At 44.7% G+C, this 57671-nt stretch carries 48 protein-coding genes and 1 riboswitch (1 of these 49 running past the window's edge); of the genes, 20 read left to right on the top strand and 28 right to left on the bottom strand.

The genetic code is table 11. The features are described 5' to 3' along the window. Window positions 1-1217, top strand: the 3' portion of a protein-coding gene (locus L2755_RS09985; protein ID WP_248980545.1) for an NnrS family protein. Its footprint begins 40 nt before the window's first position; only the last 1217 of its 1257 coding nucleotides appear in the window; its start codon lies beyond the left edge, outside the window; its stop codon occupies window positions 1215-1217. Between the two features lie 89 nt (window positions 1218-1306). Here the strand turns inward: L2755_RS09985 and L2755_RS09980 are convergent, their stop codons facing one another. From L2755_RS09980 to nagB, 3 genes are all read right to left on the bottom strand, one after another. Beyond that, on the bottom strand, window positions 1307-1978 hold the full coding sequence (locus L2755_RS09980) for a nitroreductase family protein (RefSeq protein ID WP_248980544.1): 672 nt from the start codon (window positions 1976-1978) through the stop codon (window positions 1307-1309). A gap of 127 nt (window positions 1979-2105) precedes the next feature. Continuing rightward, the gene (locus L2755_RS09975; protein WP_248980543.1) at window positions 2106-2642 is read right to left on the bottom strand and encodes an SRPBCC family protein; all 537 of its coding nucleotides are present in this window, start codon (window positions 2640-2642) and stop codon (window positions 2106-2108) included. A 223-nt stretch (window positions 2643-2865) separates the two neighbouring features. Continuing rightward, window positions 2866-3657: a glucosamine-6-phosphate deaminase gene (gene nagB / locus L2755_RS09970; RefSeq protein ID WP_248980542.1), complete on the bottom strand. Its 792-nt coding sequence runs from the start codon at window positions 3655-3657 to the stop codon at window positions 2866-2868. Between the two features lie 317 nt (window positions 3658-3974). Between nagB and L2755_RS09965 the strand changes: the two genes are divergently transcribed. Then, entirely contained in the window at window positions 3975-4601 is a 627-nt protein-coding gene (locus L2755_RS09965) for a pseudouridine synthase (RefSeq protein WP_248980541.1), read from the top strand. A 14-nt stretch (window positions 4602-4615) separates the two neighbouring features. On the opposite strand, the gene L2755_RS09960 is transcribed toward L2755_RS09965, so the two are convergent. Beyond that, window positions 4616-7156, bottom strand: coding sequence for a putative bifunctional diguanylate cyclase/phosphodiesterase (locus L2755_RS09960; protein ID WP_248980540.1), 2541 nt, complete (start codon window positions 7154-7156; stop codon window positions 4616-4618). Between the two features lie 327 nt (window positions 7157-7483). On the opposite strand from L2755_RS09960, the gene L2755_RS09955 reads away from it, so the two are divergent. Continuing rightward, the gene (locus tag L2755_RS09955) at window positions 7484-8533 is read left to right on the top strand and encodes a PQQ-dependent sugar dehydrogenase (RefSeq protein WP_428847790.1); all 1050 of its coding nucleotides are present in this window, start codon (window positions 7484-7486) and stop codon (window positions 8531-8533) included. Window positions 8534-8748: 215 nt separating this feature from the next. Here the strand turns inward: L2755_RS09955 and L2755_RS09950 are convergent, their stop codons facing one another. From L2755_RS09950 to prfB, 4 genes are all read right to left on the bottom strand, one after another. After that, complete coding sequence (locus tag L2755_RS09950) at window positions 8749-8916, bottom strand: hypothetical protein (RefSeq protein WP_248980538.1); 168 nt, start codon at window positions 8914-8916, stop codon at window positions 8749-8751. Window positions 8917-9310: 394 nt separating this feature from the next. Then, entirely contained in the window at window positions 9311-9670 is a 360-nt protein-coding gene (locus tag L2755_RS09945) for a nuclear transport factor 2 family protein (protein WP_248980537.1), read from the bottom strand. A 352-nt stretch (window positions 9671-10022) separates the two neighbouring features. After that, window positions 10023-11525, bottom strand: a complete 1503-nt coding sequence (gene lysS, locus L2755_RS09940) for a lysine--tRNA ligase (RefSeq protein WP_248980536.1) — start codon at window positions 11523-11525, stop codon at window positions 10023-10025. A 12-nt stretch (window positions 11526-11537) separates the two neighbouring features. Next, a protein-coding gene (gene prfB / locus L2755_RS09935) for a peptide chain release factor 2 (RefSeq protein ID WP_248980535.1) occupies window positions 11538-12636 on the bottom strand; the annotation gives its coding sequence in 2 pieces (ribosomal slippage) (window positions 11538-12560 and window positions 12562-12636; 1098 coding nt in all). A gap of 358 nt (window positions 12637-12994) precedes the next feature. On the opposite strand from prfB, the gene L2755_RS09930 reads away from it, so the two are divergent. Then, window positions 12995-13987, top strand: coding sequence for an ion channel (locus L2755_RS09930; protein ID WP_248980534.1), 993 nt, complete (start codon window positions 12995-12997; stop codon window positions 13985-13987). A 205-nt stretch (window positions 13988-14192) separates the two neighbouring features. On the opposite strand, the gene L2755_RS09925 is transcribed toward L2755_RS09930, so the two are convergent. From L2755_RS09925 to L2755_RS09910, 4 genes are all read right to left on the bottom strand, one after another. After that, window positions 14193-14501: a hypothetical protein gene (locus L2755_RS09925; RefSeq protein ID WP_248980533.1), complete on the bottom strand. Its 309-nt coding sequence runs from the start codon at window positions 14499-14501 to the stop codon at window positions 14193-14195. A 168-nt stretch (window positions 14502-14669) separates the two neighbouring features. After that, entirely contained in the window at window positions 14670-15176 is a 507-nt protein-coding gene (locus L2755_RS09920; RefSeq protein ID WP_248980532.1) for a DUF2199 domain-containing protein, read from the bottom strand. Between the two features lie 714 nt (window positions 15177-15890). Further along, a complete protein-coding gene (locus tag L2755_RS09915; RefSeq protein WP_248980531.1) occupies window positions 15891-17075 on the bottom strand; it encodes an erythromycin esterase family protein in 1185 nt (394 codons plus the stop codon). Window positions 17076-17302: 227 nt separating this feature from the next. Further along, the gene (locus L2755_RS09910) at window positions 17303-17545 is read right to left on the bottom strand and encodes a hypothetical protein (RefSeq protein ID WP_248980530.1); all 243 of its coding nucleotides are present in this window, start codon (window positions 17543-17545) and stop codon (window positions 17303-17305) included. A gap of 1050 nt (window positions 17546-18595) precedes the next feature. Here L2755_RS09910 and fdhF point away from each other — a divergent pair. Further along, window positions 18596-22870 carry a formate dehydrogenase subunit alpha gene (gene fdhF, locus L2755_RS09905; protein ID WP_248980529.1) on the top strand — a complete coding sequence of 1425 codons (4275 nt, stop codon included), beginning with the start codon at window positions 18596-18598 and terminating at the stop codon, window positions 22868-22870. 87 nt (window positions 22871-22957) lie between these two features. Here the strand turns inward: fdhF and chrA are convergent, their stop codons facing one another. Further along, complete coding sequence (gene chrA / locus L2755_RS09900) at window positions 22958-24139, bottom strand: chromate efflux transporter (RefSeq protein ID WP_248980528.1); 1182 nt, start codon at window positions 24137-24139, stop codon at window positions 22958-22960. Window positions 24140-24255: 116 nt separating this feature from the next. After that, the gene (locus L2755_RS09895; protein WP_248980527.1) at window positions 24256-25431 is read right to left on the bottom strand and encodes a glycerol-3-phosphate dehydrogenase/oxidase; all 1176 of its coding nucleotides are present in this window, start codon (window positions 25429-25431) and stop codon (window positions 24256-24258) included. A gap of 628 nt (window positions 25432-26059) precedes the next feature. On the opposite strand from L2755_RS09895, the gene L2755_RS09890 reads away from it, so the two are divergent. From L2755_RS09890 to L2755_RS09880, 3 genes are all read left to right on the top strand, one after another. Then, a complete protein-coding gene (locus L2755_RS09890; RefSeq protein ID WP_248980526.1) occupies window positions 26060-26506 on the top strand; it encodes a hypothetical protein in 447 nt (148 codons plus the stop codon). A gap of 255 nt (window positions 26507-26761) precedes the next feature. Then, a complete protein-coding gene (locus tag L2755_RS09885; RefSeq protein ID WP_248980525.1) occupies window positions 26762-28183 on the top strand; it encodes a cytochrome C biosynthesis protein in 1422 nt (473 codons plus the stop codon). A gap of 106 nt (window positions 28184-28289) precedes the next feature. After that, window positions 28290-28481 (top strand): cytoplasmic protein, encoded by a 192-nt coding sequence (locus L2755_RS09880; protein WP_248980524.1) that lies wholly within the window; start codon window positions 28290-28292, stop codon window positions 28479-28481. Between the two features lie 61 nt (window positions 28482-28542). Here L2755_RS09880 and L2755_RS09875 read toward each other — a convergent pair whose 3' ends face one another. From L2755_RS09875 to ahpC, 3 genes are all read right to left on the bottom strand, one after another. Further along, window positions 28543-29673: a GGDEF domain-containing protein gene (locus L2755_RS09875; protein ID WP_283102780.1), complete on the bottom strand. Its 1131-nt coding sequence runs from the start codon at window positions 29671-29673 to the stop codon at window positions 28543-28545. A 96-nt stretch (window positions 29674-29769) separates the two neighbouring features. Beyond that, entirely contained in the window at window positions 29770-31332 is a 1563-nt protein-coding gene (ahpF, locus tag L2755_RS09870) for an alkyl hydroperoxide reductase subunit F (RefSeq protein ID WP_248980522.1), read from the bottom strand. Between the two features lie 284 nt (window positions 31333-31616). Further along, window positions 31617-32186 carry an alkyl hydroperoxide reductase subunit C gene (ahpC, locus tag L2755_RS09865; RefSeq protein WP_248980521.1) on the bottom strand — a complete coding sequence of 190 codons (570 nt, stop codon included), beginning with the start codon at window positions 32184-32186 and terminating at the stop codon, window positions 31617-31619. A gap of 370 nt (window positions 32187-32556) precedes the next feature. Here ahpC and L2755_RS09860 point away from each other — a divergent pair, with 370 nt between their 5' ends. Further along, window positions 32557-33252, top strand: coding sequence for a DUF4937 domain-containing protein (locus L2755_RS09860; RefSeq protein ID WP_248980520.1), 696 nt, complete (start codon window positions 32557-32559; stop codon window positions 33250-33252). A 20-nt stretch (window positions 33253-33272) separates the two neighbouring features. Here L2755_RS09860 and L2755_RS09855 read toward each other — a convergent pair whose 3' ends face one another. From L2755_RS09855 to L2755_RS09845, 3 genes are all read right to left on the bottom strand, one after another. Beyond that, window positions 33273-33743 (bottom strand): hypothetical protein, encoded by a 471-nt coding sequence (locus L2755_RS09855; RefSeq protein WP_248980519.1) that lies wholly within the window; start codon window positions 33741-33743, stop codon window positions 33273-33275. Continuing rightward, window positions 33733-34356, bottom strand: a complete 624-nt coding sequence (locus L2755_RS09850) for a hypothetical protein (protein ID WP_248980518.1) — start codon at window positions 34354-34356, stop codon at window positions 33733-33735. Before L2755_RS09850 ends, L2755_RS09855 begins: the two co-directional genes overlap by 11 nt. Window positions 34357-34816: 460 nt before the next feature. After that, a complete protein-coding gene (locus L2755_RS09845; protein ID WP_248980517.1) occupies window positions 34817-35560 on the bottom strand; it encodes a spermidine synthase in 744 nt (247 codons plus the stop codon). A gap of 278 nt (window positions 35561-35838) precedes the next feature. On the opposite strand from L2755_RS09845, the gene L2755_RS09840 reads away from it, so the two are divergent. Next, complete coding sequence (locus tag L2755_RS09840) at window positions 35839-36363, top strand: DUF3332 domain-containing protein (RefSeq protein ID WP_248980516.1); 525 nt, start codon at window positions 35839-35841, stop codon at window positions 36361-36363. Window positions 36364-36440: 77 nt separating this feature from the next. On the opposite strand, the gene L2755_RS09835 is transcribed toward L2755_RS09840, so the two are convergent. After that, window positions 36441-37178, bottom strand: coding sequence for a dienelactone hydrolase family protein (locus L2755_RS09835; protein ID WP_248980515.1), 738 nt, complete (start codon window positions 37176-37178; stop codon window positions 36441-36443). Between the two features lie 184 nt (window positions 37179-37362). Then, window positions 37363-38352: a 2-hydroxyacid dehydrogenase gene (locus tag L2755_RS09830; RefSeq protein ID WP_248980514.1), complete on the bottom strand. Its 990-nt coding sequence runs from the start codon at window positions 38350-38352 to the stop codon at window positions 37363-37365. 439 nt (window positions 38353-38791) lie between these two features. On the opposite strand from L2755_RS09830, the gene L2755_RS09825 reads away from it, so the two are divergent. The 5 genes from L2755_RS09825 (at window position 38792) to L2755_RS09805 (ending at window position 41677) form a co-directional block, all read left to right on the top strand. Beyond that, window positions 38792-39202 (top strand): hypothetical protein, encoded by a 411-nt coding sequence (locus L2755_RS09825; RefSeq protein ID WP_248980513.1) that lies wholly within the window; start codon window positions 38792-38794, stop codon window positions 39200-39202. Further along, the gene (locus L2755_RS09820; RefSeq protein WP_248980512.1) at window positions 39177-39716 is read left to right on the top strand and encodes a class I SAM-dependent methyltransferase; all 540 of its coding nucleotides are present in this window, start codon (window positions 39177-39179) and stop codon (window positions 39714-39716) included. The genes L2755_RS09825 and L2755_RS09820 overlap by 26 nt, the downstream gene beginning before the upstream one ends. Before the next feature lie 28 nt (window positions 39717-39744). Beyond that, window positions 39745-40035 (top strand): hypothetical protein, encoded by a 291-nt coding sequence (locus tag L2755_RS09815; protein ID WP_248980571.1) that lies wholly within the window; start codon window positions 39745-39747, stop codon window positions 40033-40035. Window positions 40036-40308: 273 nt separating this feature from the next. Further along, the gene (locus L2755_RS09810; RefSeq protein WP_248980511.1) at window positions 40309-40935 is read left to right on the top strand and encodes a DUF1326 domain-containing protein; all 627 of its coding nucleotides are present in this window, start codon (window positions 40309-40311) and stop codon (window positions 40933-40935) included. Further along, entirely contained in the window at window positions 40928-41677 is a 750-nt protein-coding gene (locus L2755_RS09805; protein ID WP_248980510.1) for a DUF2182 domain-containing protein, read from the top strand. The genes L2755_RS09810 and L2755_RS09805 overlap by 8 nt, the downstream gene beginning before the upstream one ends. 80 nt (window positions 41678-41757) lie before the next feature. On the opposite strand, the gene L2755_RS09800 is transcribed toward L2755_RS09805, so the two are convergent. Beyond that, on the bottom strand, window positions 41758-41904 hold the full coding sequence (locus tag L2755_RS09800) for a hypothetical protein (RefSeq protein WP_248980509.1): 147 nt from the start codon (window positions 41902-41904) through the stop codon (window positions 41758-41760). Window positions 41905-41956: 52 nt separating this feature from the next. Between L2755_RS09800 and rluA the strand changes: the two genes are divergently transcribed. From rluA to L2755_RS09785, 3 genes are all read left to right on the top strand, one after another. Continuing rightward, a complete protein-coding gene (gene rluA, locus L2755_RS09795) occupies window positions 41957-42634 on the top strand; it encodes a bifunctional tRNA pseudouridine(32) synthase/23S rRNA pseudouridine(746) synthase RluA (RefSeq protein ID WP_248980508.1) in 678 nt (225 codons plus the stop codon). An 88-nt stretch (window positions 42635-42722) separates the two neighbouring features. Beyond that, window positions 42723-43184, top strand: coding sequence for a transcriptional regulator AsnC (asnC, locus tag L2755_RS09790; protein WP_248980507.1), 462 nt, complete (start codon window positions 42723-42725; stop codon window positions 43182-43184). A 640-nt stretch (window positions 43185-43824) separates the two neighbouring features. Continuing rightward, window positions 43825-47736: a rhombosortase-dependent M36 family metallopeptidase gene (locus L2755_RS09785; protein WP_248980506.1), complete on the top strand. Its 3912-nt coding sequence runs from the start codon at window positions 43825-43827 to the stop codon at window positions 47734-47736. Window positions 47737-47844: 108 nt separating this feature from the next. On the opposite strand, the gene L2755_RS09780 is transcribed toward L2755_RS09785, so the two are convergent. From L2755_RS09780 to L2755_RS09765, 4 genes are all read right to left on the bottom strand, one after another. Beyond that, window positions 47845-48318 (bottom strand): hypothetical protein, encoded by a 474-nt coding sequence (locus L2755_RS09780; RefSeq protein WP_248980505.1) that lies wholly within the window; start codon window positions 48316-48318, stop codon window positions 47845-47847. Window positions 48319-48403: 85 nt separating this feature from the next. Next, window positions 48404-49510 (bottom strand): succinylglutamate desuccinylase/aspartoacylase family protein, encoded by a 1107-nt coding sequence (locus L2755_RS09775; protein ID WP_248980504.1) that lies wholly within the window; start codon window positions 49508-49510, stop codon window positions 48404-48406. Between the two features lie 32 nt (window positions 49511-49542). Further along, window positions 49543-50907: a lysine-sensitive aspartokinase 3 gene (lysC, locus tag L2755_RS09770; protein WP_248980503.1), complete on the bottom strand. Its 1365-nt coding sequence runs from the start codon at window positions 50905-50907 to the stop codon at window positions 49543-49545. Between the two features lie 170 nt (window positions 50908-51077). Continuing rightward, a riboswitch (Lysine riboswitch) is annotated at window positions 51078-51259 on the bottom strand. A gap of 78 nt (window positions 51260-51337) precedes the next feature. Continuing rightward, the gene (locus L2755_RS09765) at window positions 51338-51799 is read right to left on the bottom strand and encodes a DUF3293 domain-containing protein (RefSeq protein ID WP_248980502.1); all 462 of its coding nucleotides are present in this window, start codon (window positions 51797-51799) and stop codon (window positions 51338-51340) included. Between the two features lie 534 nt (window positions 51800-52333). Here L2755_RS09765 and arcA point away from each other — a divergent pair. Further along, a complete protein-coding gene (arcA, locus tag L2755_RS09760) occupies window positions 52334-53050 on the top strand; it encodes a two-component system response regulator ArcA (RefSeq protein ID WP_248980501.1) in 717 nt (238 codons plus the stop codon). Window positions 53051-53394: 344 nt separating this feature from the next. On the opposite strand, the gene L2755_RS09755 is transcribed toward arcA, so the two are convergent. Beyond that, window positions 53395-55635, bottom strand: a complete 2241-nt coding sequence (locus L2755_RS09755) for a S9 family peptidase (protein WP_248980500.1) — start codon at window positions 55633-55635, stop codon at window positions 53395-53397. A 233-nt stretch (window positions 55636-55868) separates the two neighbouring features. On the opposite strand from L2755_RS09755, the gene L2755_RS09750 reads away from it, so the two are divergent. Then, window positions 55869-56858, top strand: a complete 990-nt coding sequence (locus L2755_RS09750; RefSeq protein ID WP_248980499.1) for a class 1 fructose-bisphosphatase — start codon at window positions 55869-55871, stop codon at window positions 56856-56858. Window positions 56859-57671: the final 813 nt, after the last annotated feature.

Raw genomic sequence — 57671 nt, 5'->3', positions numbered from 1 at the left:
CCGCTAGTGGTGAAGTTGAACAGGTTGTGCTGCAGCCTAAAAACTTACTCAGCCAACTGAGCGACATGCCTTTGTGGGACTTGGCTTTTAGACCCTGGTTTTTAGCGGCGGCGCTGTCGTCGGTAGTCAGTATCGCGGTGTGGATATTGTTTCTTCATGGGCAATTTCTCGGTCTTGCGACTGCTGGATTAAGCCCTGTGATCTGGCATATCCATGAAATGTTGTTTGGTTTTGCAGCCACTATTGCGGTTGGTTTTTTACTGACTGCTGCTCAGACTTGGACCAATCGCCGTAGCATAAATGGTTTTGCCTTGATGATGCTCACTGTGATTTGGCTGCTGGTACGGGGCTTACTCTGGTCTTCAAACCCCAACCTGCAGTTAGCTGCTGTGGCTTTGCAAGCGAGTTGGTGGCTTATCTCAATTGGTTATATTGCTTCGATGGTGATTAAGGCTAAAAGCAGCCGTAACTATCAATTTATTCCGCTACTGACCGCGATGATGTCTTTTAACATCGGTTTTTTACTGGCCGATATCTATGGCTATACCGAGCTTGCGTTACATCTATCACGTTGTGCGATTCTACTCTTTTGCTTACTTGTCGGCATTGTCGGCGGACGAGTTATCCCATTTTTTACCGGCCGTGGCGCTGAAAATGCCAACGTAAAAACCACCCCACAACTCGACAAATGCTTGCCTTGGGTCTCTTTATTAGGCCTCGCCGTTTTCTTTATTGGCTACTTTATTGAGCTGCCCTTTACTGCGGCTCCACTACTGATCTTAGCGGGAGTTATACACTTACTACGTATACTGAATTGGAATAGCGTTGCAACACTCAAAGTGCCGCTACTTTGGTCTTTGCACGGTTCATATTTTGCCTTAGCCATTGGACTCATCGCACTGGGCGCAAGTTACTATATTGACGTGTTGCGCTTTGCTGATGCATTGCATCTCATCACCATTGGTACCATTGGTGCGATGATCTTAGCCATGATCGCTCGCGTATCTCTGGGACATACAGGCCGAGCGCTTAAACCTCATTTTTCAATCAACATAGCGTTTATGCTGATCCTGATCGGCGCACTCGCACGAGTGGCTTTACCCTTGCTGCAGCAACCTATTCTCGCATGGGACATTAGCGCACTTTGCTGGATAGTCGCTTTCAGCCTATTCATTTTGCATTACACTCAAATACTTTTTAGCGCCAGACAGAACTAGGCTCCAGCTTTGGTTGTTCGCCATCTGCTGGAAAACTTAGCAGTTGGCGTTATAGCCATTCCATTAAATAGTTAACCATTTAACGGCTATTAGAGAAAGTCGCAGATCTCTGCAAGGGTTTTCTTTTGTAATGCGTGTTCTGGCACCGTTGCATCTTCGCTTGGGTAGCCTGCGATGATCAACATATATGGCCGCTCATTTGAGTTATCTCGGCCACATACTTTACTTAAAAAAGACATAGGTTTGGGCGTATGAGTCAGGGTGCCTAAGCCTGCATTGTGCAGCGCTTGGATCAAAAAACCAGTCGCGATCCCAACCGATTCATGGACGTAATAATTGGTTTTTTGCTCACCGTCCTCTTCAGTGCGTTTTTTACTGAATATGGCGATTAGCCAAGGGGCATGTTCAAGATAGGGTTTATCAGCATTGGTGCCTAACGGTTTAAGTGCATCGAGCCACTCCTCTCCCGCACGTCCTGCATAAAAAGCCTGCTCTAATGCTTCAGCTTCATGGCGTATTTGCGCCTTAATTTCAGGGCTGTTTATCGCTACAAAATGCCAAGGTTGATGATTGGCACCATTGGGCGCTGTGCCCGCCGCCAAGATGCACTTTTCGATAATCTCTTGCGGTACCGCCCTATTAGAAAACTTTCGGATCGAGTGACGCCGCTTCATCTCTGCATAATTTCGTTCTGCCCGAGCAAGCATTTCATGTTCAGGGTATTCAATAAAGTCAGTTAATGGATGATGAGCTTCTGTCATTAAATTTTCCTAGCGTGATAATGCATCAAATTTATTGCGCACATAGTTTAAAATCAACAACTTGGCCTAAGGTGGCAATCTCAGCTTTATCGCAATCCAGCAACATCGAACTTGCCACAGACAAGGGCTACTCCGCTTCTAGCAGCTGCTTTAATTGCACTAGCCCTTGATTCAAATCGTTGCCAATCATGGTTTCGAAGTCTAGAAACAAAAACATCAGGTTCATTGGGTAATCTAAGTGGCCATCAAAACCCCATTGTACTAATGTTTGATTCTGACCCAGCGCTTCTGTGGTCATAAAGGCAGGATCGGTTGACTCAAACGGAGCATAAAATCGCAGTTCAAAATCAATACGCTTGCCTTTATCGATAGCCATAATCTCCTGCTCACCGACGCCCACCTCTTCATTGTCGCTTTCCCAGCGCGATACAAAGCCAACGGTTCCGTCAATGCCGCGATAGCTCTTTTTCATGTCTGGATCCATTTGTGCCCAGACACTAAAGTTATCTTGGTTCTTTAGCTGCTTCACGTAGGTAAATACCTCTGACACCGGTTTATCGATGGTGATTTTAGTCACGACCGAATACTCTTTTTGCACCAACAACGCGATGACAAAGGGCAGTGTGATTAGCACAAGCACCGCTAATGAGAATTTTTTCAGCATAATTTTTACTCTTTTATAAGTGGTTAGTTTTTGATTTAAAAATGACCTTAATCAATTAAGAGTATACAAATAATTAACATATGAACAGTGGTGGCATTTTGGTTCAACATCAGCAAACGCCTCGTTAATACGAACCACCAACTGCAATCGATGTTCTCGGGCTGAAAAACAAAAAAGGACAAGCATGGCTTGTCCTTTTTTATGTGCTATTAATTGCAGCTAGTTACAAGCCTAATCTAGCCATCAGCTTTTGATTTTCCGCTTCGATATGTTTGTAAAAGTCACAATCTGACAAGCTTGATGCAGCTGCTTCATCTATCACCAGCACCACATCTTGATGCATCTGCAGTGCAGAAGCGGGACATGCGGCAGTTAATGGGCCTTCGACTGTTGCTCTAATTGCCTCTGCTTTGTTGGCGCCAGTTGCTAATAAAACGACTTTGTTAGCATCCATAATCGTACCAATCCCCATAGTAATCGACAGATGCGGCTGATACTCGTCATCGCCAAAGAAGCGAGCGTTATCTTCGATAGTCGCCTTGGTTAATGTCTTAACCCGCGTTCTAGACATCAAACCAGATGATGGCTCATTAAAGCCAATGTGACCATTACGGCCTATTCCCAATAGCTGAATGTCAATCCCCCCCGCAGCGGCGATCTGCTCTTCATAGCCTTGGCACGCCGTAATTGGATTCGCCGCGTCGCCAGGAGGCACATGAGTATTTTCTTGATCAATATCGATATGATCAAATAGTTGCAGTTTCATAAAGTAGCGATAACTTTGCGGATGAGTGCCTGCTAACCCCAAGTATTCATCAAGATTAAAGGTAGTGGTTTTGGCAAATGAGATCTGCCTCGATTTAGTGGCCTCAATCAACTGCTGGTAAAGCGATACTGGCGTTGAGCCTGTTGCTAACCCCAGCACTGAATCCGCTTTTTTGTGCAGTTGTTTAATAAAAATATTTGCGCCATAGGCCGCTACAGCCCCACTGTCTTTTAATATTACGATTTGCATAAAGGGATCCAATGAAAGTGAGAAATGAGCAGATGCTGTCGATCTGCACTGACCAATACAGAGCATGAAACACGTTCTTATGGGATGGTTATCGTAATGCCAGCTAAACATGTAACATGACTATAACCTTAAATGACAACGCTGTCATTAGCTATTGTGGCAGCAATAGCTAAATTACCCTAGCTTAACAATTAAACACGGCAGCTCTCATTTGCGAGGAGCACGTCAATAGGTATGAGGTGCGTTGCTATAAGAGTTTACGTATAATCAGGCTAAGTTCAGATTAATAGCAATCAAGCTAATTAAGAGCGACATCAATGCCCTCGAACACCCTAGACAAAGTAGAATTAACAGCAGCGCCAGACAAGCATCAGCACTTTAAAATCTTTAAGCCCTACGGTTTTTTAAGCCAATTTGTGCCCGAAACGCGTAAAAACAAGAAGCTGCTGGCTGAGCTATTTAATTTTCCCGAAAAAACCATGGCTATCGGCCGGCTTGATCACGACTCCGAAGGGTTATTACTACTCACGACCGATGGCATGATGAGTCACTTGATCCGCAGTAAAAAAATCGAAAAAGAGTATTATGTTCAGCTTGATGGCAACATCTCTGCCGCGGCCGTTTTAGCGCTACAAAACGGTGTTGAAATTGGAGTGAATGGAGAGAAGTATCAAACCTTGCCCTGCAAAGTATTCAAATTAACGCAGGAACCACTGTTACCTTTGCGAGGTCGTAAGATCCGCGATCCAAGGCACGGTCCAACAAGCTGGGTGTCTATCACCTTATGTGAAGGTAAGAACCGCCAGATTAGAAAGATGACTGCGGCGGTAGGTTTTGCAACACTAAGGTTGGTTAGAGTCAGAATTGGCGGTATCGACATCGCAACTATGCAAGCTGGCGACGTCATTCCACTGTCAGGTTTTAATGCAGTGCTAGGCCGTTAAAAAAACGGCCTAAACTAGTCGTTGATACAGCTGCTTTTTACAAAAAAGTGCTCAAGCTCTGCTGCCACTTTTGGCTTACTAAACAGATAGCCCTGAGCTTCATCACAGCCATTATCAGCCAGGAACTTCGCCTGTTCTAGTGTCTCAACCCCTTCCGCAATCACTTTTAAATTAAGTGAATGACCCAGTGCAATTACCGCTTTGGCAATAGCAGTATTATTGACATCATCAGGGATATCCCTGACAAAACTTTGGTCTATTTTCAGTTTATTGATCGGCAGCTTTTTGAGGTAATTGAGAGAGGAGTAGCCGGTACCAAAGTCATCAATAGATAACATTATTCCCATTTCCCCCAGCTTAACCAGATCGCGTCCAACGGACTCGGGATCGGACATCATGCAACTTTCGGTGACTTCAAGCTCCAATCTATTTGCCGGTAAACCCGTTGCTTTGAGCACTTCTGCGACTTCATTGACAAAATTACGTCGCTGTAACTGCGGCCCCGCGACGTTGACGGCAATACGCACAAAATCTTTGCCTTCAGCGAGCCATCTCACCCCTTGCTCACACGCTTGTTGTAATACCCAACGACCAATCTCTTGGATTAAACCTATTTTTTCAGCAACGGGAATAAATATCGCCGGAGATATTGGGCCTAATATTGGGTCGTCCCAACGCAACAGCGCTTCAAAGCCGCTTAACTGCTGACTGCAACAATCAACCTTAGGCTGATAAACCAAATACAGTGCCCCAAGCGACAGCGCGTCATGTAGCGCGCTTTGCAATTTAAGATGTGCAACTGACTCATATGTTAATGATTGAGTGTAAAAAGCGTAGTTATTACGTCCATCTTGCTTCGCTCTATGCATAGCAGCATCAGCATTGACCAATAACGTACTGGAATCACGACCGTCTTGAGGATAAATAGCCACCCCCATACTGGCTGTTAAGCGCACAGATGCATTATCACCAAGTAAAAAAGGCTTTTCAAAAACCTGTTGCAGTTTACTGATCCTCAGCGACAGCATGTCGCTGCTTTCAATATTAGGCAGTATCACTGCAAACTCATCTCCCCCCAGCCGCGCAACGGTTGCTAAGCTGCCTAAGACGAGACTAAAGCGCTGGCTAAGTTCAACCAACACCTCATCCCCCATAAGGTGACCGTAGCTGTCATTAATCTGCTTAAAAAGGTCCACATCTATATAAACCACACCAAGCTGGTATTCACTTCTATTGGCCAGTCTTATCTCTTGCTCCAAGCGAGAAGTCACCGCCATGCGATTGGGGAGTTTGGTTAGTGGATCATGAAAAGCTAAATGGGCTAGCTCCGCCTCGTTCTTTTTCTGCGTCGACAAGTCAGCAAAAACAGCAACGAAATAACGAATTTGATGTTCATCACCATAAACGGCACTCACCGTTAATAATTGCGGAAAAACGGCACCGTTTTTACGACGGTTCCATATTTCGCCATGCCATTTCCCTGTGTTTAACAACGATTGCCACAGCGCGAGAAAGAACGATTTGTCATGGCGTCCAGAATTAAATATTCTCGGGTTTTGACCGAGCAACTCGCTTTTCTCAAATCCAGTAATATGGGTATATGCCCCATGAGCATCGATAATGTTGCCATCAACATCCGTTATCAATACTCCTTCCACCGAGTTTTCAAACACACGGGCAGCTAGCTCTAACTGATCTTGCGCCGCCTTATGGGAGGAGATATTACGAGAAATACCAATGATGCCAGCTAACTCTCCCACATCACTCACCACGGGCACTTTAGTGGTTTCTAACCATGACTCTACACTGTCAATATCCAACCCTCTACACTCGCCGGCCGTCACTTGTACACCTTTGGTAATTGACTCTTTATCACCATCAACAAATTGTTTGGCTAATTGAGGGGTAAATAGCTCTTCGTCGGTGTGATTGAGGAGCTGCTCAGCTGATTTATCCCAAGCGATTTCAACACTGCGATTGACAACAACATAGCGCCCTTGGGGATCTTTCATCCATACATGCTCTTTCATCGAATCGATGAATTGTTGCAGAGTCACCGTTGTTGTATCTATTTTAGCGTCATTTTCTCGTTGAATGCTGTTGCGATAATGGCGATAGAGACTAATCAGATCGAGCTCGAAACTATCGGCGCATTGCTTTAATAACAGTCTTAAGTCGGCTTTATTGAGTGGGGGAGTTTGCTTTGTTAGTGTCGTAAGGCATAGGTAACCGAACAGAGCTTGGGAAGGCCAATGGATTGCCACGCAGCAGCTTAAACCTAATTCAAATAATCTATCGTTGGCTGCCGTTCTAACGGTCGAAGCCGCGCTAGAAAAGGAAGATGTTGACGGCGCGTGATTGAGCCCAGAATCAGCACAAACTTGACAGAGATTTTCTAAGTTTTCAAGACTAATACCCGCCGCCGAAAAAGGCACTAGGCACTCATCTTGATTAACCTTTAATAGACCGACTCCACAACCAGAAATACGCGCCAGCATATCAATAGACTTGCGCCATTGAGCTTGCTGAGTCGTAGAGATCTCTATCGCTATCATTCAACACTCCATCCAATTAATGCGAACGAACTACCTGACTACAAAAAGTCACTAACCTATAACTTGCCACAATATCCTGTAAGGGCAAATATTTACAGTCAAAAAAATATTTATTTAACCTTAAACTGGTTTTTAGCCCTAAGGCGTTTATAACGCCCAATACTCGACAGCATCTTACTACCGTCAAGCTGCTGATAATTTGTTCTAAAAGTGACGAACATGCTTTCCATCGCCTGCAACTTAGCCTTACTATAGGTTAAGCAAACAACAAGGATGACACTAGTGCTAAAAATAGGCACAATTTCAATCAGTTTATTGTTGCCTTCAATGGCATATGCAGCCCTACCCATCGACAACATTGCACTTCCCGAAGGCTTTGAAATCTCCATTTATGCAGAGAATGTCGACAACGCTAGGCAGATGGCGTTAGGCGACAAAGGCACACTGTTTGTCGGCAGCCGTAAGGCCGGGAAAGTACATGCTGTCATTGATAGTAATAATGACTACCAAGCCGATGCTATTATTGAGATCGCCAGTGACCTCTTCTTGCCATCAGGCATCGCCTTTCATCGAGGTGATTTGTATGTGGCTGAGGTCGATAAAATTTGGCGCTACCCTGATATTGAAGCTGCGCTACCCACAATTCCTGAACCTGAACTGGTTTACGACAAGCTACCTAACAAATCACACCATGGTTGGAAGTTTATTCGCTTTGGTCCAGATGGCTTGCTCTATATTCCAGTAGGCGCCCCTTGTAATGTTTGTGAGAGTAAAGCGCCATTTGCTAGCATCATTAAACTCAATATAGACACTAAGCAAGCCACCACAGTTGCCACTGGCGTACGTAACAGTGTCGGTTTTGATTTTCATCCAGTGACTGGCGATTTATGGTTTACCGATAATGGCCGTGACATGATGGGCGATGACTTGCCTGATGATGAGCTTAATCACCTATCAACAGCTGGGCAGCATTTTGGTTTCCCCTATATTCATAATGCCGACATTGTCGATCCTGAGTTTGGCCACAAAGCCGATAGTATTAAAAACCGACCAGCCGCGCTTAATTTAGGCGCTCATGTCGCCGCGCTCGGGATGGAGTTCTATCAAGGACAACAATTTCCCAAACGCTACCAGAATAATATCTTTATCGCTGAACATGGCTCTTGGAACCGCAGCAACAAAGTCGGCTATCGAGTGGTTAGCGTCAAACTCGATGGCAACAATGTTGTCAGTTCAGAGGTCTTTGCATCGGGTTGGTTACAAGGGGAGAAAAGTTGGGGTCGTCCGGCAGCAGTGCTGACTCTTAATGACGGTTCTTTACTGGTATCAGATGATGCAGCCAATGCCATTTATCGCATTCGTTATACAGGAAAATAGCCCAGTGTTATCTGCTGCGTATACCAACAAAAGCGTGCAAAAATAGACCTTACATGATGGCACTCAAATTCGCAGCGCTGCAAGAGAAGCAATCAAGTTACCGCTAACCGATCAGGCTTCGCTCGATTATATCCCACAGTACATTTGGTATAACCAAGACCTAAACATAAAAACCAGCCTTGCGGCTGGTTTTCATATTTAAATAACCCGTCAAATTATTTAATAAAGCACACCTTAGCACCACCGCGGTACTCGCAATAGCAATCAACTGGATTGGCGGCGCAGTAGCGCTGCTCATCTTGCATAGGATTGGCATTTACCGCTGCAACAAGTCCTACACCTAGAGATAGTGTTGTCAGTAGTGCTAGTATTTTAGCTTTCATAATCATCCTTAATTAAGACCAACCGCAAACATCTAGTCTAGTCAATTTATTCGCGTCGATTGACGCGCTACCGAATCAGAATAAACGACAACATCTAGGCAAAACAATAACCTAAATGGCTAATTTATACTGTGTATGGTTTTACCAAGAGATCATGATGGTTGCTCTTTAGTCGGTTTACTGTCGACAATAGACTCAAGTCATGCCCGAAGTGCTGGATTCATTAGTTACAACAGCGGCCACTTTCTTGAATGGGTGGACACTTAACGGTGCCAAAAGAGCTGTAAACACAGCAGTCAGATAAGATCACTTTAGCCAAGCTGCAGAGCTGGTAGCAAGTAACTAATTAACAGCAACTTAGAGCAACATTAACCCATAGAGGAACTCTGTTGAGTTAAAAAGCACTTTTCCATTGCTCAGTATCTACGAACCAACGCTCCTCATAAATTTTGTTGTCTTCAAATCTAAACAGGACTGACAATTGCGAGGCAGTGATCTTATCGGATTTCCACTCGACGATCGAGACAACCTCAGCTTCCCCTTCAATCTGTCGCAGCGCTGTGATTTCAAAACCTGGCGGAAGGATCCCTGCAAGACCCTCTAATGCAGTTCGAAACTGCTGTCTACCACTCAAAATATCAGTTTGACCCGGCATGATAAACGTCATTTCATCTACGTAATCAGCAACTAACAGATCGAAATTTCCATTCCCAACAGCGTCCCAACCACGTTGTACTATGTCAGCTAAGTTCATTGCTTTTCTCCTAAATCAATGGGTAATAATTCACTATAGAAGCTAACTACTCATTGTAGGAAACACTGAAACATCGCGCCCTAATAATGAGCAAATATTTGTTGACTGAAATGTTGAACCCAGTGGAAATAGCCAGCCATATTTTGTCCGTCACAATGCCCTTTTAGGCTTACTTTCTGGGAGGTAATGCAGCCTTTCTAGCTAGAGACGATATTTCATCGGTCAAGTCATCATCAAATGAAAATGAATAAAACAGCCATAAAAAAAGCAGCTAAGCTGACGCTTAACTGCTTTCTAATCTCGGCTGACTCACTTAGCAAATGGCTTAGCGACTCACCCTGTTACTTAACGATTAACTTTCAGGGCGCATCGCTGGGAATAAGATCACGTCACGAATCGTGTGCGTGTTGGTAAATAGCATGACCAAACGGTCGATACCGATACCTTGACCCGCTGTTGGCGGTAGGCCGTGCTCTAGTGCGCGAATATAATCAGCGTCGTAGAACATCGCTTCATCATCACCGGCGTCTTTAGCATCAACTTGCGCTTTAAAGCGCTTGTCTTGATCTTCTGCATCGTTAAGCTCAGAGAAACCGTTAGCCACTTCACGGCCACCGATAAAGAACTCAAAACGGTCGGTGATGAAATGGTTGTCATCGTTACGACGTGCAAGTGGTGAAATGTCAGCTGGGTAACCAGTAATGAACGTCGGTTGCATCAACTGAGTTTCTGCCGTTTCACCAAAGATCTCTTCAAGTAGTTGACCACAAGTCCAGAACTTCTCGATTGTCATGCCTAGGCTCTTCGCCAAGTTACGCATAAACTCAAGGTCTTTAACTTCTTCGTAAGTCATAGACTGGATCGTTTCGTTGTCTGGGTTGTACTTCTTGATAGCATCCAACATGCTTAAACGAGCATATGGGCCACCGAAATCAACAGTATGCTCACCATATGGAAGCTGCGTTGAACCACAAAGTTCAGTTGCGATTGAACTTAGCATCTCTTCAGTAAGATCCATCAGATCGTTGAAATCTGCGTACGCCATATAGAATTCCATCATGGTGAATTCTGGGTTATGACGAGGAGACAAACCTTCGTTACGGAAGTTACGGTTAACTTCGAATACGCGCTCAAAACCACCTACCACTAAACGCTTAAGGTATAGCTCAGGTGCGACACGTAGATACATCGCCATATCGAGTGCATTATGGTGAGTCTCAAATGGGCGTGCTGTAGCGCCACCAGGAATGCTGTGCATCATTGGTGTTTCTACTTCCATGAACTCTTTTTTAATCATGAAGTTACGGATAGAAGAAACCACTTTAGAGCGCATAATGAAGGCATTGCGCGACTCTTCGTTAACGATTAAGTCTACGTAGCGTTGGCGGTAACGTGTTTCTTGATCTGATAGTCCGTGGAACTTCTCAGGCAGTGGACGCAGTGCCTTAGTCAGCAACTGGTACTGTTCCATGTTCACGTAAAGATCGCCTTTACCAGAAAGGTGTAGCTTACCGGTGACACCTATGATGTCACCGATGTCTAGACCGTGGAAAGTCGCTTTAAGATCTTTTTGAACATCTTTGCCGGCATAGGCTTGGATGCGGCCAGACACATCTTGGATCACCAAGAATGGGCCACGCTTAGCCATGACACGGCCAGCAATTGAACGCTGGATATCCATGCCTTCGAGCTCTTCTTTAGTGAAGTGACCATATTCCGTTTGAATATCGGCAGCCTTGTGTTTTCGATCGAAGTTGTTCGGGTGACCGTTTGCAGGGCAGTTGGCGCGAATGTGATCTAACTTGGCACGGCGTTCTGCAATTAACTTGTTCTCATCTTGGGTTTGTTCAGTCATCTTCTTCTCTCGTTAAAGGCCAGATTTAAGGCTAGCTTCTATAAACTTGTCCAGATCGCCATCTAAAACGCTCTGGGTATTTCGGTTTTCAACCCCGGTACGCAGATCTTTAATACGCGAATCATCGAGCACGTATGAACGGATCTGGCTGCCCCAACCAATATCTGATTTGGCATCTTCGGCGGCTTGCTTATCAGCGTTTTGTTTAAGCATTTCTAGCTCATACAATTTCGCTTTTAACTGTTTCATCGCAGCGTCACGGTTCTTATGCTGCGAACGATCATTCTGGCACTGCACCACAGTGTTGGTTGGCACATGAGTGATACGAATCGCAGATTCGGTCTTATTCACGTGCTGACCACCCGCACCCGAAGCGCGGTAGGTATCAATTCTGAGATCCGATGGATTAATATCAATCTCAATCGAATCATCAAGCTCTGGGTAGACAAATACCGAACAGAAAGAGGTGTGACGCTTACCCGATGAATCAAAAGGTGACTTACGCACTAAGCGGTGTACGCCAGTCTCGGTACGTAACGAGCCAAAGGCATACTCACCGGTAAACTTAATGGTGGCGCCTTTAATACCGGCCACATCACCATCGGTCACTTCAATCAGTTCAGGTTTATAGTCGTGAGCATCGCCCCAACGCAAGAACATACGCAGCACCATATTGGCCCAATCCTGCGCTTCGGTTCCGCCAGAACCTGACTGAATATCTAAGTAACTGTTTGCTATATCATGTGGCCCAGAGAACATGCGGCGGAATTCGAGTTCCGCTAACCGTTTCTCAAGATCATCTAATTCAGTACTGGCATCATTGAAGGTTTCTTCGTCATCCTCTTCAATGGCAAGCTCAACTAATCCTTGAATATCTTCAAGACCGCTATCCATATCGTCGATAGTTTTGACGATTACTTCAAGCCCCGCACGCTCTTTACCTAGCGCTTGGGCATTTTCTGGATTGTTCCAAACTTCTGCACTCTCAAGCTCTCGGCTAACTTCTTCTAGACGCTCACTCTTGGCATCGTAGTCAAAGATACCCCCGAAGAAGGTCGGTACGGTCAGCGAGCTCCTTGATTTTGAACTTAACTGGATTTACTTCAAACATGATTTAATCAACTTTTAATGGGTTTATTGACGCTAGCAAGCCGCAGATAAACACCTGCGCCATTGTCTTAAACATATTCAATTCGATAACCCGCTATTTTAACCCATGCATGGATTGAAGCCTAGCTGCAAAACCGATCAAAACAGCAATTTTGCTCAACAATATTAGCTTAAGCGTTAAAAAGTCACTTTTGTTTAGCCTTAACCCATCCCATCGACTGCAGTGTCATTTACTTTTGGCCCATCGACCACTGAAAATCTATTTGAATTCGGACAACCACACCCACTCAAAATCTGCAAACTGACAATGCCATTACTATACTAAAAAGATTATTCAGCACTGAGGTGTTAATCAAGTAATGCAGCCCTCACACGACCAAGCGCAGACATGTCGCTATCATGAAGACAATGCCCACACTTGCCACGAGGCTGCAGGCGACTCTGGCCTATGCTACTGGCATGATCCTAAGTTTATTAAAGATAGAGCGGAAGATATTCAGCAACTTGAAGCGTACGCTAGGGGCGGTGGCCAATTGAGAGGCATTAGCCTCAACCATGCAAAACTCGCCGGAATCGACTTGGTTCGTCACCATCAAAAAGTCGGCTATGACTTTAGCAACGCCGAGCTGTATCGCGCCGATTTAAGCGGCGGCCATCTGTTCAACATCAACTTCTGCAATGCTAGCTTAATGAAAGCCGACTTACGTGAAGCCAATCTGCATTGCGCTAACCTTAGTGGCTGTAACTTGCTCGGCATAAAATGGGGGGGGGCTAAGATAGAGAATATGCGAGCAGGCAAGGTATTACGCCAAGAGAAGCTGGCTAAAATGGCCGAAAAAAATGGCAACAAAGAAAAAGCTATGGACTACTTTGAACAAGCTGAGGAGATCTATCGTGATCTGCGTAAAGCTGCAGAGCATGAGGGCTTATTTGCCATGTCTGGTGATTACATTCGAAAAGAGCTCACCATGCGTCGCCAGCAAATGCCTAAACGTTGTTTCAAAAGGTTTTTATCTAAAAGCATTGACCTATTTTGCGGCTATGGCGAAGCGCCTTTAAGGGTCATTGGGTTTTCGCTGGTATTGATCCTATTTAGCGCTATTCTGTATTTTTTCACTGGATTGAACTTCGACGGAGAGATACATCAGTTTAATTTAAACAATAGCTTTACGAGTAACTTAATGACTTTTCTCAACTGTATTTATTACTCGGTAGTGACCTTTACCACCCTCGGTTATGGCGACTTCACCCCAATAGGAATTTCCCGCGCCATCGCCGCTTTCGAAGCCTTCACCGGCAGCTTCACCATTGCACTATTCGTGGTGGTATTTGTGAAGAAGATGACCCGTTAGTCGTACTGAAGGCATAAAGCTTTAATCGCTATTGGCTCTTTCCAAAGCCTTGATACGCTAGACACTAAACTTCTATATCCCAGCCAGATATTGCTAATCAATAACACCCAAATAACAGGTTAAGTAATGATTCGCTAAAATGTGAAGCGAAGTGAAACCAAGTAAACTGTTAACAGTCCCGCTTTTAATTCTTGCTTTAAGCCGGTTACACCTTACCTTTAGTTTTATTAATGCACTCAAAAGTGACTGTGGCCTTAGGATAGTTACCTAAAATATAAGGCCCAGAGTTTTCGTGAGTATTAATGAGTTTGAACGCTTTAGATAAACTACCACAAAAGCGATTTGCTTCACCTAAAGCTTCTGCGAGTAACGGTTCATCACCAGATGGGAAAGCACCTTCTTGTCTTGAAATTACAAAAGTATTTTCACCTGCAGGTGTCGGGCCGATAGTTTTAGTAGCACACCCTGAAATAGATAATACGGTTATAAAAGAGAATAATAATTTCTTAAGCATTTGCGTTCCATGTTTTAGTTAAATGCAACTGACTTTATCTCTTGCATTGATAGTCTTGAAAAATATCAGTAATAGCCAGCCATTATTAATCAATGCCACCCATCATAAATCTGAGCGCAGCGAGTAACACAAAACGCGGAAGTTTTGGCGTCAGACTGCAAGCGTTGGTTAGCTATGCATGCACTTTTCTGCAATCTCTTGCGCTCTTGAAATACTAATACCATTTTCAAAATCAATAACTAGCTGATGCTCAGATTCATGTGGAACCAGCAGGGGCCTTTGATTATTTTCCTGAGGTTGAACTTCCAACTTTAGTGCATACGTACTTTCATAATACGGTAAATAATTAGAAAAACACCCGAAAAAGCAATCTTTTAAATCAGGGTTATCATATGTTTCAACGTATCGGTCATAACTAGATTTACTCAGCGAACTCCATACGCCCCAAGTAAATGGTTCACTTACACCATCTATAGAAATTTCCATTACAGCTCGCACAAAATAGTGCGTGCCATCTTCGTCAGTATAAAAACAAAGATCCTTAGTAAGTTTTCCCTGCTCTTTTACATCTTCACTCTGCTCCAAGTAGGGATCTGGAGCGTTAAAGCCAAAACTCGGTGAGCCTTCATGGATTTTATCGCATGAAGAGCATTTGAAACTAAATATTCCTGCCATATATGATCTCTAAATTACTGCTAACGTCTTAGTATTTGCGCGTTATACGTTTATCAGGTTAGATCTGTCAGCACGCGTATCAATAAACAATTAATTTATAAACGCTTTTAACTATTCCCCAAAAATATACCTGCTGGATAAACGAGAATGGGGGATTAACTTGCCTCATATATCCTGCAAACCGTGCAAGTACACTTTTTAGACATTTGAATTTACTCTGTTTTTTATTTGTACTCAATAGCAAATCGAGGAATGGGCACGCTTATTTTTTAAGCTCTTCATCTATATCAGTGAACTTCAGACTAAAGTGGTTCCAATTGCCTACGGCAGGTGCTGGACAGGAAGTCCGAATGTCGTGATCACATGGTCGATGATGTTCCCGACATCATAACGACATTTCCCATATCCCTATGGGTCAGATGTGAATGAACGACCTTATGTGCAGACACTGCCGTGACTCGCCGCAAGCACGTCTGACCTCCATGATCGGAGGGAATGCCAAATTCTGTATGGAACTGAATTGGCCTTGTGGGCTCAACAAAAACGTCCTGTTTCCGACGGCCTCAACCGCATCTGCACTGATTTCGCAAAGCAAATAATGATTGGTGGCTTGGTTTGCCAGAGAAGACACAAAGCCTTTTATTGATGACCATTTCCCCCTATTTATCTGTATGATGTACCAATAAACCTAGAGAGCCACTAATAGTCAGTAATTTAATGCTCGTTAGATTTTAAGGGATACTCTTGGCGGAGGACAACAAGACCATCTAAAACAAGGCTCCAGTTCTTCGTTGCCGGCTTATTATATGAAATTGGGTGTGCAGAGATTTGCCCTAATCTATCCAATGACTCCTTATCAAAATAGGCTATATCTTTAGCACTATCGACAAATGCTAGAGTCTCCAGTTCAGCAGCTTCTATGGTTTTCGATTGAGATTGTGAGCGTCCATAGCTCCCAGTTAACGCACTGAAACCAATGCTGGCGACTTCACCTTTTATTGATTGATGCACATAAGAGCCCATTGAAATTCGTGACGAAGGAGCTAAGGTGCGCGCTGCATGTATTGTGGCACACCAAACAATTACTTTGGTATCTGCTGGCAACTTGGATAAATGCCATGCTATATTTTCTGCCATTGCTTGGTCTCGTAGGTTAAAATAATCACCTGCTGGAAACGCTAGATACTTTGTAAAATTATCCAGCATAAACTTATCTTCAACAGTGACACTTGTTGCGGTAACCATTTGATCAACTTTGGTTTTAGCCTCGGTAGCACATTCAGCAATCCGCCTTAGAGTCTCATCATTATAAAGATGTGTATCGTCATACTGCCAATTCAAATAACGGTACAACTCACTTTCACAAGCCTGCTGTCTATCTCCTTGCAAGTATCCAGAAAACCTTTTAGGTAGCTCATTCTGCAAGAAAGGTTGATTAGCCCCTGTTTGAGAATCAATACCAGCAAGCTTTACCTGCCCTTTAACAGATTTGTTATAAAGATATGGGATAAGAGGAGCTATAGATTTCGTACGAGACCAAAGTCCACCAATAGATTGGGCTAACTGCATTTCGGTAGCGGTGTTAATTGACACTGCATGCTCAAAGTGCAGAAAATCATATACGGGACTTTCAAAAAAAACGGCTGAAAAACCACACTCCTCGATAAGGCGTTTAATCAATAATGTTTTTGTTTCAATTGTCTTACCACTGCCATGGTTGGCATCTTCACCTAATAGCACCACCTTTTTATTGCATACATCAGAAACTAATGTATCTAAATTTCCGTTAACAGGCTGTTGCGACGCCAAAACGACACCAATATTGCAGCTAAAAATAATTCCTACCAACGCTAAACAAATTTTTTCCAAAATAATATCCCTATTAATTGATCCTAACATAATTGATCCTTGCACTATGCTACGCCTTTTCCTTCAATACAAGTTATGAAAAATCAGCACCTAAAACCAAAGTAAAATCAAAGCTATATATGGCTTGACTTACCCTCAATAATTCTAAAGTGGAATTTTTCATTAGCTAAACTTTTTTGGACTTCGAAAGAATTTGGAATAAATAGTTTATGTATGCGCTGGACTACCCATAGTTGTAATCGTGGTAGAAACTATACCTAGTTTGCTGAAGACTTAGAATAGATTCTTAGTTGTAATTCTTTAATAGTTTTAATAAATGGCTGAATTGAACACATTCCTGCTGCAATTAACCCCATTGAACTGAAATTTACAGGTAAACCAAATTCATCAGCATTGATGTTATAGCCAACTAAGTAACCAATGTTGTAAACAGCACCGACTAGTAAGAGCGGTAAGATGATTAGCGATAACCAAAAACGAACTGTTGAAAACTTATTCATATCCAATCCTTTAGATTTTAACTTTTTGTAGCGAACAGCTTATTCAAATAGACTTAGCCAGCCATTGACAATCAATAACATAACGAGCTTTCTAGCAGATATCAATGCTCTGTGTTTTTCAAACCTTAACTTGAAGCACTTTCATCATTTGTATCTGTGTGCAAAGCAATAAATCAGTAAATATGCAGCGGTTAGTGAGTTGTTAAGATATTCATCAGTATCAGTGAACTTCAGACTAAAGTGGCTCCAATTGCCTGCGGCAGGTGCTGGACAGGAAGTCCGAATGTCGTGATCACATGGTCGATGATGTTCCCGACATCATAACGACATTTCCCATATCCCTATAGGTCAGATGTGAATGAACGACCTTATGTGCAGACGCAACTGAGACTCGCCGCAACTCTTTATAAAAGAAAGGGTCCCTGAATGCTCTACGGTTTCATCCCTGAAACCGAAGGCCTCAACCGCATCTACACCGGATTATAAAAGCGCAACCATTCAGCATTTGCATATCCAATACTAAAGCTAGAATTTGTAGCTTTCAGTAAACGCCATTACTTAAAGGCATATAACCTAAATAGCAGAATCTAATCACCCCCGTTGGAAATTTCGCTTCTCATAAATTTCGCCGGGGCGCTGAGAGTTTGGCTCTTATGAAATCAACAGCGGGGACAAGCGCTTTGCCCCTTGGCTCTACTATTTATTTCAAGAATGGACGAAGCGCTACGACTTTTCTTTTTACAAAAGTGAATGCGCAGCTTGATGTATCAGTGCTTCCAGCAACCCGCTGCTAGCGGACGCACAACAAACGCTACCTAACGCACACTTACCAACCCACGCCACTTCCCTAGCGCACACTTCCATTAGCCTTTGTGAATCCACCTGCAATTTTAGCAAAAACTTAAGCTGCAACTTTCAGTCTAAAAAAGATGCGAGGGTATACTCAAATTCATAAAATTTCGCCGAGCGCACAACTGCAATAAACGGCACATGAGTGCCCAAGAGTGACTGCAGCAAGCTGTGATGCCCTATAACTAAAAGGCCCTTGCGATGAAAAAAATACGTATTGATGGCAAAACCCTTAACGCCTATCAACAAGATACCCTACTCGATGCAGCATTGAATGCTGATATCGCGATCCCTAATTTGTGTAAAAGCCCTGCAAGCTCATTGGTGATCGACACTAAGCAGCACTGTAACCTCTGCCATATTGAGCTTAAAAATGCCGATGGAAAACTCTGTACTGTTCGCGCCTGTGAAACCAAAGTGGCTGATATTGACTCGCAAAATATTGAAGTTATCACCCAATCAGCCGCGCTGAGTAAACAACGTAAAGCCGCCTTACACACTATTTTGTCGGATCACTTTGCCGATTGCGAAGCTCCGTGCCAAACCGCCTGCCCCGCTGGCGTCGATGTGCAGTCCTACCTGTACCACATAGCGCAGGGCGACCATCGCGAAGCAGTAAAAGTGATTAAGCAAACGCTACCACTGCCTTTATCTATTGGACGTGTCTGCCCTGCATTTTGCGAAACAGAATGTCGACGCGGCCTAGTGGATGAACCCGTGGCGATTCGACAGCTCAAACGCCACGCAGCCGATCTCGATCTTGAAGGTGATACCCCCTATGTGCCACCCAAAATGCCAGCGACTCACAAAAAAGTCGCCATTATTGGTAGTGGCCCAGCGGGAATATCGGCAGGCTATTATCTGTCTAATAATGGCCATGATGTCACGATATTTGAGTCCATGCCCCAAGCCGGCGGCTGGCTAAGATACGGTATTCCTGAATATCGCTTACCTAAAGCGATTCTCGATAAAGAGATTGATCTGTTATGCCAGAATGGTCTGAATATTCAGACCAACGTTCGCCTTGGTAGAGATATCCATTTAAACGGTTTACTGGCGGGTTTTGACGCCGTCTGCCTCGCCATTGGTGCGCAAAAAGCGGTGCCGATGAACTACCCAGGTATCGAGCTCGATGGTTGTTACTTGGGCGTTGACTATCTTAAAGATTACTGCACTGAACAAACCTACCAGACAGGCAACAAAGTCGCCGTCATTGGCGGCGGTAATACTGCCATCGATTGCGCTCGCACCGCCAAGCGCGATGGCGCTGATGTCACTTTAATTTATCGTCGAACTCGCGCTGAAATGCCTGCTGAGCCTTACGAGATCTATGAAGCTGAGCAAGAGGGAATTAAGTTCCATTTTCTCACTAACCCCATTGAAAACCACGGTGATGAAACTGGCCGAGTCAAGCAAGTGACCTTCGAGATAATGGCACTCGGTGACGCCGATGCCTCTGGTCGCCGCTCGCCAAAGCCGACCGGCGAAACCTTTGTCGAAGCCTTTGATACCGTGATCCCGGCAGTTTCTCAAACACCTGATATGGAATTTTTAAATCATCCTGATAGCCAACTGGCGACAGGTGCTGTCGCGCTGACTCGCTGGAACACATTTGAGGGCTGCGAACATACGATGTCTGCCGGGCATTCAGCTGGGCTTGATAAGCTATTTGTCATCGGCGATTCTCGAACAGGGCCAGCAACTGCAGTTGCCGCCGTGGCCGATGGCAGAAAAGCCGCCGACGCCATTGAAAAACTGCTAACACTAGGATTGACATGTGAGCTTGAAAAACAGCTATTCAATGCCACTAAAGCGGAAAAAACCAGCCAACTGGCAACGCTTGGCAGCAACGCGCTCTATCCTGATACAAAGCTGCAACTACGCAGTAAAATGCCAGAATTGGCAAAGCTACAACGCGCACTTAACTTCAGCGAAGTGGAACTTGGTTTTGCCCCAGATGAAGCCATGAAAGAGGCGGCACGCTGCCTAGAATGTGCTTGTCAGGCTAATACTGATTGTAAACTGAGAGATTACGCCACCGAGTACAAGGTTAAGGCTGCAGAACTCGATACCAGCAAAGCGCAACATTTTAACGTCGACACCAGTGCGCCTTTTATCACGTTCGATGCCAACCGCTGCATCAGCTGCGGTGCCTGCGTTGAAACCTGCCAAGGTGCCAGTGGCCACAACGCGATCTGTTTTGAAAAAGATCATTACCAAGTGTTGCCATCTTCAAATAAAGCCACTCAGCGTAACGCCCCAAGAGTCGGCTTTAGCGCCAGCATGAATGACAGCGATTGCGTGCAATGTGGTAACTGTGTGCAAGTTTGTCCAACCGGTGCGTTAGTCGACTCACGTGATAAGACCCAAGGGTTAACCACTGAGCTAAAGGCACCATTGGAAACGGTCTCAACCATTTGTACTTATTGTGGCATTGGTTGCCGTGTTGAGATGCATGTCGATAAACAGAAGAATCAAATTCGCCACATTAGCGGCGATATAAATTCGCCTGTCAACGCGGGCATGCTCTGTGTTAAGGGACGTTTTGGTTTTGACTTTGTTAACAGTGATAAGCGCCTAACAACGCCCCTTATTCGTAAGAATGGGGTATTAACGCCTGCCAGTTGGCAGGAGGCGATTAGCCTAATTGGCAAAACATTTAGCTCAATAAAAGCTGAGCATGGTGCCAAGTCTATCGCGGGTCTGTCATCGGCTAAAGCCACTAACGAAGATAACTACCTATTCCAAAAACTGTTCCGCAGCGTTATCGGTAACAACAACGTAGATCACTGCGCTCGTCTTTGCCATGCATCTACCGTCACAGCACTTCGCGAAAGCCTTGGCAGCGGCGCAATGACCAATGACATCCCCAGCATTAAACATTCCGATCTGATCTTTATCATTGGATCTGACACTGAAAGTGCTCACCCCATTATTGCTTCACATATAAAGTTGGCGATGAAAAATCATGGTGCTCGCCTAATTGTTGCCGATCCGAAGAAAGTCTCTATCGCCGATAAAGCCCAGCTTTATGTTGCGCAGAAACCTGGCACCGATGTGATGCTGCTAAATGCCATCATGCAGCAGATCATCAAGAATGATTGGCATGATTTAGACTATATTCAACAGCGGGTAGAAGGCTTTAGCCAACTGTTCGATGAAGTGATGAGCGACGACTACAGCCCTGAAAACAGCGCTGTCATCACCGGGGTCGCAGCGAACGATATCGTCGAACTTGCTCGCCTGATTGGCACCGCGAAAAAAACGGCCATTTACTATGCGATGGGAATTACTCAGCATACCTCTGGCCATGACAATGTTACCGCTATCTCTAACTTGCAGTTATTATGCGGCAATATCGGTATTAAAGGGGCTGGCATAAACCCCCTGCGTGGCCAAAGTAATGTACAGGGTGCTTGCGATATGGGCGCGCTACCGAATTACTTTACTGGCTATCAAAAGCTGGATGACCCATTAATACAAATGCGCTTTAGAAAGGCATGGGGCAAAGATGACTTGTCATCAGAGAAAGGTATTTCAGCCACCGAAATGATGCACGCTCTAGCCCATGGCTCGCTCAAAGCGTTATATGTCATGGGTGAAAACCCTGTGCTAAGTGATCCTGACCAAAAGCATGTGCTTGCAGGCTTAAAGGCCGCCGAGTTTGTGGTGGTACAAGATATCTTCTTAACCGAAACGGCCGAGCTTGCCGACGTGGTATTACCTGCGGCGGCATTTGCTGAAAAACAGGGGCACTTTACCAATACCGAGCGCCGAGTTCAGCAGTTACTGCCCGCGGTAAAACCGCCAGGCGAAGCCAAGAACGATTGGCAGATAATCCAGCTTATTGCCCAGCAGATGGGCGACGATTGGCACTATCAAACTGAGCGACAGATCTGGCATGAGATCACCGAAGTAACGCCGCAGTATCGTGGTATTACTTGGAAAGTGATTGACAGTGAAACCGCCAGTGGACGCCAAGGACTGCAGTGGCCTTGCCCGGCAGAAGGTCACCCTGGTACGCCAATATTACATAGTCAGCAGTTTACCCACGGCAAAGGCAAGATGCGCCCAGTGCAATATCGACTGCCAGCTGAAATGCCCTGCGACGACTACCCGTTAATGCTGTCTACTGGCCGCCTGCTGGAGCAGTTCCATACCGGAACACTCACCCGTAAAACAGCAGGGCTTAATGAGCTTGCTACGCCACGGGTGATGATCTCGGTATTTGACGCCGAAAAACTGCAGATCAACAATGGCGATAAGCTTAAACTTTCGACTCGACGTGGTGAGATTGAGATTGATGCCTTTGTCACCAAGCGTGCACAAGCTGGGGTCATCTTCTTGCCGTTTCACTTTGCGGAGGCCGCTGCAAATAAGCTGACTAATAATGCCTTAGACCCTGTTGCCAAAATCCCTGAATTTAAGGTGTGTGCGGTAAAGGTTGAAAAGGTAGTGGCTGCAGTATCGGCCTAACACCTCATATTTAGACCCATTTCGATTTTTCTCTAGAGACTAAAAGCCGCAGATAAACTCTGCGGCTTTTTGTTAACACTTACAGTATTAAGCTATGACAGCTGAAATCACTGCGCCAGAAATAGCAAAACCCGCCACTAAAACAAACACATTCGGTTTAAAGACTTTAAACAGACCAAAGCCTAATACCACCAGCGCCATATCCAGTGGTGTCAGCACTGCACTGCTGAATATTGGGTTATAGAGCGCTGCTAACAAGAATCCGACCACACAGGCATTAACTCCCGCGATTGCGCCCGTCACCTTAGGACGACGACTAATCCCATGCCAGCTTTTAAGCGCCACTAACATCAGCAAAAATCCAGGTAGGAAGAGAGCGACTGTCGCCACTAATGCGCCGACTAACGGTTGTGCCACCCAAATTTCGGCGCCTAGAAATGCTGCTAAAGCAAACATAGGTCCCGGCACAGCTTGTGCCAGTGCGTAACCCGTTAAAAACTGATCGTTATTGATGGCGTCACCAATACTCGATTGCAGCAACGGCAGTACCACATGCCCACCACCAAAGACCATGCTACCGACTTGATAGAACTGGCTGAATAACTCGGTTAGATTGTTGATCCCCGCTTGCTTAGACAAGCCTATCGCCACTAAAGAGGCGATGAGCAGACCGGCAAAAATACTCAAGTAAAAGAAATTCAGTTGCAGCGGTTCTTGTGCTGGCGGATAGGTATCTGTGCTATCAGTTGCCGAAAGGTAATAGCGGCCAATAATGGCAGCGATGAGGAGTAGCGCAAATTGAATGAGCATTGCAGGCTGCAATAAAATAACCACACAGCTAAATACCATCAGTAACCTAGCTTGTTTGCGTTGGCAAAATTGCTTAAACATCATCAAGATGGCATCAGCTACAACCACCACGGCTAACAACTTAAGACCGTGGATCACGCCTTGGGTGAGGGAATAATCCAGCCATTGACGACTGGTGACGGCGAGTAAGAAAAGCAGGATAAACGACGGTAGCGTGAACCCTAAAAAGGCGGCGATACCCCCTAATAAACCACCGCGATGGTAACCAATAGCGAAGCCGACCTGACTCGAACCAGGACCTGGCATAAACTGGCTCAGCGCCACAAGACTGGCGTAGTGTTTATCATCCAGCCATTGCAGCTCCTGTACAAATGTCTGTCTGAAATAACCGATATGAGCAGCCGGCCCGCCAAACGACACTAAACCAAGAGAAAAAAATCGAATAAAGATCTGCAGCATGGTCAACTTCCTAAATGCCAATGATAAATCTGCCACAGAATATGACATAGAGATGACAGTTTAATGATGCACTCAGCACAATGCTAAATTTGTTTTAGCGGCAGACTTTAGCAACTTTAATCGAGTTGCAATTGGTTAAAATCTGCCAGCGCATTGCGACTGCCGATATGCGATTCAACCCAGCTGAGCACTTCTACTGCTGTGGTTCGGTAAGTCGTCAGTTTGCCACCATAGAGAGTCAGTAGATGCGGATGAGATTGACTGGTTTGTTGCAAAGTGTCCCGCGGTCTGTCGAACGCATTGCCTTGTTGCTTGGGCAGTACCCGTACACCACAGAAGGTATCGATAATTCGAGATTTCAAACTGTCACTATCGCCCATTGATGGAAAATAGTGACTATAAATGCCCAGCAGATAATCCACTTCTGATGCCGTGGGAGTCGGACGGCCGCCAATTTTATCAAGCACCACCTCGGTGGTACCAATCAATGTTTTACCATTCCACGGCATCACAAAAATCACCCGTTTATCGAAACAAGACTCGAGATACAAGATGCCATCGTTAGCCTCAATATCCAATAACAAGTGACTCCCTTGAACCCATTCAATAGGTGCGGGGGACACGACAGGCGTGACGCATTCAAGCACATCATTCACCCAGGGGCCAGCCGCATTCACAACGGCAAGCGCTTCGACTTCATGCTGTAGCCCTTGGCTTTCATAACGCACAACACAGTGACTTTGCTGGTGTGCTATTTGGGTGCATTTAGCATGTTCGAGAATAGTTGCACCCAAGCTACGAGCATTTTTCACCACGGCTTCAGTGAGCAGTTTATCGTCGGTTTGCGCATCCCAGTATTGATAAAGCGCTTTAAGGCCGGCAAGTTTAAGCCCCTTTATCTTTGCCCAATGGACTGCAGGAATTGATTTAAACTGACCTAAAGAATCAAAATTACTCAACATCGAATACAAGCTTAGCCCCGCCCTTATCGCGATAGAGTTTCTGCGGCTATCTTCATAAACGGGAATGTAAAACGGAATGGGATTGACTAAAGAGGGCGCGAGTCTTAACAATGCTCGGCGCTCAGCAAGGGACTGCCGCACCAGCGCCAGCTGGCCAGTCTCAAGATAACGTAAGCCACCATGGATCAGTTTACTGGAGTTAGCAGAGGTTTGACCGGCAATCACGCCCTTTTCCAATAGCATGACACTGTAGCCCGCTGCCGCCGCGCACTGCGCAATACCTGCGCCATTAATGCCACCACCAACAATAACTAGATCAACTGCTGACATTTCATCTCCATATGGTAATTCAACCTAAGTCATATCTAACCTAAGTCATATTCGACCGAAAGCATAGCTAACTCAAATTATGTCCAACCGAGGCAACCTCTAAAATACCATCCTCCTTGAGTATCATCTCAATTGCTATCAGTAACAACTATTAACGTCATCACCCTTCTCTGTACTCACAGTGTGCCACCATAGGGATCGGTGCGAATGAGTCTGGCGGATTTGCGCTGACGGCAGCGTTAGCCATTGAACTCAATCTCGAACAAGAGTCAGCGATGGAGCTTATTGGTATCGCTCACCGAGTTTGTCCTTACTCGAACGCTATCGGTAATAATATCGACCTTGTATTAACCGTGGATCGGCCAGCATTAGAATAATTCATCACACTGAAAACAGGTCAATTTTTTGTCATAAAATGGCGCCACTATCAATGCAAGCCAGTATTACTGGGCGTTCATTTTATGACACTCCACTTAAAAAAAACCCGGTAATACTTTAGCCACAGCTAAACAATAGAATACCGTTGCAATCAATGGCGCAATAGCATAAATTCCCCGCACAAAAATCAACTATAAATTCTGCTCAAGCTGATTTTTAAAGACTTATATTTTACAAAGGAATGCTAAAAATGAGGTTTATAGTCAGCATCGGCTTTTTGATCGTAACGTTAACCACCGCTAATGTGATGGCACAATGCGCTAATAAAACCCATATTACCGATATCCCCTACGCGAAAAACAGCTCTTACTTCAGCAATAAGTACAGCGCACAACTTGATGACATAGTGACTCACTATCAATCTCAATCAGGTTATCTGCTATTAGAGTTTAAAGTGAATAAAGTGCAACGCAGTAAAGATGTCAGGCATTACAACAAGTGGCTGGCGAGTCGAAGAGTGGAACGCGTTAGAAGCTACTTCAATCAAGCCGCCTATTCCGCGCCGATTATCAGCCGTATTTTAACGGCCAGTAATGAAACAGATCGCTCTGTTGCCGTTCACTGGTGTGATACACAAACTGATGAGATGAACCTTCGCCTCGCCCAAGTCGATGCCCTTAAACCAAGCACTCATTAAGCCAAATGCAACATGTTGATAACGTCAATGTGTTGCATTGCAAGTTTCTAATTAATTTCAGCCTGAACTAACTGATTATAAAATCGGTTAAAAGTTTAAAATTAATCCTAAAAATCGGTCGTTGTTCCCAAAAGTGATTTATTCGAGAATCCGCCCGCATATTTGACACATTAATTTATCAATATGGCCGCATTTCAGTAAAGTATCTATTACCAACCCCAATAATTACGCTTCATTTGCTCGTTTGGAGTTCCGATGACCAAATATATTTTAATCTTAGTTACACTGCTATTCTCGAGTTTTTCACTACCCAGCTTTGCCACATCACTAACCGAGCAGCCCACCGTTTGGCACTACACTAATGATGCTGGAGAGCTAAAAGTTAAGCTCTATTTCTTTTGGTCACAAACTTGTCCACATTGTAAAGAAGCACATCCGTTTATTGATAGTTTGCCTGAGCGTTATCCGTGGATTGAGCTTGAAGCACATATGATTTCAGCCCCAGAAACCATGGCTATTTGGCAAAACGTTGCCAAACAAACCGGGACAGAAGCGCGCTCAGTGCCCTACTTCGCCAGTGGTAAAAAAGCAGTGATGGGCTACAGTAGCCAAGCTGTGACGGGCGAGTTTTTAGTTAAACGATTAAAATCTTATTACAGCTCTCTTGGCGGCAAGCTTGCTGCAGAAAACGGCAACCAATACATCGCAGAGACGCCAGCCAGCTCAGGAGCTTTCTTTGAAACCTGCAGCGAGTCAGCCACTGCGGGAACTTGTGATTTGGATCTAGATAGCACCACCGACATTAGCGCTTTAGATGTACAGCCTGTTGAACTGCCGCTTATCGGTGTGGTTCACCCGGAGCAGATGTCACTGCCACTACTGACGGTAGTACTCGCAGGCGTTGATGCATTTAACCCGTGCGCCTTCTTCGTGTTGTTGTTCCTGTTATCTATTATGGTCAATGCAAAGAGTCGCACCCGAATGCTGATTGTTGGTGGCATTTTTGTGTTCTTTTCTGGCTTTATCTATTTTATCTTTATGAGCGCATGGCTCAATATTTTCCAACTGCTAGGGGCTGGCAGCGACGGTGGCTGGATTATTCTCGGCGCGGGAATGCTCGCCTTAGTTGCGGGGGCGGTCAATATAAAGGACTACTTCTTTACTAAGGGGGAGGTCACGCTATCGATGTCGGCCGAGAATCGCACCGGCCTTATCAAGCGCATGGGTAAACTCACCAGCGCCAGCAGCATGACAGCGATGATTGCAGGCACCGTAGTACTCTCCATTCTAGCGAATGCCTATGAGTTACTCTGCACCGCTGGCTTCCCGATGATCTATACCAGTGTGCTTTCAATGCATGATCTTGAGACTGCCGAGCGCTATATGTACCTGGCATTTTACAACATTGTCTATGTGATCCCGCTAGCCATTATTGTCATCGCTTTTAGTGTCTCGCTAGGTAAGCGCAAGCTCACCGAGAAAGAGGGTCAAACCTTAAAATTGATGTCAGGCATTATGATGGTGGGTCTAGGGGGAATGTTGGCCATTGACCCTACCGCGTTACAAAATGTGGTATTGGCGATAGGGCTTATCTTAAGCTCGATTGTTATCACCTTTATCATCACCTTGACCCGTAAAGTGATTGAGAAGAGAAACAAAGCAAGCGCGATTAAGTAGCACTCGAAACAAAGCTGATACGGCGTTACATACTGTAACAAGGAAACACTTAAGCAATAGTGTGTAGCGCCGATAAATAGCTAGTCTAAATAAAACCGAGTCCACTATGAGCATTTCGTTATCAGCCCCAAACCTTGAGCCTAATATGAGTCATGGCAGCGTAGGTTTAAAAGTTGCACAAATGTCTAAAGAGCAGCAAAAAATTGAGGGTGATATTGCGCTTAAACTGATTGAATCTGCTTTACCTGAAACGGCACCTGTTGGAAACGCAGGCCATATCATTAGTACTAAAGCCTAGAATTAATTAACAGTACTAATTAACAGTACTAATTAAGAGTACTAATGCAGAGGAATAGACTTTAGCTCTGTGCTTTATCGCTACAGAACGTATTTCTGCCGGCTGATTTAGCCCGATACAACATGCGGTCAGCCATTTTAATAATACTGTCTTTGCTCATCCCCTCTTCCCACTGGGCAATACCTTGGGATAACGTCAGCCATTCTGACACGTCAGAACAAGGGTGAGCTAGCTGAGCTTCTTCTAACAAGTTTTTGACCTTCTCTGCCACACGAATTGCACCCATAAGATCGGTATTGGGCAATGCAATCACAAACTCCTCCCCCCCATAGCGTGCCACGAGATCTCGAGGGCGATTAACCGCCGAGCTAACAATTTCAGCAACTTTAATTAAGTGCTCGTCACCCGCTTGGTGACCTAAGGTGTCATTGAGACGCTTAAAGAAATCAATATCGAGCAAGATAATCGTTAATGCATGACTATTTCGTTCCGATGCACGGATCTCTTGGGTTAATATTTCATCAAAGTGACGACGGTTACTGATATTGGTCAGTCCATCGATTAGCGCCAGTCGCTTAAACTGTTTGACTAACTTTTGCTTTTCAAAATCACGAATAACTGCCTTAACGAACCAGCCAGAGATGATCTTTTGCCCTGACATGATGATAGCCAGTAAACAGAAAAACTTGGTCAGCGGATATACTGGAGCGTCAGGAAAATCATACAATCGATAAAAACAGGAAAATAGCAGAAAAGGTAAGATCCCCAATAACATCACCCTACGATTGGGGAACAGTGCAAACACAAATACCAATGCCAAGATATCGCCGAGAGACTCTAAACCCGGCATGGGTTCACTGGACAGTTGCACTAAGCCGTAGAGTAAATAACACCAGCCTAGGACCAATAATATCAGAAAAGCATGACTCTGCTGACTCGTTACTCTATCCAACGCCAGTAGTTTTATGGCTAGGAAACCCACGAGCACCAATAATGTCACCGGGGCTAATTCAGGCAGGATATCTTTGATGTCGTAGATGTCATAAGCAAAGTAGTAAGTGTTAAGTAGGATCACGACCACCAGAAATAGCGTCATATTCATCGCCCAAAAAATGCCTCGCTGCAGAAGCTTCTGAGTTTCTATTTTAAGCTGATGTTGATATTGACGGCTGTTCAGGGTAATTCTCCACAAATGAGCTATTCACACCATCAATGTTAGTCGAAAATCCCAATAAAAAAGCCAGTAGACACTGGCTTTTTTTACTTGTTTTACTTGTTTTATCAGTGATTACGCCGCGATGGAGTCACCGACGTCATGGCGAATAAGATAGTCAAATGCCCCTAAGGATGCGGTGGCTCCACTGCCCATCGCGATAATGATCTGCTTATAAGCTGAGTTAGTCACATCACCCGCTGCAAACACCCCTGCAAGCGAGGTCTCACCTTTGCCATCAACAATGATTTCGCCGCGCGCCGTCATATCGAGTGTATCTTTAAGCCATTCAGCATTAGGCACCAAACCAATTTGAACAAATATGCCTGCAAGTTCGACATGGTGGCTCTCGCCAGTGGCGCGGTCAGTATAGTTAAGACCGTTCACTTTCTTGCCATCGCCACTCACTTCGGTAGTCATCGCCTGAGTGATGATTTCAATGTTAGCCATTGAGTTGGCTTTACGCTGCAATACATCATCGGCGCGCAGTGTTTTATCAAACTCAAGTACCGTGACATGCTCGACGATATTGGCTAAATCAATCGCGGCTTCTATACCTGAATTGCCACCACCAATAACCGCCACACGCTTACCTTTAAACAGTGGACCATCACAATGAGGGCAATAAGCCACACCGCTACCACGGTACTCTTGCTCACCCGGTACGTTCATTTCACGCCAGCGTGCACCTGTTGCCAATAATATTGTTTTGCTACGCAATACTGCACCGCTTTCAAGTGTTAACTCAAATAGCTCGCCAGATTTTAGGCTTAATGCACGCTGGTTATCCATAATATCGACGTCATATTCATGCACGTGGGCTTCAAGATTTGCCACCAGCTTTGGGCCCTCTGTCGCTTTTACTGAGATAAAGTTTTCGATACCAACCGTTTCCGCAACTTGGCCGCCAAATTTGTCGGCCACTATGCCGGTACGTAGCCCTTTACGAGCAGCATAAATGGCAGCGGAGGCACCCGCGGGGCCACCGCCAACTACAAGGACTTCAAATGGCTCTTTTTCATTAAGCTGCTCGGCTTTTCTACCCGCAGCATTAACATCCAGTTTATTAAGAATTTCAACAGTACTGATCGCGCCCATGGAGAACTGCTGGCCATTCAAATACACCGAAGGCACAGCCATGACATTACGTTCATTCACTTCGTCTTGAAATAACGAACCATCAATCATCACATTAGTAATATTGGGGTTAATCGCCGCCATCATATTCAGCGCTTGCACCACTTCAGGACAGGTTTGGCAACTAAGTGACACGTAAGTCTCGAAGTGATATTCACCGGGCAACTGACGTATTTGCGCAATCACGTCTTGCTCAAGCTTAACTGGGTGACCGCCACTGTGCAGCAAGGCCAATACTAAGGAGGTAAACTCATGCCCCATTGGCAAGCCCGCGAAAGTAATCTGGCTGGCAAGTTGCGGGTTAATGATTGACATAGACGGTGTGCGATCGCCCACTTTCTCTACCACTGATATCAGCGGCGACAAGCTATTGATGTCGGCGGCAAGGGATTTAAGCTCCTGCGCCTTGGCGCTATCATCAATAGACACAACAAGCTCAACTGGGTGTTTGAGGTTCTGCAGGTAGGTATTCAGTTGATTCTTTACGTTTGTATCTAACATGATGATTCCTAATTTTTGAAAACGTTACACATCGACGAAATGTTCTGTATTGCGGCAGAGTCATTTCGCGCGGAAAAAATAAAAAATGAGTGTTGAAAATAAAAATAAAACGATGTTGATATGGAAGTAAAAAAGGGTCAACTCAAGCTGCAGGGGGGAGCCCAAGCTGACCAATTTACATAGTAACTACTGATGATGTTCTAGAAAACGGCTTGAGTCTCGGCACTCATAACTTATGCTGTAAGCTAGTGCTGCTATCTAGAGTTTTACGTTAACCTAGTGACTTAGATTTTGCCGACTAGGTCAATTGATGGTGCTAGTGTTGCTTCGCCTGGCTGCCATGCTGCAGGGCAAACTTCACCGTCGTGAGTTGCAACATACTGAGCGGCTTGAATCTTACGCACTAGTTCTACAGCGCTACGGCCAATACCTAGGTCATGTACTTCAGCAACTTTGATTTCGCCTTCTGGATTGATAACGAAAGTGCCGCGTAGTGCTAGACCATCTTCTTCAATCATCACACCAAAGTTACGGGTAATTGCGCCAGTTGGGTCACCAATCATTGGGTACTGGATTTTGTTGATAGTGTCAGAGCTTGAATGCCATGCTTTATGAGTGAAGTGTGTATCAGTAGATACTGAGTAAACTTCAACGCCCATATCTTGTAGCTTTTCGTAATGGTCAGCCATGTCGCCTAACTCTGTTGGGCAAACAAAAGTAAAATCAGCAGGGTAGAAGAAAACAACTGACCACTTACCTAGAAGGTCTTGTTCAGACACTGGGTGAAAATCACCTTTGTGGAAAGCTGTTGCTGAAAATGGCTTGATAGTTGAGTTAATAATTGATTGAGTCATGTAAATCTCCGGTCTAATAATTTAAAAATAAATGGGATATTTCTATTTAATTCAACAAACTGAGAAGAGTGATGATGAGTCCCTAAAAGCCAGTTCGTTTTCGATGTGAGAATAATAGAGCAGAGCCATAAAATAAGATAACGGATAAAAGCTATCACCTTAATCTGTTTTCCGAATTAAGGTTCCGAGTGATAGTTGCAAACGATCGAGCTATGTTATTGTCAGCATCACTCCAATGAGTTCGCGAGATGAGTAACAAGTACTGATTCAGCGAGTTCAGTGGTGTTACTCACTCCACAAGGTGCAAAGGTAGATAACGGCGTTTAGTCGTTTCTACTGCTGCCCTATGAAAACAAGGAAGCTTGTGTAGATGATCGTTAAATATATTAACTGCCAAGTGAAACCCAATTTGAGATCAACCTTTAGCAAAGGTCAGTGCTGCTGGCAACGCACGGCGCAATCGGCAGGCTTTATCGCTCAAACGGGCGGATGGCAAGGTAACCAAGCGACTATCTTGGCGTTATGGGACGCGAAATCCTCTGTTGATTCTTTTATGCAACTAGCCCATGACGCTATTGCTGAAGATGCTAATCAACAGGGTAGCTATAGCCGTCTTGAAGTAGGTTACTGGCAGCACGATTTAGACATTCCAGGCCAGCAAAACACGTCCAGCTCGCAGATCACGGGCAGTACCATGAGAGCGGCCAAGTTAATGGCTGAAGCGCAGTTTATTCGTACTGCCCAGTGCATCGTGCCAGCGGATAAGGTCGATGGTTTTATCGAAGAGCAGCGGAGTTTATGGAACCCCGCCATGGCTGCAGTAACCGGGATGTTGGGCGGGCTATTATTACGTTCAAGCACTAATGACAAGCAATTTTTAGTCATCACTTTTTGGTTATCGGAAGCTAGCCACCAGCATTATACTAAGCACGTTTTCAGCGGCATCAAGGCACTCGCTAAGTACAAACCATTAGTTGAAGAGATCCAAGGTGGCCAAATTATCATTGATCCACAATGGCAAATAGCTGGCTCAACGGTGGGTAAGCAAGCGGATGCTATTGGCTAACCAAGGCCTTTTTCAGCAAGCTAGATTAAATCTGCTACACACTCATAATTGGCACTAGATTTAGCATGCTCTATCAATGCTTCGTTAAACACCCTCGCATATTGGATAGCCAAGCGCTCAAGAGCGAGTTGGTTGACACATGAGCCGCTGTCAGCACCGACCCAGAGGGTTTTCCATTCTGTTTTTAAAACGAGGCAAGCAGTTAAATCTAAGTGCTCAAACCCCGGGCGCGTGGGTGCAAAAGAATTCGCCACACCAATAAAATAGAGGGTACCACTTTTATATACATTGCTAGCATCACTTGCGGCATTTTCGACGCGATAGTTATCACTCACTTGCTCAAACGAACAATCGTCAGCCATAACTGTACTTGAAAAGACTAAAATCCAGATTAGAAAACATTTCATAGTGGCTTTACTTTTTAGCGTTCCTAACAGCAGCCTTATTACAGTGATGCCGTAGCGGATAAAATTAGAATTATTAAAAGCCATACAAAGCACGCATCGTTTTAACAGCAACTTGTATACTGACCTTCTCATTGTTTATAAGAAAATACTTATCTTTTGCTACCTTTCCGATTGAGTGATACCACTGCCCTTCAAAATAAATCGATGCCACACCCGTTTCAAGATTAAGCTTAAAGTCCGCTTGGCCATCCATACCATAGTCTTCTACCTCCAGCAGATGTTTTCCGTTACGATCAAGCGCAGAATACATCAGCAAATCAAATACACCATCACCATCTTTATCGACAAAGCTGGCATAGGGTTGGCCAGTTCCCTTTTGAAAAATCCCTACTCCAGACTCTTTACTACCAGCAGCATCCAAACTGACTCCAACAGACGGCATGTCAGGGTGAGAGGTTTGAACCATCATTGTTGTTTTGTCTGTTTTCTTAAAATGGCCATCAAGCTGATTAACCAGCATTGATTCAATGCGAACTCCATTAAGTATTACTACTTCGACGTCATTTATAGCACCTTCAGACTCAATGATTCTAGCGAGTTTTTTAGTTAACTCCATTACTTCATTTTCATCAGCGACTGAGACAACACTGAATAGCAACGCTATCAATGTAAGACCAATATACTTCATCATTCTCATTCAAAATTCCTTTTCAATAGTAACACCACAGCGGCACTCGCAGCTCAATGGCTACCGCAAGGTAGCATTGCTAAACCTTTGTCGTAAATTGAATTCTTTTATTGTTAGACTCTTTATAAAAGGATAGAAGAAACACCATGGTTTTGATTTAGCACTAGCAAATCAACTAGCTCACTTTGGGAAGTATTGCGTTAACTGCAAACTAAAATAAGTGATAACAAGAAACCAATAATTGAGTTTGAAAATGGCGGATAACACCAGCCTTCCCCGTTGGAAATTTTGCTTTTTAAATTTCGCCGGGGCGCTGAGGGATTGCCAAGGGGTACTAGCGCTTTACCCCTTGGCTCGGGCGTGGGCGAAGCGCCACGACTTTGACTTTGACTTTGACTTTAGCTCTAAATACACCAATAAATTAACTTCAACCTAAAGTGGCTACAATAGCCTGTGGAGCTTACCCCTCCTACTGCCACACATCGAAACGGGTTAGCGATCGACCCAACTGAAAATCGAGCTTCTGAGACAGTGCTTGCGCTTGCTGCTTTAATCCGCTGGCACTGATATCACGTCGAATCTTACCCGCGATGACGACCCAGTTTGCGCTGCCAGTTAAACAGGCGCGCACTTCAACAAAATGCAGCTCAAGGTAGGCTAATAGTTCTCGATTCTTGCTGTGTTCTTTCCAACAATTCAACACCAAGTAACCATCTGCTTTTATCAGTGCAGCACATTGGGCGATGAATGCTTCAGACACCTGCGCCGCATCAACGCCTTCAGCGCTATAGATATCGGTGAAAATGATATCGACCCGTTTGTGATCGCCAAGCGCTAAAAACTGAGTCGCATCTTGATTGATCAGCTTTAGCTTTTTGCTGAGAGGTAACTGAAAATAGCGCTTCGCTAACTCAATCACCTCAGCCCTAAGCTCGACCGCCGTCAGCTTAATTCCAGCATCGAAATGACGCAGAGCATGGATAAGTCCCCCGCCGCCTAACCCCAGTACAATGGCACTTTTAGGTTGGCTATAGAGCAATACCAATAACATTGCTTGCACGTAGGTATGTTGCGGAATATGCGGCGCAGCTTTAAGTAATTTACTTTGCTCATCGTTTTCTGCAAACGCGAGAATTCTCGCCTCTTTATCGTCTAGAACAATAAGTGGGCCATATTCATCTTCAGTTTGATGTAATACTTGGTAATCAGACATGCGCTCTCCATCATTAAGGGCGCTATTATGCGTTAAATGGAGCGCCAATAGAATGGCCGTTTGGTGGCACTGCAAATCCACACACTGCACCAACATTAAGCCCACCAATTAAACACAACTACGCAAGTGTTGAAGCATCCAACCACAGCAACCACCAACATCATCAATGTAGCCAACAGTTAAGAGCAATAACTAACACTGAAACGCGACTAAGATCTCATTTCATTTTTCACTAATACATACAATCAGCCCCTTGCTTAAATGACTTGAATCGATAAATGAAAAAGAAAATATCAGCGCTTGCATTAACCGTATTACTCAGCAGTCAACTGAGTGGTTGTATGGGACAGATGGGGCTCAGTGCGATGGTGACCAAGGGTAATTTAAGCGCGGTAGATAACCGCTACGGCCGTGCGGGTCTATTCGTATTAATGAGCCCAATTTACGGCATTGCCGCCACTGCAGATCTATTTATCATTAATAGTGTCGAGTTCTGGACGGGTACTAACCCAGTAACAGGGCGATCTCCCGCTGTGGTGGATATGCCTGTAGAGGCCATCTTTAAGGTCAATCAACACTTGGATGACGATTTCACCAAGGTACCTCTGCCAGACATAAAGCTGACTAGAGCGACCTTAGCAGCAAAAGATGAGAACACGCTATTGATGACGTTGTCTTATGAGGATGGTAGCCAACAAGTGATGTCAGGATTCAAGCAAGGTGAGCATGTCGACTTTTATTTAGATGACAGCTTTATCGCACGAGTAGATTTAGATGAACTGGTAAATTACCAGCAAGGCTAATGACTGCAGTTTAAGTCGAAAAGATAAAAAAGGGTGAACTGTGTTCGCCCTTTCTCCCCCTAAAAATCCCCAAAAGCCTATTTCAAAGTTCGTTGAAAAAACGCTACCGCTTTTAGGTAAATTTGCAGCGCAATAGCAGCGTCATATCGCTCACCTTCATCACGCATAAATGCATGCTGCGCATTAACTTCTAGCCAACTAAAGTTGCGCTCAGTCACTTCAAGCTTGGCATAAATAAGCTTACGCCCCTCACTGGATACATGCGGATCTTGTTTACCAAAAATCATCACTAATTCTGCCGCTATATCTGCGGTACGTGATAGTGAGTCATTACCTTTTTGACAAGGCAATGTATTGGAATGGATATCGGTGGGGTATAAACAGAATGCTCCCTGAATATCAGGGTTTAATGCCGCTCGGTAAGCCAAGTGGCCGCCAATACACACCCCCATACTGCCGACATGACTGCTACAAAAACTCAAACTACGAGCAAAATCAACTAAGGCTTCGGTGTCACTATCGTGATGCTCTAACGATTTCGCAAATTTATCAGCATTACCTTTATCTTTACCAGCATCATCGTAAGCCAGTACCGTGCCCAATGGGTTTAACTCATGAAAAACTTCAGGCACCAGCACCACAAAACCATGGGCAGCGAGTATGGCTGCAGCACGGGCTATAGGCGCTGTTTGCTGAAATATTTCAGAGTAGAAGATAATCGTTGCAAACTGACCTTCACAATCAGGGCGATAGAGGTAAGTTCGCATAGCGCCTGTCGCTGTCGCAATATCATGGGTTTCTTGAGTTATGATCATCGGCTTTTCTTTCCTTAGAGTCAGTCATAGAGGTGATGGCAAACTTTGCGATTATGTCTTTCTAGTGGGCGATTCTAGCCCTTAGCCTAAAACAGCTAGCGATTTTTAGCCACAAAAAAGCAGAACCGACTTTAATACTAGCAATAAAAAAGAGGATTCTGCTTTATGGTCAATGCGCTAACGTTTAGAACAGTTCGTTAGGACACTTCTCACCCGCTAATAGTTGCTTAACATTGTTTAGCGTAGTTTCAGCGATGGCACCAAGCGCCTCTTCAGTTAAGAAAGCTTGATGACCGGTAAAGATAACATTGTGGCAGGCCGATAAACGCCTAAACACATCATCTTGAATAATCTCACTCGATTTATCTTCGAAGAACAACTCTTTTTCATTCTCATAAACATCTAGCCCTAGTGATCCTAACTGACCCGTTTTAAGCGCTTCCATCGCATCCAGTGCGTTTAGTAGGCCGCCACGGCTAGTGTTAATCACCATCACACCTCGCTTCATTTTAGCGAAGCTTTTCTCACTCAATAGGTGGTGATTATCTGCCATTAATGGGCAGTGCAAACTAATCACATCGCAGACAGGATACATCTCATCAAGCGTGACATACTCAACGCCTAAGTCGACTATAGCCTGGCTTGGGTATGGATCATGGGCAATCACTTTACAACCAAAGCCCAGCAGTACTTTAACCGTCGCCAAACCAATTTTACCGGTGCCGATCACGCCCACTGTGCGGCCGTGCATGTTAAAGCCCACCAAGCCCTCTAATGAAAAGTTGGCATCGCGGGTACGTTGATACGCTTTGTGGATTTTACGATTGAGAGTCAGCATCAAAGCGACGGTGTGCTCGGCAACAGATTCTGGCGAATAAGCCGGAACGTTGACGACTTTCATGCCTAAACGCTCTGCAGCCTCCAAGCCTACGTTATTAAAGCCAGCGCAACGCATGGCAATAATTTTAGTGCCACCTTTGGCGAGTTCCACTAACACCTCTTCACAAAGAGAGTCATTCACGAAGGCGCAGATCACTTCAAAACCTGCAGCTAGCTTTACCGTTTGCATGCACAAGCGGTAGTCAAAATATTCTATATCTGCACCGAATGCGCTATTGGTGCGGTCAAAATGCTGCATATCGTAATGCTTAGCGCTAAAGAAACCGATTTTCATTGCAGAACCTTATCCAAAATAAGTAGATAATATGGAGAGTAAGTTTATGTGATATTGGCAAGTTTGTCTCGCCAGCTGTTGAAGGTGTTTAAGAGGAAAAACAAAAGCGAGCTCCTGACAGCTCGCTTACCAACTTAATCATGTTTATTAGCAGGCTGAGGATAGTGCCTGTAGCAAACATTTAGGAATGATGAACCAAGGAACCCTGATTATCCCTAGTGATTTAAGCCGGTAGCAATACGTTATCACTATATATTAGATAGCATTGCCCGCTGGTTCACATTTATCATGCTCAATTTCACGCCATGACATTCCGCTGTAGCCACGACAATAGCCTCTAATCATTGACCTCAATAATCAAGCTGTGATCAATCTTGGCTTACCTTTAGCACATTTGCTGATAAGCTTTAGCCAAAGAATAAGGAGCTTGCAATCAATCATGGCTAGAAAAGCACTCACAGAGAAACAATTTTGGATCCAACGTTTTTCCAAAACCGCATTACGAGCCATCCATATTTTGGGCATTACCGGGGCCGGTGGCGGCATTTTGATGCATGTTCCCAAAGAGCAATGGCTTGTTTATTGGATAATGGCGATGAGCACTGGCGCAGCCATGATGCTTTGGGAAGTTGTTCGAGACTGGCGCTGGCTGATCCAATTAAAAGGGGTGCTCACCTTGGTAAAACTGGGGCTACTCAGCCTATTCATCCCCTTGGCCACCTATAAACCAGAACTGCTGATCACGGTTGTGTTATTGTCAGTTGTTGTCTCTCATGGGCCTGCTGGCCTCAGACACTTTTCAATTGTACATGGACGCAGAATAGATGGCAGAAAAGAAGTTAAAGGCTAAAACCGCAGCACTAATTAGCCAGTTTACTGAACTAAAAGGCTTGGTTTCAGCAAGTAGTCACGTGCTGGACTTAGCCTGTGGCACCGGTCGAAATGGCAATTGGTTTGCAGAGCGAGGCTGCCACGTTACCTATTTGGATCGCGATTTAAATCGACTTGAGCAGGGTGATAACACCGCTAATCTCTCGTTATTAGAGTGGGATCTGGAAACTAACGATGCGCCCACGCTACCCGTTAATCGCTATGATGTGATTGTGGTGTTTAACTACTTACACCGGCCGCTCTTCTCGCAGATAATGGATGCTATAAAGCCCGGCGGTTTAATCATCTACGAAACATTTACCACAGAGCAAGCCACCATAGGTCGACCGCGTAATCCAAACTTCTTATTAAAGGCGGGCGAGTTAAAAGCTTTATTTGCTAACTGGCGCAGCCTACATTACTCTGAGGGTCTAACGGGTGAATTAACCAACACAAGTTACAAAGCACAACTAATCGCACAAAAACCAATGTAAACAGCAACTAAAGGATGAGTAGCGAATGATTTTCCCTTACCCTGAGCGGTATCGTGTTGCAGCCCCGCCGATAATCACTGGCACTATGGTAGTCTGGGCACTGTTAAGTCGTTTAATTTTTGGCGCTGCCAGTCAGTTTAGCCTCTATCCACTGTTAGCTCTGTTTCCCCTGGTGATATTCATCCACCTGGTCCTTATTTGGGATGCCAGAAGCATGGGGCGACTCGATCAGTCTTTCTATGCACTAGTGCATTGTTCACTGGCATTTGTGGTGTGGACTTTTTGCATCATGCACGTCAACGGCCGTGGTTTCTCATAAATCGCCGACAGCCAAACACCGCTATGTTCATCTGCTCGAGCCCCTGCTGAGAGTAAATCACCTTTTCGCTGGTCATTAGTCATTAATAGACAAATTTATTCTATCAATAATATTTAAGTATGCGTATCACGCTAGGCGATTGAATCATATTGAAAGTTAAATCGTTTGCTGTTACTCCCTGTTTGATGCATCAACTCATGCGGCTACGCCCCGCTGCGACAGACTTCTACTGAACTATACTCAAGCGAATATTGACCATTCAAGGTGAAGTATATGTCGGATATTAAAGATTGGGCCTTATCGATGCATCAAATTGAAAACTGTAGCTGTAGCCATGGTTGTGGCTGTCAATTCGGTGGATTTCCAGATAGTGAGAATGGCGGTTGTGAAGCGATTTTGGGATTTTTGATCATTGATGGACATTACGGCGATTTAGATCTGTCGGGGTTAAAAATGGTGTTTGCCGCAATGTGGCCTAAAGCGATGCATGAGGGCAACGGCAAAGGCGTGTTATTTATCGACTCCGCGGCCAATAGTGACCAAATCACGGCCTTGGCGACCATAATGTCAGGTCAAGCTAATGGGATGCCATTGGAAGCCTTGGCCACCACTTTTAGTGCATTTGAAGGGCCAATTATAAAAGACATAGAAATGAATGCCTCGGATACTCACTCATGGTTTTCTATTGCAGGTGTAACCGAAGCGCAGCAGCGTCCCTTAAAAAACCCTGTCTCCGGTGAAGACCAAAATGTTCACATTACCTTTCCTGATGGCGGCTTTATGTGGAACGATGGGATTATAGGAACGACCGATAAAATGTCGATGAATTATGGCGACATTGCCTTCGATCATGTCGGTCAATTTGCCGCTAAAGCCGTTGTTAACTGGAGCAATGCTTAGTTTGCTACAGCAATGGTTATCTCCATATGGACTCAAACGCAGTCTAGTGACGTTAACGTTACTTTTAGCCATTGCCCTAAGCTGGTATTACATGCTGTTTGCTATGAGCATGAATATGCAGCCGGTGCGGCAGTGGCAGCCATATGATATTTGGATGCTTTTTACCATGTGGGCAATCATGATGGCAGGCATGATGCTACCTGCTGCTGCACCGGTGATTTTGTTGGTAGAAAAGCTAAACCAGCAACGTCAACGTCGTCATGCCTGCTATGCCCCCAGCCTATACTTTATGTTGGGCTACCTGCTCGCATGGAGCTTTTATAGTGCACTAATCACCTTGGTGCAGTACGCATTACACCATTTATCGCTGCTTAGCGACATGATGATAAGTGCAAATAATACCTTTACCGCCACACTCCTGCTAATAGCCGGTATATATCAATTTAGCCCTTTAAAACAAGCCTGTTTGGCCCAGTGCCGCTCACCACTCAACTTTATCACCACACAATGGCGAGAGGGGATCGGCGGCGCTATCTGGATGGGTTTTAAGCATGGACAGTATTGCTTAGGTTGTTGCTGGTTTCTTATGGCATTGCTATTTGCTACCGGAGTGATGAACCTTAAATGGATATTGCTGCTTACCTTATTGGTGATGCTGGAGAAGCTACTGCCTTTTGGCCGGTTTTCGAGTCGTGTGATTGGTGCCATATTAGTTGTGGCTGGCTTTTATTACTTGATTTAACGCTGACTTTGGTTTTATCAGCCTCATGAATCAACCACAAACTTGCTTGGTTGATCTTTTTGCGCAGCGCTGGAAACGGTTTACACCATTGGTAATACCAGCGAGTAATACCAACTTACCCGCAGATAGAAAGTGCCATTAGCGACATCATCTTGCAGCCAACATGGAGTGTAGGCTTTGTCTAAATGCCATCGATAGTTAACCCGAAAACGATAATCTACTTGCATGAAGAACGGCCAAAGAGGTATCTTTGCGGCGCATTTTCAAAAAGGTTCTATCATGACTGATTTCGTATACGCACCACCGACTACCCCTTGGCTCGATATTTTACATCAAGACAAAGATATTATGGTGGTCAACAAGCCCTCAGGGCTATTATCAGTGCCTGGCCGGGCGCCTGAACATCATGATAGTACCTATAGTCGCGTATTAGCCGAGTACCCAGATGCTAAGATTGTACATCGACTCGATATGGCCACCTCCGGCGTCATTGTGGTCGCACTACTGCGCAGCGCAGAATCTGAACTTAAGCGACAATTTCGAGACCGAGAAACCGCTAAAACTTACTATGCGCGCGTTGCGGGCCATGTAAAAGCAGACACAGGTACCGTTAACCTGCCATTGATTTGCGACTGGCCTAATCGACCCAAACAAAAGGTCGACCATAAAATTGGTAAGGCATCACAGACACATTACGATGTTGTCAGTCGTGCCAAACGTTCGACCTTGCTCAAGCTCACCCCCATCACCGGTCGCTCTCACCAACTGCGAGTGCATATGATGGCATTGGGTCACCCCATTTTAGGCGATAATTTTTATGCTGATCCGTTGGCAAAACGTTTAGCAGCGCGTTTATTACTCCACGCTCAATCGTTAACGATTACTCACCCTTATACTAAAGAGAGCATGACGTTTAGTTGTGAAGCGCCTTTTATGGATGCTGAGCCAGAGCAATAATTTATCATCAAAAACATAAATCACTAGATTATCCACATAAAAATACGTAAATTGCTTATAACTCCCTTAAGTAATATGCGTATTTATTATGGAAACCTCATTTCAAAGAGATGCACTCGACAATCAAATTCTTTCAGCACTTATGCAGGAAGCACGTACCCCATTTGCAGAGCTTGCTAAGCGATTTGGTGTAAGCGCAGGCACGATCCACGTTCGCGTCGAAAAGATGAAACAAGCAGGAATAATCACCGGGGCTCAAATCACCGTCAATCCGAAAGCGCTTGGCTATGATGTCTGCTGTTTTATTGGTATTAACTTAAAAAGTGCCGGCGATTATCCGGCGGCCATCTCTAAGCTAAATGCACTTGAAGAGGTAGTCGAAGCGTATTACACCACGGGAAATTACAGTGTGTTTATCAAAGTGATGTGCCAATCCATTGATGGACTGCAGCATGTTCTCATTAACCGTATTCAATCGATTGATGAGATCCAATCTACCGAAACGCTAATCAGCCTACAAAACCCGATTGTTAGAGCGGTAAAACCGTAATAATGGCAGCTAGCTAAATAATAGCCGCATATATCGCGATGATACTGTGCGCTATTCAGCTTCGGTCAGTGACAAATAACTAAATAGACTAGAACAAATTAAAACTGTTCACACTAAGATCATATCGCTCTCTTAAAATCTTCCAAAAACGATTTACACGCTGGACTGTAGCATTAGAAATACCACTCTCTTATGGAGAGTATCTCGTTAGCTCCTACCTAAGCGCAAAGTTTATTAAACTAAAATAGAGAATAACTACGATATTTAATAAGCGTTGCAGCACCGACTTTGTAAAGGAAACATTCCAATCTACTGGTGGATTTACATTTCTTATAATTAACATCGATTATGCTGGCAGTTAATAGTATTCAAAGCGAACAATTAGAATCCCGCATTTTCTCTATGGTTAAGCCCTACTTTTACACCTCGATCGGTCAAATAACAAGCAAGCTGCATCGCTACGGCAACATAAAGTAGGGCATCTTGATACATTTGTTACCAAAATAACTCTTTTGTGCTACAACGGCTATCACCACTTTAGTTGTGGGTTAGATAAAGACAGAAATTATTTATACAAAATAAAAATAACCGAAGCCCATGATGGTTTTGGAAAATTGACAAATTGACAAGGAAAACTGTTTTGAAAACAAAACTATCAATAGCCATATCGGCTGCGCTAATTTCATCGGCGACTTATGCTGTTGCGGCTTCAGCAAGCAATGCAACTATTAGTCAGCTTCCTCAATCTCTTGCTTATCAGTCACAAGCAACGGATTCAACATCAAGCATCAGTGGCATGCGTGATCAATATGATTCGAAGACAAGTCAAGCAACTTTTCAATGGGCTAAAAAAGGCCAGCTAGCACCGGCACTCGGTGCTCTAGCACAAAAATACAAAGTTGCAACCGCTGCAGATTATTACTTAAATAAAGTGACTGGTATTTCAACAGCAAACAAAGGCGCCGCTAAAGCTGTATTAACCAGCATGCACGATAATGGTCGCGGCGCATCAATTGCTAAATACAGCCAAGAAATTAATGGTGTTGAAGTATTTAATCATGAAGTGAATGTCATGATGGATCGTGAATTCAATTTAGTGGCAACTTCAGGTAAATTCGCTAACGTTTCTAACAAAAGTAAAAGCATTAGTACGATTCAAGACAACTTTGGTGACGCTTCAACCGCGGTCAACGCTGCCTTCTCTAACATGGGTGGCAATTCAGTTACCTTAACTGCGATTGAATCTGATTCTAAAAAATATCAGTCATTTTTAAGTTCTAACGCCGCAGGTACTAAAAAAATCGTCGGTAAACCAAGAGCTAAAAGAGTCTATTTCGATAAGAAAGGCGCATTGGTTGCCGCTCACTATGTAGAATTAGAAGTCTCTGATGCCGAAAGCGTAGAATCTGATTTTTACAGTTTCATTATTGATGCCAACACAGATGAAGTCCTCTTCAAGCATAATCTAACTTCTGATGACTCTGCTTTTAACTACCGTGTTTATGCCGATGAAACGGGTGTACCTTGGGATAGTCCACACGGTAATGTTATTCCAGCCACAAGTGCAGATCAAGTTGATGCATCTGAGTATCTTGAAGCGCCAATGGTGACCATGACTCATGGCCCAATCAGTACTCAAGATGCTTGGCTTGCAGCAGATGCCACGATTACTTCAGGTAACAACGTCAATGCTTACGTGGATGCAATAGCGCCTGATGGGTTCAGCAATGGTGATTTCACTGCAGATGTCACCAGCGCTAATACTTTTGATTTTAAATACAACGCTGCTGAGCCAGAAAGCTCTATGGGCAATCGTAAAGCGGCTATTGTTAACCTTTTCTATATCAACAACTACCTACATGACACTTTCTACGACCATGGCTTTGATGAAGCCGCGGGTAACGCGCAAGCACTAAACTACGATCGTGGTGGCGTTGAAGGTGATGCAATACGTGCAGAAGTACAAGATAACTCGGGCTTTAACAATGCCAACATGAGTACCCCTGCCGATGGCAACTCTCCTCGTATGCAGATGTACCTTTGGGACAGTAAAGATGCCATCGTAGGTGAGCATTTCGGTGTAACGGTTACATCTGACGATTCAGTCGGTTTGCTAGAGTCAACTCAACGCTCAAGCTTTGGTCAAGGCCAATTTAACGTTTCAGGTTCAGTCGTCCGCATCGATGATGCAACAGATACAGTTACAGATGGCTGTGAAGCGACGTCAAATGCGGCAGCAATTGCAGGCAACATCGCCATTATTGACCGCGGTGCCTGTGCATTTACCCAAAAAGTAAAAAATGCGCAAGATGCTGGCGCTATCGCAGTACTTATTGCGAACAACTCAGGTACAACAGACCCAGCACCTATGGGTGGCAGTGACGATACAGTGAAAATTCCAAGCATGGGACTATCACTTAATGACGGCGCTGAAATTTACGCTTTATTGGATACTGGCGAAGGCGTTGCTGTGTCAATGTTCAACCAAAAGCCATACAAAGCAAGTTCATGGGATAACGCTATTGTTGCTCACGAATGGGGACACTACATCTCTAACCGCCTAGTCGGTAACTCTTCAGGTCTAATCAACCAACAGGGTCGCTCAATGGGTGAAGGTTGGGGTGACTTCCATGCACTATTGTTAGTTTCTGAAGCTGATGACGTGATGCTTGAAGGCAACGAAATGTTCCAAAAAGCTTATGCGGCAGTGTCTTATGTAGGCTCTTTCTACACAGGTATTCGTAACTACCCGTACAGCACTGACATGGAAGTTAACCCACTGACCTTTGCCAATGTTGAACTAGGTAACGGTACAGGCGCAGATCAAGACGGCAACGCTGAAGTTCATGATGCAGGTGAACCTTGGGCAGCAATGCTTTGGGATAGCTATGTCGCATTAATCAACGATGAGCGTCATTCATTTGAAGAAGCTCGCAGCTTGATGATGGATTACCTCGTTGCAGGCTATAAGATGACACCTGTAGCGCCAACTTATACCGAAGCTCGTGATGCACTTCTTGCAGCAGCTTACGCAAACGATGTCGCTGACTACGAGTTAATCATGGCAGCATTTGCTCGCCGCGGTATGGGTTTTGGCGCTGTATCACCAACTCGTTTCGACACAAAGCACAGCGGTGTAGTAGAGTCCTATGAAGCTACGTTGGCAAAATTCATCGTTTCAGATCATGTAATCAATGCTGATTACGAAGGTATGACTGTTGGATATTGTTCAAAAGATGGCATCATTGACAAAGGTGAAACGGGTACAATTTCATTTACAGTCGCGAATAAAGGCAGTGAAGCATTTGAAACTATTGATGCTATTGTCAAAGTAACCAGCGGCCAGAAAGTCACTATTGCAAATGAGGGTAAAGTCATCTTCTCAAATGTACTTCCATATGGTGACGCTACCAGCACTCCAATTGAATTTACATTGGACGATGCCGCCACTGCAGACGAAGTCACTTTCGAACTGTCTTTTCCAGATCTCGATGAAGATATCAAACCAGCTGATTTTACCCTCAGTACAGCTGTAAATATGGACTTTGCCAGTAAAGATGTTGAAGCAAACATGTCTACTAGTAATATGGAAGATTACTCAGGATTAGTCGACTTCCAAGAAGTGGTACTTAGTGGCGGAGAAATGGCAGAGGGCACTGCGTCACTAGATGCTCGTTACGCTAATTACTTCCCGGTTGACAGCCAGTACATGTACATTGCAAACAATGGTTTTGCATCTGATGTCGCCTTTGAAACGAAGTCGTTTACTGTTGGTTATGGCGGCGATTTCAGTGTCAGCTGGTTCCAATACTATGAAATTGAAACTGAGTATGATGGCGGTGTTGTTGAGATTCGCATTAACGGCGGTGAATGGGCTGACGTAACAGAAATGGGGGGAGTATTTGGCGGCGCGGGTTACTCTGCCGAGCTTGCAGATCTTCTACCAGGTAGAAAAGCTTTCACTGGCGATATTGCTTGGCCTGGTGAAACTGAATCCGTTAACTTCGGTACTGCACTTAATGGCAACGAAGTACAATTCCGTTTCCGCATAGTATCGGATACCAATACCAGCTCATTTGGTTGGATTATCGATAACGTCACCTTTAGCAATATCACATCTAACGTTTTCAACGAGCTAGTTGCAGGCGATACCTATGCCTGTGACAATCGCTTACCTAGTGTCACAACAAGTGCTAGCGCGACAAGTGTTAATGAAGGTGACATAATTACGTTATCTTCAGTAACCGTTGATGCTAATGCTGCTGATAGCCATACATATAGCTGGAAGCAAACTGCAGGTACAACTGCAACATTAACGGGTGCAGATACCAGTGAAGCTACCTTTACAGCGCCAAATGTAACCAGTAGCGAAACCCTTGAATTCACCTTGACTGTAAATGATGGTACGGATGATGTAATGTCTGAAATAAACATTTACGTTAAGGATGTACCAGAGGTAGCCAAGCCTACATCAAACTCTTCAAGCGGTGGCTCTATGGGGTGGATTGCGTTAATGTTACTGCCATTTGCAGCGTTCCGTCGCCGCAAGTAACCCTCGTTACAATCTGTAAATAATGAAATGCATTGTCAAATTCATTTCTTAACAAAAAGCCATAACAATAGTTATGGCTTTTTTAAATTCAGTTATTATAAATTAGTATCAGTACTCATTCATTGTATGTTGCCGACTATAGTCAATTTCAATTTCGACAGAGCTAAAGTTAGCGTTTAGTTTTAATGACTTATACAGAGTGAATAAGTCAGTACCCTCTTCAATAGGTGTTAATCGGTAAGTTTCAGCCGCTATCTGCATCACAGAAAACAGATCTCTTTGCTCATCCACCCCATTGCCGCTTTGAACAACAAAACTCCCCCTAAGCACTCCGCCTTGAGTCATCTCAGGGTTAAAAACTCTAGTCCCCTTGATAAGGGAATCTGATTCAGCAATGAACTTAGCTCCATTTAATTGATAACTTATTAAACGACTTGCCGACAACTTATCTGTCTCTGTAACGACCAATTCAACTCCACTCACTTTAGTTGCTTTAGCGTTTGAATTTTTATCTAAATTCGCTTCATCAGCAGTACAACCTGACGCTAGGAATAGCACCGTAAAAAGTGGCATTAATCGCATAAGCTAGCCTATCCTTATCTATAAAGTTATATTTAATGTTTGTACATTAGCATAACATTAAAGGGTTTAAGCTTAGTGGGTAACTTTAGATTACAAACAGATTGGTCATCAGCTTATACAGCTCTGTGCCTTGGTAGACTGAAGCAGAGGCAAAATGAAGAATAGGCACACAATCTTGCTCAAGCTGCAAAGAGGTTAGCTCCTCTTCGGTGCCATAACAGTCAAGCCTGAGAATATTGGCCAGCGGGGCGCCAGCTTTTAGTGGTACGCCTGGTTGAGCTAAGTACTCAACTAAGCCGCCTTTAGGGGCATGATATTTCTTATAGTCTTTGAGTAAACAACCGAAGCGCTGCATATCTGCTGCAACCACCCTGTCCATGATCACGCCGCGATAGCTAAGGTATGCCAAAATGCCCATCGCATCCTCTAAGGCATCTTCCATATCAATACGCTCTTGGCTTGCGAGTTCCAGCGTAAAAGCGGATACCGGCACTGGCATATCTCGGCCTTGACTCGCAGCATACTCCACTAACTCCCACCAGGGACAAAATGCGGCTTCATCCATCGCGCCGCCAAAACTATTGGGGATTATAAGGCTATAGGGGATAGAAAAGAATCTTGCCGAAGCTCGATCGTACTCAGGACAATAGAGATGCTTACAAGATTTTGGGCCAGTATGCAGGTCAATGACAATATCAGCTTGATGGGCCAGCATTTGTAAGCTTACCGCCAATCGCTTGCCCGTGGTAACGCCCCAAGGATTGGCTAAATGAGCCTCACAAGAGCCAAGCAGATGAGCCCTAAATGCCTCTGCCAGCTGCCCGTTATCTAAATCACAATGTTGCTGATACCATGTTGGAATATCAAAGGAGTGTTCTAGATACTCTCGATTCCAGTTCACCCCAGTAATGGGATCAAAACGCCCAAGTGTGAACTCACCACTCTTTTGATTAATCCCCAAAGGGTTGGCAAGCGGTAGTAAGGTCACTTCACCTTGCACATCCATATTTTCCAGCTGCTTCAACAACTGAAAAATAACCGCATTGCCCTGCACTTCAGCTCCATGAACATTCGCTTGCACGAACACTTTAGGCGCAGAGGGATCTTTTGCCGCTAAATGGTACACAGGAATGCTCAGCTCTTGCCCCGTCGCAAGCTCGCCAACATTGAGGCTAGATTGGGTGAATTTCATTTTGTGTACTCTACTCCTTGCGTCAACAGTGGTTAAGATTCAAATAAGTTTTCATGCAAGGCACGAATGACATCAGCCGCTTCAGCTTCCTCTACCAGTACGCACAGATTATGAGGGCTCGCTCCTTGGCAGATCATGCGCACGTTATGCGGCTCAAGCACTTCAAACACTCGGCGACATACACCCGCCGTTGAAGCGATTCTATTACCAATAATCGCCACCAGTGCCAAACCATCTTCAACACGAACCCGGCAATGTTGCGATAACTCTTGCAACAATGATTCACTCAATAAACCATGACCGCTTGAATCCGATCCGGTTTTATCCAGTGTTAATGCCACATTAACTTCTGAGGTCGTGATTAAATCAACACTGATTTTATGCCGTGCTAGTGTGGCAAACGTCTCGGCTAGAAAGCCTTGCGCATGCAGCATTTGCAAGCTGTGCAGGTTTAATAATGTTTGATCTCTTCTTACTGCCACTGCTCGATAAACGGGCTCATCGGATACTTGATGACGGATCCACGTTCCTCCCTGCTCAGGCGCCCAGCTAGATCCCACAAAGACTTGAATTTTTTGCCGTACCGCGGGCAAGATAGTGGCAGGATGCAGTACCTTGGCGCCAAAAGTGGCCATCTCTGCCGCTTCGTTAAAGCTAATCTCAGGGATAGGCTTAGCATTAGGTGCCAGTCTTGGGTCGGTAGTATAGATCCCGGCAACATCGGTCCAGATCTCAACAGCGCTAGCACGCAATGCCTCAGCCAGTAATGCGGCGGAGTAGTCACTGCCGCCGCGACCCAAGGTGGTCGTTGCACCTTCGATATCTGCACCAATAAACCCTTGAGTGACAATCACCTGAGATGCTAATAAAGGGGCCAGTTTTTCCTTAACTAATTGTGCAATTGACTCAATTTGTGGCTCTGCACGGCCATGATGACCATCGGTGCGCAACACCTGGCGAACATCAAATGCCGCGGCTGACGCGCCTTTTTCTCGCAGTACCGCAGCAAAAAATATCGATGAACACATCTCCCCCTGAGATAACAGTTCATCCATAGCCGCCTTGCTACGAGTTAACACTAATCCCTCGGCTAAAACGTCGATATGGCTGAGTACCGCGTCAATTTTTGCGGCAACATCCATTGGATTGCCTAACCTGTCGAGGATCTGATATTGAATTGAAGCGATCTGCTTAATCAGCCGTTTACTTTGTTCGCCTGTTGTTGTGGCTTGGGTTAGCGCCACCAGCTTATTGGTCACGCCACTAGACGCACTTACCACCACAACTTTAGTTGCTGGGTTATTGATGATGATATCGGCGCAGCGATGCATAGCATCATAATCGGCGACAGAGGTGCCACCAAACTTAGCGACAGTTAAACCAGGAATTACGGACATGAGGTTGCCTCCACATTAAGTGGATGATGTGTAGATAAGGTATTGTTTAAAACTAACTTGAAATCTTGCTTGAAAACTGGCTTGAAAAAAAACATCAATAAGCTCCGAACTAACTTCGTTCGAAGAGCCTGGTGCTAAGATATGCACCCCAGAGATGGGAAACAGCGATCGTCACCAGAAGCTCTCCACCATAATAAATAGGTGACAATCGTCAGGATTCAGCCTGAGCGACCAATACATAAGACAGTTCCAAATCGTTTTATGTATCTCGGCATCAATCTCCATCATGAACGGTCAATGGGGTTTGGTCCCCTCTCGTTCACTACCTAGTTAACGCTCCTCTTCTGTACTCGATCTGTATACAAATCAAGTAAAGTGAAAAGTATATAAATTACGCGACTAAGTCAAACGAATTTTATACAACTTTGCATTACACCATATGGGGTAACTCGTGTACTAGATTGACCCGCAGCGAGAAAGCGCCGAGCGAGGTTTCTAGTTGTGACAATAAACATGGGATTAGCTGTAACTTGTCAGCTTCAACATAATAAATAGCGTTTTGATTAAACTTGCGCCCCAATTCAATGGCTGAGACCCTATCAGTCGATACAGCCCAGCTTTTTTCCATGTGTTTCCGATCTTGCGACGCCCCCACCATGGCACGATAAGGCAAGCGTAATTTTAGGATCTCTTGCTGCAGTTTTCGATCTAACAATCGATTTTGGCAAGCCGTCAGTATCTCTCCTCTTGGGTTATGCGCAGTGATGATTGCGAATGAAATTTTAGAGGACAAACACTGCGTAAGCAGGAATTGCGTTTGCTGATACTTGCGCCAAAGGCACTCGATTGACTGCTCCATTGCTAACAAATTCTCCACTTGAAGTAATTTCATTATAGCAAAATCAATAGGGCCGCCTAGGCACGTGATATCGGTCACAGTAAATAAAATTTTACATTTCTTATTTATCATACACTTAGGTATATTCACGTGATCTAAATCATATCTTGCGGCAATTTTGTTAACATTTCATTTGTTAACAAATGCCTAAAACGAGTACAATAGGTCTTGTTGATTGACTCACACTGATACATGTAATGACACATCTTGTTACATATATCTGGAACAGATAGAAGAGTAATCCACACAGCTGTATCAAATGTGATCTATGTTTGATTTAACATTTAAACTTCAGGAAAAAACAATAGTTAAGGAACTTATTCTACTTATTGTTTATCGAAGCTAATACAGTTCACGTTTTCCATATGTGAGATACCCATACTTTACTTATCATGAAGTGTGTTGCCGTTTCAGAATAATTTTTGAAAACACCACCGTGTATCAGTGAAATATCAGCATGAATCGATAGAGTATAAAAATATTTGTACTCATGGTTAGAATAGAATTGACAGACATTAGGTAATTAATATGCAAAACCCGCACATTCTGATTGTTGAAGATGAAGCCGTTACAAGAAACACACTTAGAAGTATTTTTGAAGCAGAAGGATATGTGGTCTCTGAAGCCAATGACGGCGCTGAAATGCATAAAGCTATGCAAGACAATAAAATCAACTTGGTGGTTATGGATATTAACCTACCAGGTAAAAATGGACTTTTATTAGCTCGTGAGCTTCGTGAAATAAATAACATTGGCCTTATCTTCCTAACGGGCCGCGATAACGAAGTAGACAAGATCCTTGGACTTGAAATCGGTGCAGATGATTACATCACTAAACCATTCAACCCTCGTGAACTGACTATTCGTGCTCGCAACTTACTAACACGAGTGAACAGCACTGGTGTTGAGTCTGAAGAGAAAAGCGCAGTTGAGTTCTACCGTTTCAACGGTTGGAGCTTAGAAATAAACAGCCGTTCTCTTGTTAGCCCACAGGGTGAGTCATACAAGCTGCCACGTAGTGAGTTCCGCGCTATGCTGCATTTTGTAGAAAACCCAGGCAAGATCCTTAGCCGTGCTGACTTACTAATGAAGATGACAGGTCGTGAGCTTAAGCCACATGACCGTACTGTTGACGTAACGATTCGTCGCATCCGTAAGCACTTCGAAAGCTTGCCTGATACGCCAGAAATCATCGCTACGATCCATGGTGAAGGTTACCGTTTTTGTGGTAACTTAGAAGACTAATTCGATAGTCGAACAAAATAAAAAGCCAGTCAATTGACTGGCTTTTTTGTTGCTATAATCTGAGCTCAACAATAGTAAAAGTGGCCTTATAAAAATCAACCGCAAGCTTAATTAAACCTTAAAAGCATTCCCGAGCCAGTTAAATTCCGCTAGCAGATAAACTCCATTTGTCAAATATGATGACAATTATTCTATATATATATTTAGGAGTACTCTTCGGCTCTGTCTTTACGTTTTCAGAATAAATAATCTTCTTATTAACGATATTTAATCTTCAGTTAATCCAATATAGGCTGAAAGTCATAAAAAGCACCTCCAGGCCTATTTTGAAAATACCGATTTTACTATTTGAGTTCACGCTCTAAAAAGTCAGCTAAAGAGCGATATAAGTGCACTCTTACTTTCTCGCCACGCATAGAGTGTTTTGAACCAGGGTAATCTATCATCTGGAATAGCTTACCTTCATCTTGCAAGGCTTTATAAACCCGAGTGCTGTTTTCAAATAGAACATTGTCATCTGCCATACCGTGGTACATCAGCAATCCAGACTGGTAGCCTTTAACATAGGGCAATACACTGCTGGCCTCATAGCCTTTAGCATTCGTGTCAGGGTGACTCAGATAACGCTCAGTGTAATGAGTATCATATAGTGACCAATCAGACACTGGCGCACCTGAAATAGCGGCCTTGAAGTAGTCAGGCGCTTTAAACAAGCTCATTAGTGCCATATAGCCACCGTAGCTATGGCCGTAGATAGCAATATTGTCGCCATCAACAAAAGGCAAACTGCGAAGGTAATCTACCCCCACCTTTTGGTCATTCACCTCAGCCTCACCCAACTGCTTATAGATGACATACTCAAACTGAGTGCCGCGATGGGCTGAACCACGGTTATCCAGTTGATAAACGATAAAGCCCTGCTGCAGTAGATGCTGAGTAAAATAGTCCTGATGACTCCAGCTGTTTGTCACCAGTTGAGCATGTGGGCCGCCGTACACTCGCACCACCACTGGGTATTTCTTACTGGCATCAAAATGGCTTGGCTTAAACATTCTATATTGCAATGCTTGACCATCTTCAGCGGTTAACTCACCAAACTCAGGCACTTGCCATAGACCAAAGTAGTCATAGAGTGGATGCCCTGATTTCACTTCGTTTTGCTCAACCCAGGCTAATCGCTTGCCAGAATTGTTATGCAAGCTCACCTGAGGTGGTTGCGATAGGCTACTGAAATAGTCTAAGTAGACCGCTTGATTGTCGGCAAACACCGTTGAGTGCATCCCTGAACGAGTGCTGATTGACTCGACCTTGCCACCCGCAATCGCGACGCGGTATAACTGCTTCTCAGTCACTTTAGTTTGGCGGCCAGTAAAGTAAACTTGGCCGGCTTTTTCATCGATGAACTCGACGCCATCAACCGCCCACTCGCCCTTGGTGAGCTGACGAATAACCTTGCCATCAAGTCCAATCAAGTAAAGGTGGTTAAATCCGTCACGCTCAGATCCCCAGATAAAGGCTTTTTGTTGCTTTAGAAAGTGCAGATCGTCATTGAGGTTAACCCAAGCTTGGCTGCGCTCTTGAACTAGGTTTTTATTACGCTTGATGTCATCAATGTTGACCACTCTGAGATCGAGCGCTTGCTGATCACGAGTTTGCCATTGATACGACAACCGCTTGCTATCAGGTAACCATTTAACCCGCGGCAGATAGATATCGGTCTCTTTGCCTAAATCGACCCAAGCGACCTTCTTGTCGTTAAGTGACACCACACCAAGTTCGATCTTAACGTTGTTTTTACCCGCATAAGGGTAACGTTGCTCAGTCAGCTTGATGCCATCGGCATAGATCTCATTGCGCGTCACCTGCTCAACGCCAGATTCATCAATGCGAGTATAAGCAATCGCCGACTCATCCGGCGACCACCAATAGCCCGTCATACGGCCCATCTCTTCTTGAGCCACAAACTCCGCCATGGCATTTTTAATTGCGCCGCCGCCATCGGTCGTTAGCGCAGTGATTTTCTCGTTCTTGAGATCAAGCACATACAAGTTTTGCTCACGCACAAAAGAGACTAAATTGCCCTTAGGAGACAACCTCGCATCAGTTGCAAAGCCTTCACCTGTGTTAAGCAATTTGACTTGGTTACTATTAACGGAGAAATAATACAGTTGGCCCGATGCCGGTATAAGGATAGCTTGACTGTCATCAGCCCAGAAATACTCCATGATCCCTTGACCATAGATACGTTGGCGTTCACGGCGCGCTTTTTCCTCATCCGATAACTCGCCAGCAACGAGCTTGTCAGCATCAAGCAGCAGGCGCTGCTTACCACTGGCCACATCCATCTGCCACAGATCGTAAAAATGTTGGTCATCTTTACGACCCGCTAAATAGGTCACTCGCTTACCATCTGGCGATAACTTAAGCCCGCGAGGACTGGTCCCTGCAAGTGCCGGGGACGCGTACATGCGCTCGATAGTGAGCGGTTTGTCACCGCCCTTATTCGCTGTAGATTGAGCTATTGCCGGAGATACCATCACCATAGGGAGTGTAGCAAGCAGCAAATTCATCCAATTTTTTTTCATTATTATTCCTTGGATAACGTGCGAAAGAAGCACATTTTGACTGAAATTTCGACTACATTGTGCCTCAATCATAACGAAAACAAAAACAATGCAGACAATATGCACTGGTGGGGGGGCTTTACCGCTGAAAAAACTGCCGTTCTCAGGTATCATCGCCAACAATTATAAGTTTAAAACCTCAATTCCCGACCTCTAACTCAATTTAGTGCTATTAAATTGTCATAGGAAACAACATGCAGACTCTGGCTGAAAACCTGACATCGCAAGCGATTTCTCCCGCTCTTGAAAAACTGATCCTGACCCTAGCTGAAACCTCAATCGAGATCAGCCATGCCGTTCGCCACGGTGCTTTAGCGGGCATTTTGGGCGCTACAGAGCAAGAGAACATTCAAGGTGAAACCCAAAAGAAACTGGATATCATTACCAATGATATGCTCAAAGATGCGCTAAAAGCCGACGGTACAGTACGTGGCATCGCATCGGAAGAGGAAGATTACGTCGTTGATGCCGATGCTAACGGTGAGTTTCTAGTCTGTTTTGACCCACTTGATGGTTCATCAAATATCGATATCAACTCATTAGTTGGCACCATCTTCTCGGTACTACCTGCACCCGCGGGTGAGTTTTCAGAAAAGAGCTTCCTGCAAGCAGGTCGCAACCAAGTCGCTGCCGGTTATGTGCTTTACGGCCCATCAACCATGTTGGCATTGACCACGGGCAAAGGGGTGCAGTTGTTTACCCTAAACCCAGACACTAACCAGTACCTGTTAACTGATGCAGCCATGAGCATCAGCAAAGACACGGCTGAGTTTGCGATTAATATGTCAAACCAGCGATTCTGGGAAGCGCCAATGCAGACCTATATCAGCGATCTGCTACTAGGTACGATTGGACCGCGCGAAAAAGCCTTTAACATGCGCTGGATTGCCGCCATGGTCGGCGATGTTCACCGCGTTCTTTGTCGCGGCGGTATTTTCACTTATCCGACTGATAACAAGAACCCAGAAAAGCCATTCAAACTGCGTTTGATGTACGAAGCTAACCCAATGTCGTTCTTAGTTGAGCAAGCAGGCGGTAAGGCTTCTACCGGTTATGAAACCATCATGGATATTCAGCCTACAGCGATCCATCAACGTGTCGCAGTGATCTTAGGTTCAGCTAACGAAGTTGACGCCTGCCTTGAGTATCATCAAGTTGATTATAGTGAAGAGCCGACAATCTAGGTTCTAGAAGCTAGGTTCTAGGTTCTAGGAAGAGCAAAGACGGTACAGGCTAAGACGGAACAGCCGGTAAAGTCTGAGACGGAAAAGATTAAAGCAGGTTCTAGGCTTGAGCATTAGCAGGTTCTAAAAGAAAAAGCGCAGTTCCTTTTTGGGAATTGCGCTTTTTTGTGGCTCGTTTGCAACGATTAGCTACTTAGCTACTTAGCTAAAAGGTATCAGGGGTCGCCTGTACTATAGAATCAATCAAGCTCCGCTTGATAAAGATCGTGGGATTCCATGGCTCACCTAAGGCTATCTCGGCATGTGTGCCTCAATCACGACTATCAATTTATAAGAGTCTTCCATGACCTCGGCAACTCCGATGGGAAAAGGGTGTTATCTGTTAGCTCGAGTGGTGCACTTGCATGTTGAACGCGGCTGACAGCCCTGAATGGTAAGTGGACAGAAATGTTCTAGTTTACGTCTAACATCTGAGCCAGATTCGTCATCCCGCGACTGAATGGCTGTTGATAGTTCCAACAACAATGGCATTTCCTACGTCCGTGCAGGTCAGATTCAGGAGGTAGAGCAATGCAGGGAGCAATTGCCGAGTGAAGCTTCTGGGCTGAATTCCAGTGCCTTTAAGTCTGAAATTATCAGGCCATATTGAAATTGCAGAGCATGCGCCCTGTGTCTTAGCAAGCCGCCACAAGTACGTCCATATAGGCTCTGCTAAATCATCCGTGATTTAGAAGCTTGCACGCCCCACAGCACATGCTCTGCCAGCAAGTTCAATGTAGCGTCTGACACGCTTCTGGACAAAAGTGGGTTACC

The organism is Shewanella abyssi (genome assembly GCF_023284025.1).
In the GTDB taxonomy this organism is placed as follows: Bacteria; Pseudomonadota; Gammaproteobacteria; order Enterobacterales; family Shewanellaceae; genus Shewanella; species Shewanella abyssi.
This window is presented reverse-complemented; position numbering and strand designations above follow the sequence as displayed.

Excerpts from the sequence above, each read along its gene's own strand:
- L2755_RS09980 (WP_248980544.1), bottom strand. The coding sequence starts at position 1,978 with ATGACAGAAGCTCATCATCCATTAACTGACTTTATTGAATACCCTGAA.
- L2755_RS09975 (WP_248980543.1), bottom strand. The coding sequence starts at position 2,642 with ATGCTGAAAAAATTCTCATTAGCGGTGCTTGTGCTAATCACACTGCCC.
- nagB (WP_248980542.1), bottom strand. The coding sequence starts at position 3,657 with ATGCAAATCGTAATATTAAAAGACAGTGGGGCTGTAGCGGCCTATGGC.
- L2755_RS09965 (WP_248980541.1), top strand. The coding sequence starts at position 3,975 with ATGCCCTCGAACACCCTAGACAAAGTAGAATTAACAGCAGCGCCAGAC.
- L2755_RS09960 (WP_248980540.1), bottom strand. The coding sequence starts at position 7,156 with ATGATAGCGATAGAGATCTCTACGACTCAGCAAGCTCAATGGCGCAAG.
- L2755_RS09955 (WP_428847790.1), top strand. The coding sequence starts at position 7,484 with ATGGCATATGCAGCCCTACCCATCGACAACATTGCACTTCCCGAAGGC.
- L2755_RS09950 (WP_248980538.1), bottom strand. The coding sequence starts at position 8,916 with ATGAAAGCTAAAATACTAGCACTACTGACAACACTATCTCTAGGTGTA.
- L2755_RS09945 (WP_248980537.1), bottom strand. The coding sequence starts at position 9,670 with ATGAACTTAGCTGACATAGTACAACGTGGTTGGGACGCTGTTGGGAAT.
- lysS (WP_248980536.1), bottom strand. The coding sequence starts at position 11,525 with ATGACTGAACAAACCCAAGATGAGAACAAGTTAATTGCAGAACGCCGT.
- L2755_RS09930 (WP_248980534.1), top strand. The coding sequence starts at position 12,995 with ATGCAGCCCTCACACGACCAAGCGCAGACATGTCGCTATCATGAAGAC.
- L2755_RS09925 (WP_248980533.1), bottom strand. The coding sequence starts at position 14,501 with ATGCTTAAGAAATTATTATTCTCTTTTATAACCGTATTATCTATTTCA.
- L2755_RS09920 (WP_248980532.1), bottom strand. The coding sequence starts at position 15,176 with ATGGCAGGAATATTTAGTTTCAAATGCTCTTCATGCGATAAAATCCAT.
- L2755_RS09915 (WP_248980531.1), bottom strand. The coding sequence starts at position 17,075 with ATGTTAGGATCAATTAATAGGGATATTATTTTGGAAAAAATTTGTTTA.
- L2755_RS09910 (WP_248980530.1), bottom strand. The coding sequence starts at position 17,545 with ATGAATAAGTTTTCAACAGTTCGTTTTTGGTTATCGCTAATCATCTTA.
- fdhF (WP_248980529.1), top strand. The coding sequence starts at position 18,596 with ATGAAAAAAATACGTATTGATGGCAAAACCCTTAACGCCTATCAACAA.
- chrA (WP_248980528.1), bottom strand. The coding sequence starts at position 24,139 with ATGCTGCAGATCTTTATTCGATTTTTTTCTCTTGGTTTAGTGTCGTTT.
- L2755_RS09895 (WP_248980527.1), bottom strand. The coding sequence starts at position 25,431 with ATGTCAGCAGTTGATCTAGTTATTGTTGGTGGTGGCATTAATGGCGCA.
- L2755_RS09890 (WP_248980526.1), top strand. The coding sequence starts at position 26,060 with ATGAGGTTTATAGTCAGCATCGGCTTTTTGATCGTAACGTTAACCACC.
- L2755_RS09885 (WP_248980525.1), top strand. The coding sequence starts at position 26,762 with ATGACCAAATATATTTTAATCTTAGTTACACTGCTATTCTCGAGTTTT.
- L2755_RS09880 (WP_248980524.1), top strand. The coding sequence starts at position 28,290 with ATGAGCATTTCGTTATCAGCCCCAAACCTTGAGCCTAATATGAGTCAT.
- ahpF (WP_248980522.1), bottom strand. The coding sequence starts at position 31,332 with ATGTTAGATACAAACGTAAAGAATCAACTGAATACCTACCTGCAGAAC.
- ahpC (WP_248980521.1), bottom strand. The coding sequence starts at position 32,186 with ATGACTCAATCAATTATTAACTCAACTATCAAGCCATTTTCAGCAACA.
- L2755_RS09860 (WP_248980520.1), top strand. The coding sequence starts at position 32,557 with ATGATCGTTAAATATATTAACTGCCAAGTGAAACCCAATTTGAGATCA.
- L2755_RS09855 (WP_248980519.1), bottom strand. The coding sequence starts at position 33,743 with ATGGCTTTTAATAATTCTAATTTTATCCGCTACGGCATCACTGTAATA.
- L2755_RS09850 (WP_248980518.1), bottom strand. The coding sequence starts at position 34,356 with ATGAGAATGATGAAGTATATTGGTCTTACATTGATAGCGTTGCTATTC.
- L2755_RS09845 (WP_248980517.1), bottom strand. The coding sequence starts at position 35,560 with ATGTCTGATTACCAAGTATTACATCAAACTGAAGATGAATATGGCCCA.
- L2755_RS09840 (WP_248980516.1), top strand. The coding sequence starts at position 35,839 with ATGAAAAAGAAAATATCAGCGCTTGCATTAACCGTATTACTCAGCAGT.
- L2755_RS09835 (WP_248980515.1), bottom strand. The coding sequence starts at position 37,178 with ATGATCATAACTCAAGAAACCCATGATATTGCGACAGCGACAGGCGCT.
- L2755_RS09830 (WP_248980514.1), bottom strand. The coding sequence starts at position 38,352 with ATGAAAATCGGTTTCTTTAGCGCTAAGCATTACGATATGCAGCATTTT.
- L2755_RS09825 (WP_248980513.1), top strand. The coding sequence starts at position 38,792 with ATGGCTAGAAAAGCACTCACAGAGAAACAATTTTGGATCCAACGTTTT.
- L2755_RS09820 (WP_248980512.1), top strand. The coding sequence starts at position 39,177 with ATGGCAGAAAAGAAGTTAAAGGCTAAAACCGCAGCACTAATTAGCCAG.
- L2755_RS09810 (WP_248980511.1), top strand. The coding sequence starts at position 40,309 with ATGTCGGATATTAAAGATTGGGCCTTATCGATGCATCAAATTGAAAAC.
- L2755_RS09805 (WP_248980510.1), top strand. The coding sequence starts at position 40,928 with ATGCTTAGTTTGCTACAGCAATGGTTATCTCCATATGGACTCAAACGC.
- L2755_RS09800 (WP_248980509.1), bottom strand. The coding sequence starts at position 41,904 with ATGCAAGTAGATTATCGTTTTCGGGTTAACTATCGATGGCATTTAGAC.
- rluA (WP_248980508.1), top strand. The coding sequence starts at position 41,957 with ATGACTGATTTCGTATACGCACCACCGACTACCCCTTGGCTCGATATT.
- asnC (WP_248980507.1), top strand. The coding sequence starts at position 42,723 with ATGGAAACCTCATTTCAAAGAGATGCACTCGACAATCAAATTCTTTCA.
- L2755_RS09780 (WP_248980505.1), bottom strand. The coding sequence starts at position 48,318 with ATGCGATTAATGCCACTTTTTACGGTGCTATTCCTAGCGTCAGGTTGT.
- L2755_RS09775 (WP_248980504.1), bottom strand. The coding sequence starts at position 49,510 with ATGAAATTCACCCAATCTAGCCTCAATGTTGGCGAGCTTGCGACGGGG.
- lysC (WP_248980503.1), bottom strand. The coding sequence starts at position 50,907 with ATGTCCGTAATTCCTGGTTTAACTGTCGCTAAGTTTGGTGGCACCTCT.
- L2755_RS09765 (WP_248980502.1), bottom strand. The coding sequence starts at position 51,799 with ATGAAATTACTTCAAGTGGAGAATTTGTTAGCAATGGAGCAGTCAATC.
- arcA (WP_248980501.1), top strand. The coding sequence starts at position 52,334 with ATGCAAAACCCGCACATTCTGATTGTTGAAGATGAAGCCGTTACAAGA.
- L2755_RS09755 (WP_248980500.1), bottom strand. The coding sequence starts at position 55,635 with ATGAAAAAAAATTGGATGAATTTGCTGCTTGCTACACTCCCTATGGTG.
- L2755_RS09750 (WP_248980499.1), top strand. The coding sequence starts at position 55,869 with ATGCAGACTCTGGCTGAAAACCTGACATCGCAAGCGATTTCTCCCGCT.